Below are 55,840 nucleotides of genomic sequence, written 5' to 3'. Positions count from 1 at the left end.
TTTTCAAAGGAATTAACCGATACTTTGATCAAAAAACGTTAAACGTCTTTTTCAGCAATATTACTCATATCGGTGGCGCGACTTTCTCCATCGCACTCACACTGTTCTTTTTAATTTTCGCAGATGGAACTTTGCACCAAGCTGCAATTGCAACTGCTATTTCGTTAGCAATTAGCCATGTCCCTGTGCAAATATTAAAAAGATGGTATCCACGAAAACGTCCTTATTTAACAATTCAAGATGCAAAATATCCAGTCCATCCATTACAAGACCACTCTTTCCCGTCTGGTCACACAACAGCTGTTTTCTCTGTCTTTATTCCATTTATTTGCTATGATCCAAGCTTACTTATTTTCCTATTACCGTTAGCATTATGCGTTGGTATTTCGCGCATTTATTTAGGGCTTCACTATCCGTCTGATGTATTCGTCGGTATGTGCCTCGGCACTTGCTCTGGCATCATCTCTTTTTATCAATTCATCCCACTTTTCACATAAAGGAGTGATATGATGAGAGTCGCCATTTTTACCGATACTTTTACCCCACAAGTGAACGGGGTTGCGAAAACGTTAGAGCGGTTAACACGATATTTTCAGAAAGAAAAAATCGCCTATTCTGTTTTCGCTCCTCAGCATACAGCTGAAGATAATTTCGTAGCGAATGTGAACAAGATGAGAAGTATCCCGTTAACAATATTATATCCAGAATGTCGCTTTTCTTTTCCTACTCCGCGCATTAAACGAGAACTTCTTTCCTTTAAACCTGACATGATTCACATTGCTACACCTTTCAACATGGGACTTTGTGGATTGTATTATGCAAAAAAGTTAAACATACCAGTTGTCGGTTCTTATCATACTGATTTCGATGCTTATTTACGCTATTACAAAATCGAATTTCTCTCCAATATGCTTTGGAACTATTTAAAATGGTTTCATAGTCATATGCAAAAAAATTTCGTTCCATCCCCTGAAACATTACATCAATTAAAACATAAAGGCTTTCAGGCCCTCTCCATATGGGGACGTGGTGTGGATTGCAATCTTTTTCATCCAGCTTATAATACAGACCTATTCCGAAAAAAATATAATATTACAGCGAAGTACGTCCTTTCCTATATTGGACGGATTGCTCCTGAGAAAGATATTGATACGTTGCAAAATCTTATCGTTAAATCAACGCATACTCGAAACGATATTCATTGGCTCATCGCAGGAGACGGTCCTCTAGCAACAAGTCTTCGTGAAGATGTTTCGAAAACAAATGTCACTTTTACTGGCTATTTACAAGGCGTGGATTTAGCTGAAGCATATGCTTGTTCTAACTTGATGGTATTTCCATCAACTACTGAAACATTTGGAAATGTCGTACTTGAATCGCTTGCATGCGGCACACCTGTCATCGGTGCAAATAGTGGTGGAGTTAAAAATATTATTACAGATGGAAAAACGGGAGTTCTTTGTCCGCCCAAAAATGAGGACGCATTTCTATCATCCATTTATTCTTTATTACAAAGTGAAGAAAAACTGGAGCAGATGGGAATAGCAGCTTCATCTTATGCGAAATCAAAAAGCTGGGATGAGATCTTTCGTGGCTTGCTTAACCAATATGAAGAAGTCCTTCAACATAACGCATCAGAGTTACTTGCTTAAATAGAAAAACTCCCTTCAAAAAACGAAGGGAGTTTATTACACAGTTGTAAACTTTACTTAAATAAAGTGAAACTTTAATCAGTGGGGGTTTTCTTCATCCCCCACTGATTATTAGTTGAACCAATCGGACTTTTATGGGCAGTTGATCCCCCACCTAACTTCTTTGCTTTTCCTGAATTTTGAGGTGGGGGTCTTACTGCCCATTAAAGTCGGATAAATAATACACAAGGTGAAATATCACTTTATTCCTATATTCATTATAACAAAAATAAACATAACTAAATAGACTTGTAATAAAAACCCATAAAAATTAAAATATGGTTATACAGTATTTTAACTGTATAGTGATTTTAAGAAATTCCCCTTAAAATCAACTTACTCACATACCTTTATACAGTAATTGTTCCCCAATTTCTGTATACCAAAAAACCTTTCATTCATTTGAAAGGTCTTTTTGAGCCTGCACATATTCTTCTTTCGTATTCACATTTATAAACCAATCCGCATTTGCTTGTACATCTTCACCAGCAATATATTTCACATTACATTGTGATAAAAGCTGGTCCATACTTCTTTTTTCTTCCTGAAGCAAAGCATAAATCTTTTCTTTCACGCGGTTATGATACGCCGCAAGTAACGGTTGTTTCCTTCCATTAATAATAGGTACAACCGCATCGTATTCCTTGCTCGTTTGCTCGAGCAAAATGGTAAACCATTCTTGCGAAACATTTGGCGCATCGCAAGGCATAATAGCGTACCAATCTGCTTCTATATATTCCATTCCTGATACAATTCCAGCAAGTGGTCCGTCCCCTTTATAATGCGGAATATCTTCGATAACAGGAACTTGTACGAATTCCTCTACTCGCTCTTTTATATGAGAATGACTAATGACTACAACTTCTTGGAGCGCACTTGTCATCACTTTCAAAATATGCTCAATAAACGTACTCCCTTGCCAGCTTGCTAATGCTTTCGGCTCACCGAATCTACTCGACATACCGCCCGCTAATACAATTCCAGCCCACTTACTCATTGGCGATGCAACTCAAATGTAATATGACCTAATTCTGGTAAAATTAATTTATTCATCGCAAGACGAACTGCGCCACTAGATCCTGGCATCGAGAAGACTACTTTGTGCCCAATTGTACCACCAATCGCTCTACTTAACATTGCGCTGCTTCCGATATCTTCTAAATAACTAATCATGCGGAACAACTCACCAAATCCAACAATTTCTTTATGTAATAACGCTGATACTGCTTCAATCGTCACATCGCGTTTCGTAATGCCAGTACCGCCATTTGTTAATACAACATCTACATCTTCTCTATGATAACCATCTAAAACTGCTTGCTGAATACTTTCTTTATCATCTTTTACAATTTCATAAGATGTCACTGTATGGCCTGCTTCTTTTAACAATTCATGTAATAGTTGTCCGCTCTTATCTGTCTCTTCTGTACGTGTATCGGAAATCGTCACGATCTTACAACGCACTTCTTTTGGCGCTTGTTTTTTATGTTCGGTTACGCTCATTTTTTATCTTTCCTTTCATTTCATTGTAAAATTATGTATGAATCAAAGAATTCAACATGATACAATATAAGTATATTTATCCATATAAAGGAACTTTTCATGATTCAAAATATAAAACGATACGTACCCATTATACCATTCTTAACTATATTATCCCTTTTTCAATGCATCGCTTACGGGTTCGATATTAACTTTTTAAAATTGTATGCTATTATGCCTGATGGTGGTATTACTCACTCTACAGGAATAGTTTCCACATATGTATCAGATAGATGACACTATATACTTCTTAAAAAGGAGATTCATTATGGAACTATACAAAAAATTAACAACAACATTCATCCTCTTATTCATCGCTTCCATCACTGTCGGCTTTTCCTTAAAAGGAGCAATCCCATACGCGACATTGGTGAGCATTATATTTGCAACACTATTTTTACTAAGCAGTGCTTTTTGCGCGGGCAAAGCACGTCAAATGAAAGGCTGATTATATATAATCCTTTGTAAATCATGCGGGAAAGAAATACAAACGTATGAAAAAGCGTGGATTCATATGCCATTTCCGCCAAGTGGTATGACTAATATAAGAAAGTATATTGAACTAGAAGGACACATTTATTGTAGCTCGTGTATTGAAATAATGAACAAAAACTAGTAAATACAAAAGGTGGGCTTATATTGTTTGAATCAAACCGTATCCAGTTACGAAAGTTTTCCGAAGATGATATTCTAACGTATTATAAATGGCATAATGATATAGACGTTATGAGTTCAACTACACTTAACCTTGATAAATATTCCTTTCAAGATACAGAAAAACTTTGCCAGCAATTTATTCATTCTCCAAACGCTAAGAGCTATATCATTGAAGAAAAAGCTACGAACCTTCCAATTGGCATTACTTCTTTAATTCATATTGATTCGTATAATCGAAACGCTGAATGCATTATTGATATTGGTAAAAAGGATTACTGGGGACAAGGTTATGGGAAGGAAGCTTTCACCTTATTATTGAATTATGCATTTTTAGAATTAAATTTACATCGCCTTTCTTTACGAGTATTTTCTTTTAACGATAGAGCAATTAAATTATATAAATCACTCGGTTTTCAACATGAAGGAACTTGTAAAGAAGCTATATTCCGCAACGGCACTTGGCATGACATTGAACTCTTCGCTTTATTCCAACGTAATTATAAATAAAAAAAGCTTTGCGCTCACCGCGCAAAGCTTTTTTTCATATATTATAGACCAGCTTGCTCTTTTAAAGCTGCAGCTTTGTCTGTACGTTCCCATGATAGATCTACATCAGTACGTCCGAAGTGGCCGTAAGCTGCTGTTTGTTTGTAAATTGGGCGACGTAAGTCTAGCATTTTAATAATACCAGCTGGGCGAAGATCGAAGTTGTTACGAACTAGTTCTACTAGTACGTCTTCAGATACTTTACCAGTGCCGAATGTATCAACTGAAATTGATACTGGTTGCGCTACACCGATTGCGTATGCAAGTTGTACTTCTGCTTTTTCAGCAAGACCAGCTGCTACGATGTTTTTCGCAACATAACGAGCTGCATATGCTGCAGAACGGTCAACTTTTGTTGCATCTTTACCAGAGAATGCACCGCCACCGTGGCGAGCGTATCCACCGTAAGTATCAACGATGATTTTACGTCCTGTTAAACCAGCATCACCTTGTGGTCCACCAATTACGAAGCGGCCAGTTGGGTTAATGAAGAATTTTGTTTCTCCATCGATTAATTCTGCTGGTACTACAGCTTTAATTACGTGCTCTTTTAAGTCGCGATCGATTTCTTCCCATGTAACATCTGGGTGATGTTGTGTAGAAATTACGATAGTATCAACACGTACTGGTTTACCATTTTCATCATACTCAACTGTAACTTGCGTTTTTCCATCCGGACGTAGGTATGATAATGTATCATCTTTACGTACTTCAGTTAAACGGCGAGCTAATTTGTGAGCAAGCGAGATTGGAAGTGGCATTAACTCTTGTGTTTCATTACATGCGAAACCAAACATTAAACCTTGGTCTCCTGCACCAATTGCCTCAATCTCAGCGTCAGTCATTTGACCTTCGCGTGCTTCTAGCGCTTGGTCAACACCCATAGCGATGTCAGCAGATTGCTCATCGATAGATGTTAAAACTGCACAAGTTTCTGCATCGAATCCGTATTTTGCGCGTGTGTAACCAATGCCTTGAATTGTTTCACGAACGATTTTTGGAATATCTACGTAAGTAGAAGTCGTAATTTCCCCCGCTACCAATACTAAACCAGTTGTTACAGTTGTTTCACAAGCTACACGTGCATTTGCGTCTTTTGATAAGATCGCATCTAAAATTGAATCAGAAATTTGGTCACAAATTTTATCTGGATGTCCTTCAGTTACAGACTCAGATGTGAACAGATGACGTTTTTTTGTCATGTGGTAAACCTCCCTACAGTAATTGTATATATTGTACGGAACTCATCCTTAATTTGCCACAGATTGCGACATACATTTATTCTCCCACACAAGCATACAGAAAAACCTTTCCTACATAATAGAGAGGAAAGGTTTAATTTGCTACTTGCATACTGCTTTTTGCCCTTCGCTCTTATCGTTCGAGACCTGTAGCCTCGCACAGGTTTTAGCACCTATTCACTTGTGTTTACCAATACAAGTGAGGTTGCTGGGCTTCATCGGGCCTGTCCCTCCGCCAGCTCGGGATAAGAGAGTATCCGTCCCAACCTATACTAAAGAAATGATATTCATTTGTCAATTAATATTCACATTTTCCTGAAAGTTTTTCTCAGTGCGCCTGAAATGAAATATTAATAAGGAAATAATGCATTCACACAAACAAAAAGAAATAAATAGTATACATTATTTATATAATTGTGTTATACTCTTGTTGGGGATTACGAGAAATATTTCATTAAATGAAAAGGATGGTATATAAATATGAGTACTGTGAATGTCCAAATTGGTTTACACGAATTATTGAACGGAAGCAATGCACAGATTCAACTAAGTGTTCCGCAATTAGTGGAAAAAGTATTAATGCGAAATGAAGGGAAATTAACTTCGACTGGTGCCGTTTCTGCTTCAACTGGAAAATATACAGGACGTTCTCCTAAAGATAAATTTATTGTGAAAGAAGCATCGGTTGCTGACAAAATTGCTTGGGGAGCAGTGAACCAACCGATTTCTGAAGAACATTTTAATAAATTATATACGAAAGTTTTAGAATACTTAAAAGAGAAAGAAGAGTTATTCGTCTTCAAAGGATTTGCAGGCGCTGACCGTAATTACCGCCTACCAATTCAAGTTATTAATGAATATGCATGGCACAATCTATTTGTACATCAATTATTCATTCGTCCAACTGAAGAAGAATTAACAACTCATGAATCAGAGTTCACAATTGTTTCTGCACCGAATTTCAAGGCTGATCCAGCTGTTGACGGCACAAACTCTGAAGCATTTATTATGGTTTCATTCGAAAAACGTATCGTACTAATTGGTGGTACAGAATACGCTGGAGAAATGAAAAAATCAATCTTCTCTATTATGAACTTCTTATTACCTGAACAAGATATTCTTTCTATGCATTGCTCTGCAAACGTAGGTGAAGAAGGCGATGTAGCACTATTCTTCGGTTTATCTGGAACAGGTAAAACAACATTATCTGCTGATCCAAACCGTAAATTAATCGGTGATGATGAGCACGGTTGGTCTGATAACGGTGTATTCAATATTGAAGGCGGTTGCTACGCGAAATGTGTAAACCTTTCTCACGAGAAAGAACCACAAATTTTCGATGCAATCACATTTGGATCTGTTTTAGAAAACGTTATCATTAATGACCAAACGCGTATCGCAGACTATAACGATACTACTTTAACAGAAAATACTCGTGCTGCATACCCTATGCATGCGATCGACAATATCGTACTGCCAAGTGTTGCAGGACACCCAAATACAATTATCTTCTTAACTGCTGATGCATCTGGCGTATTGCCTCCAATCAGTAAGTTATCAAAAGAACAAGCTATGTACCACTTCTTAAGTGGTTACACTAGTAAACTAGCAGGAACAGAGCGCGGTGTTACATCTCCGCAAGCAACATTCTCAACTTGCTTCGGTTCACCATTCTTACCACTTGATGCATCTCGCTATGCTGAAATGCTTGGTGAAAAAATCGAGAAACACGATGCGAAAGTATTCTTAGTAAACACTGGCTGGACTGGTGGCGAATACGGCGTTGGTAAACGTATGAACTTAGGTTACACTCGTGCAATGATTCAAGCAGCATTAAACGGTGAACTTGCGAAAACTGAAACAGCTAAACATGACATCTTCGGTCTTGAAGTTCCACTTCACGTACCAGGTGTACCTGACGAAGTGTTAATGCCTGAACAAACTTGGGCTGATAAAGCTGCTTACAAAGCAAAAGCAATCGAACTTGCAAATGAATTCAAAGCTAACTTCAAAAAGTTCGACAGCGTATCTGAAGACATTATTAACTTAGGCGGCCCAATCGCTTAAGTGCAAACTTTCTGTTGGAATCACCCTTTACTCATATGAATAAGTGTCGTGTAATCGTAAAGTTTCGCGTACTCACCGACAAAACCCAATGCGGCTTAACGGTTACACACACTTACATAAAAAAGAAGCTTACGTTTTTTACGTAAGCTTCTTTCTATATCTTATATAGTGACTTAGCTCATAAATCACTTACCGTCACCTATAAAATTACAGAAAATTCATTTTATAATCATTCATTTTTAGTTTCCTATGCTATAATTTACATATACAGGAAAGGGTGAAGCTTATGAAAAATTTTTCTCGTACAGGAAAAATTTTATTCAGTTACGGAGCGATTCAAATGTTTTGGGGACTTGTAATGCTTAACGTTAATGTATTTGAGCATACAAGCGAAACAATAAAATATATTATTCTAATTATCGGAATAGTTTTTTGTATTATATCCAACTTTTTTAAAGAACATAAAAGTCATACTATTACGTGATTTTATGTTAACTTATTGGAAGGAGAAACCTGTATTTTATGAAAAGTTTCGCTTCCTATTGTACTATTCATCGCCGGATCCCTTATTCCAGGGTAAATTCATTTTTACACATATAACTTACTGATATATCCCTCGCTAGATCCTCTATTCCATCTAAAAAGAGGCTTTTTATCTTTTGGTTAGTTCCTTTTCATCTTTCATACTATAATAACCTAAGTTAACGACGATTAAAAAATAACCGCCCATAATCCCTACTGCAAATGCCCACATAACCATATGGTGCTCAATTTCGTACATAATAATAGCGCCCAAAATAGCAGCCGCAAAACGATTAAACATACCGAGCGTCGGTGCTTTCGTTTTCTTTACGATACTATCTCCAAGCTTCTCAATTCGTCTCCCTAAAAGCCACACGCAATACATACTTACAATAAGTCCAATTCCTGCACCTAAAAAATGTGCTGAAAACGGTGTTACCATCCAGCCTAGCAAAAGAAAACCTAGTATATAATACGATTGAATTTTAAACGACCTTAACGACATACTAATCATGCTGTTCTCCTCTTCTTCAGTAATTTTTATCTATCCAACAAAAGACTTCTTTCAAGTTCATACTACTTAAACCCATTTCACTCAAATTAAAAAACAACATAAACACAATGTTTATGTTGTTTAAATGTTTTTAGAAAATAATATTATACAAGATTTCCAACATCATATTTTCATAATTTGTGACGTTTTTTCAAACATTTTTCGTCCATTTATGAAAAAATTGATATCAATCTATGAACATACGGATATGATGTAATAAGTACACAAATAAAGGGGGCGTCTAATGATTTATTTTTTAATGGCTCTCATTCACCTCATTATCCCTGCACTTATTGGACTTTCATTGTATTGGTACACGAAAAACCATAGTATTTTCTACGCTGTCCTCGGTGTCCTTCTTCCAGGTATTATTCTTATCACACTCTTCCGTATTCCATTTTTAAACTTAATTCCTCTTGTTACTGCTATCTTATTTCTCATATTCTTACCAAAAATAAAAAAATAGGAAAGCAGATCATAGGTGATCTGTTTTCCTATTTTGATATAGGTTCCCCCGCAGTAGAATGCACTTTTACTTTCTCCGATTTCACAAACCATAAACCGAAGAAAATAATAATTCCACCGATTATTTGTTGAAACGATACATATTCATTTGCCCATACAGCTGCAAATAAAACAGCTACAAGTGGCGTTATATACATATATACCATCGTATGTGACGCTCCAATTTTTTGAACACCAACATACCACATCACTAAACCGAACACTGTTACAAAGAAAATAGAATATAGTAAAGCGAATAGTGTTATTCCATGTGTAATGTGAAATGGCATTATAAATACGTATGGTCCACTTAAAAGCAAGAGTGGAATCGCGCCAACTAGTGCTGACCATGCGGTAACACGTAGCGCTGAATATTTTTTAATTAATGGGCTTGCTAAAACAGGATAAAGCCCCCAGCATATTGATGTAATGAGTCCAATCCCATTTCCATAAAAAGAACTAGCAAGTGAATTCCCAGCTACTAAAACTAAGGCTGCACCACAAAAGGCAATGATTGAACCGATAAGCTTTCGAGAAGAAAACTTTTCTTGTTTTAAGATAATCGCAAATACAGTTGTAAAAATAGGTGAAATAGAAATGAGTAAAGAGGCATTAGTAGCGGATGTATATTTTACAGTTTCCATAAATAACGTTTGATACAGTACAATACCTACAACGCTAACGATAATTAATCTAGGTATATCCTTGCGCTCCATATAAACCGACTTTTCAATAAAAAATGTAAGGAGTAACATAAGCGGTGCCGCTGATATCATCCGAAGTGCAGTAAATTCAATTGCTGTAAATTCTAAAAGTCCATATTTCGCAATCGTAAAATTAATCCCCCAAATAATAACGACTGCTAAAATTAATAATTCAATTCCCCATCTTCTCATGCGTATCCCCTCCGCAAATATGATTATACAGAAAATTCAATCATATGTACATTTCATTATGTGAAAAAACCTTTGTATTGTATGAAACGTTTTGGTACATGAAATTATATCGGCGATTTTCTGAATATATCAGCGTAACTCCGATTATATCGGCGATTTTTCGAATATATCAGCGCAACTCGAATTATATCAGCGATTTTTTAAATATATCGACTTATCAACAAAAAACGACAAAAATAGCAGCTTATTCAATAAAAAAAGTGGTTCCAAAATACATTTTGGAACCACCTTTCCTTTACTACACTCGAACATGTAACTTCATATTTGGATTATAAAATTGGCTCGGGCTCTTCAGTTGAAAAGTCCCTCCACCTTCATGCCAATCAACTGTTAACTTATCATCCATAAATACAAGCTTTGTGCGATCTGCAATAAAGCTAAACTTGCTTGATTCAATATCCACATCGCGCTCATCTTTTTCTGCTACAGCTACTAAATCGATAATTCCGCTCATTACACAACCGCAACCTTCATTATCGTAAAATAACTTTATATATTTCGCTTCATTTGGAATCGTATCCACAATCTTTTTATATGCTGCTTCTGTTACAGTAACGTACATACTCTAATCTTCATCCTCTCTTCTCGTATCCTTCATATATTGTACCATCATTTTTTTCAAAAGATATATACAGAAAATTATGAACAATATACAATGTATGTAGTAAAGGAGGTTGTATCACTCATGCTCAAATTACTACGATACCCCATCTTCCTAGGTCTACTCGGTAGCTTTTTTATTTCTAGCGGTATAGTATTACACCACATATTTCCCTATACTCCTTCTATTGGTTGGATTTTAGGTTTTATTTGTTTTCTATCCGCTTCTTTCTTATTTTGCTATGAAAAACAAAAACATCTAATTAATTCAAGGAGGATAACATGCCAACTTTAAAAGAAATAGAACAATCACTCAATCATTTATTCGAAATAGAAAAATACGGAAAAGACAGTGCCTTTAGTCGATTTATCCCGGCCGTATATGATCCTATCCCATTTCCATGGCAAAATTTTTTTGAAGCCAATTTTATTGAGCTATTTAACGGTCTTATGATACGAGGAGCTGAAACTGTAAATAAAGTATTTTTAGCTGTTTTTCCTACAAATGACGTTCTTGAAACATTCATTTCACAATCCACATCTGGTGATTTACTTTTTATGCACCACCCACTTGTAATGGAATGCGGTGATCCGCTTGGAAAATCAGGTCGTGGTTTTATTCCAATACCTGAAAAATATTTGCAAGCGATAAAAGAAAAACAACTTTCTATATATACATGTCACGGACCAATGGATATTCATCAAACGCATGGAACGAGCATTTCAATTGCAAAAGTCTTACATGCTCACGTAGTTGACGGCTTTGCATATGAAGGCCCAGAACAAGAGCCAGTTGGCCTTATTTGTGAAATAGATGAAACATCCACAGAAGCACTCCAAAAGCGTCTAAAAAATCTCTTCCATATTCCTTATACAGACTTCGAAGGTAAACAACATGATTCTATCAAAAAAGTTGCAATTATTGCGGGATGTGGCGATGTCGTTTCTCTCATGAAACAAGCAGAAGCAAAAGGTGCTGAAGCATATATTACTGGGGAAATCCATTGCCATATCGACAATAATTACGGTAAACAGAAATACTCGCTCATTATGGATTACGTAAAAGAAACGAATATGTCACTCATCGGTGTATCACACTCTGCCTCTGAATATTTAGTGAAAGAAACATTGATGTATGATTGGTTTAAAGAGAATTTTGAAGTAGATGTTACTTTGGTTCCACAGGAAAAATGGTGGTTATAAATTTTTAAAGAGATAGCTAATTTAGCTATCTCTTTTTACTAAACTTAAAATAGAAAAAATTCGATATACAATACACTTTCACCCTACTGTTAAAATCTAAACACACAATACAATCAACCACACAAAAATATAGAATTCCTAATATACATATAGTAGTTCTATTTTAAAAACTAGATTTTCAAAATATAGAAAGGAGAACATACATGTACCCACGTAATTGTTTTAGTTGCGATGGCAGACGCCCCAGTGGTTCTAACGGGAATACTGGACCCACTGGACCCACTGGCATCACCGGATCTACCGGTATCACCGGACCTGCTGGCATCACCGGATCCACTGGAAGCACTGGACCCACTGGAGCTACCGGCATCACTGGACCCACTGGAAGCACTGGACCTGCTGGCATCACCGGATCCACTGGAAGCACTGGACCCACTGGAGCTACCGGCATCACTGGACCCACTGGAAGCACTGGACCTGCTGGCATCACCGGATCCACTGGAAGCACTGGACCTGCTGGTATCACCGGACCCACTGGCATCACCGGACCTACCGGCATCACTGGACCCACTGGAGCTACCGGCGCTACTGGGGGTACAGGAGCTGGCTTACAAAGTACTACCGCCTTTAGTCTTGCAGCCGCTCCCAACTATAAAGCCGGACAAGTTGTTACTTATACGAGCAGCGGCTATGTTGTAAAAAAGGATGCACCTCAAGGATTTCCTAATGTATCTCCAGATTATATCGTATTAGTAGAAAGTGGGCCTACTGGACCCACTGGTATTACTGGATCTACCGGAAGCACCGGACCTTCTGGCATCACTGGGTCCACTGGAAGCACCGGACCCACTGGCATCACCGGATCCACTGGCATCACTGGACCCACCGGCATCACTGGATCCACCGGCATCACTGGACCCACCGGCATCACTGGACCCACTGGCATCACTGGACCTACCGGCATCACTGGACCCACTGGAAGCACCGGATCCACTGGTATCACTGGACCTTCCGGCAGCACCGGACCCACAGGTAACACCGGATCTACCGGAAGCACCGGACCCACTGGAAGCACCGGATCTACTGGCATCACCGGACCTGCTGGTAACACCGGATCTACTGGAAGCACTGGACCCACTGGAAGCACCGGACCCACTGGAAGCACCGGATCCACCGGCATCACTGGACCCACCGGGCATACTGGACCCACTGGCATCACCGGATTCACTGGCATCACTGGACCCACCGGAAGCACCGGACCTTCTGGCATCACTGGGTCCACTGGAAGCACCGGACCCACTGGAAGCACCGGACCCACTGGAAGCACCGGATCTACCGGCATCACTGGACCCACCGGCATCACTGGATCCACCGGCATCACTGGACCCACTGGCATCACTGGACCCACCGGAAGCACCGGACCTTCTGGCATCACTGGACCCACTGGCATCACTGGGCCCACTGGCATCACTGGACCCACTGGCATCACTGGGCCCACTGGCTCCGCTGGTAGTGCTTCAGCAAAAAGTATTGTGTTTCAAGGAACAAATGCTGGTTTTCAACGTATAGCGGGATCTCCTGGAATTGACTCCAATGTTATTCCGTATGTCACTGCTGGATCTGGTAGTATAGTTGGTTTTACGGCGTCTATAAATGTAAATAACTTACCTGCTGCTGTTTATACAATTGATATTTGCAGGAATGTCCCTACAAACCTCACCGCTCCTACTTCCAGTTACATTCTAACTACTATTACTTTAACTACCACAGACAAAATTACCGGAACTATAGTATTTTCCATTAAACCGACGGATACTGGTTCCGGACAAATTCAAGTATTTAATCCTACTCCCGCAGTAGGTCCCGCTACTGTAACTTGGACTAGTATTACAACTGGAAACCTTGTTTCGAGAGGAGATGCTATATCCCTTTATATTAACCCTGGAATTACTGCGAGTGCTGTATATTCTATTTTCCTAATCACTGATCTATAAACTCACACTTAAAACCATTTATTCCACAAAAAAGACCCGAGATTCGGGTTAACAAATAACAGACAAGTTCATTATATACTTTCACTGCAAAATAACCATATTTCGGATTTTATTTTCCATATACTGCACTAATAGTGTGAACAATTTTGAATTTTTATTCAAAAAAAGGGGAGTTCACTCTCAAATAAGTGATCTCCCTTTTTAAAATAACTTTTCATGATATCGGCAATACAACCTTCACCGTCGTTCCAACCCCAACTTCACTTTCAAAACTTATTTTACCGTTGTGATCTTTAATAATTTTTTCTGTAACTACTAAGCCTAAACCTGTTCCCGTTTCTTTTGTTGTGTAAAAGGCTTCATTTAGCTTCGGGATTTTGTCTTTTGGAATGCCGCAACCTTCATCCTTAACTTGAACAATGATTGCATCTTCTACAGTCACTTTAATCGTAATCGTTCCGCCAACTGACATTGCTTCAATCGCATTTTTAATTAGATTAAAAAACACTTGTTTTAATCGTTTTTCATCGCATGTAATCGATGGTATGTCTTTACTATAAATACCTTGTATGTGCACACCTTGATTTAAAGCAGGCTTCCCCATAACTCGAATAACATACGCGATAATTTCTTCTATATTATGAACTTCTGATTCTATTGATTTAGATTTCTCAAATCCACTAAGTTCTGTAGCGATTGTATGAATTCGTTCTACTTCTTGTTTCATAATATCACTATATATTTTATCCTCTGGATATTTAACCGCTTGCTTATTTACAAATTTATCTAAATTAGCTAAAGGTCTTTTAATTTTGGAACCAATAACTGTAGCCATTTTCCCAACAGTTGCTAACTTTTCTGTTTGTTGTATTTCTTTATTCATCATCTCAAGCGTACGAACGTAAGATTGGAACCTTAAAAACATAATCCAACATATGATAGTAAATACGCTATATAATGCCATCGGGATTAAAACGAGTGATGAGTGAATCATGATTCCTATAAGAGCATATTTTCCAACAAGTATGCTCGGAACTAACCAAAAATATCTTTTATTCACAAAAAGTGGGGCAAATAAAATAAAAAATCCTTCTACTATATTCCCACCATCAAACTCAGCATCACTACCGTAGTAAATCATAATATTATGGATAAAATCTAATAGATTATATCCAATTAGAATAATATACTTTACTGCAAATGGATTTTTCCATTTCATAAAGTATATTCCAATGCAAAATAAAACCACCATCAGAAAATAAAGCCATAACCCTAAACCATCTTCAAATTGTCCTACTCCTTCTTGCTCTCCTCCTATTAAAGGTACAATAAATTCGTAGGCAAGATCGTATACAAAAAATATAATGAAAAATAAACTTAAATATATTTTCAGCGCCTTCATTTCTTCATTTTTAAATATACCGTCTTTATTCATATGGTAACTCCTAGCTTTTCTCCCACTTGTATTTCATTATTTCCACACTTTTTTGGAAGAATAATATCTATTCTCGTTCCCTTATCTCTTTCACTTGAAATATGTAACGTACCAAGGTGTTCGTTGACAATTCGATCTGCTACCGTAAGTCCCAAACCAATTTTATCTTGTTTTGTTGTATAAAAAGCTTCTGTAACACGAGCCACATTTTCTTTCTTAATACCGTAACCATTATCGATTACACTTAACATTACATAATCTTGTCCTTTATTTTCTAATCGTAACTCTAATGTGCCACCTTGCTCCATTGCCTCCAGAGCATTTTTTATGACATATAGAAAGACCCCTCTTATTTTTCGCTCATCACATTCAACTTCTATTATCTTTTCTTCGATATTAGACATAAGCTGGACAGTAGATTCATTCATTTTTTCTCGAAGAATTGCTACTGCTTGTAATGCAATTTCACCTATATTATGTTTTTTATAAATAGAGGGTTTACATGTAGCAACTTCCATCAATTCACTTATCATATTATTCATATTTTCTATTTCAAAAATCATCTGTTTATAAATAGGGTCCTCTTCATGCTTCTCTCGTTGTAATTGCGTAAACCCTTTTAATGAAGCAAGTGGATTTTTAATTTCATGTCCCACTGTCGCTGCCATCTTTCCGATTACTGCTAATTTTTGTGATTCACTAGCAATCTTAATACTTTCCTTTACCGCTGAAAGGTATTGTATAAATCGATTTAAAATGATGTATACCGCTATTAATATGAGTGTATACATAATGAGGTACATAAATCCTTTTACTTCCTTTAATACAAATAAGTAAATTACATATTTCCCTACAATAGTTGAAAGTACAAACACAAAATATTTTTTATTTAAAAATATAGGTACAAAGAAGATGAGAATAATTTCTATTATATTTACCCCATCAAATGCCGCCTTATTATAAAGCATATACGAAAGTATGTTAGCAATTTCTATTCCTATGTATGCAAATACACATGCATATTTCACAAAATTCACTTTCTCTTTTTTTATTAAATATACATTTACACCGAGTATTGCAGTTCCGCAAATAACTTGCCATAGTATGCTATGTCCCTTATCCGTTAGTGATTTATTTTCTAATACGATTGCATAGAGAATTTGGTATGAAACAACAATGACGTATAGCACCCACAAAAAGATTTTGGCATTCCTTTCTTCTTCTTTATATGATAGAAAACTTTCTTTCACTTCAACACCCCTTCAACATAATATCTCGAAGAATACCATTTATTATAATAAATGATTTTCTTATACAAACAAAGATAAATCGAACATTTGAGGAAAATCATCCCAACGCTTTAATACTTTCAGACGATATGTAATCATAAAAATTATAAACAATAATACGTATATTATGTGGGAGAGATTTTATATAAATGGTAAAAAATGAAGGAAAGTTTGGTGTCTTAATAGAACGAAAACCTACGCTCCTGGCGTATGAATAGGAGGCTCATTCATGTTTGTTACCGTCGAGAAAGATGTGCATATTTTTGTGCAAGATGTTAATCCCGGTCCCGGTAGTAAAACCGTGTTCTTCGTTCACGGTTGGCCTTTAAATCATCAAATGTACCAATATCAGCTCAACGTATTACCACAGCACGGTTTCCGCTGCATCGCTATGGATATACGCGGAAATGGGCAATCCGATAAACCATGGACTGGTTACACATACGATCGTTTAGCAGACGATATCGCCATTGTCCTAGAAGCACTTCAAGTCGAAAATGCTACATTAGTCGGTTTCTCAGTAGGCGGTGCTCTTTCCATTCGGTACATGTCTCGCTATAATGGTCAACGTATTTCTAAACTTGTATTAATCGATGCCGTTTCCCCCTCTTTCGTTAAAAATCAAGAATCTCCCTATGGTGTCCCAAAAGAACAAGCAGATACTCTCATTAATCAAATGTATGCTAATCTACCTAAATTTTTAAATGATGTGTCTTTATCATTTTTTAATAGAAACTTAGGATTCGCTACGTTAGAATGGTTTTCTTATCTCGGTATGCAGTCTGCTTCCTATGCTCTCATCAAAATATTGCAAGCAGCCGCAAATGAAGATGTAACGAAAGATTTAAGTAAAATTAACGTGCCAACAAAAATATTCCACGGTATTCACGATCAACTTATCCCATACAAAAGCGCTGAACTTACGCAAAAGCGGATTAAAAATTCTCAGTTACATCCTCTCACCAATAGTGGTCACGGCTCCCCAATCGATCAAGCGGATGAATTAAACGAAGAACTTATAAAGTTTTTGCATTCATAAAAACCTATGCCAAATCGTATCGATAGGAACGTAGTTTTCAAAAACGTTAAAATTCACACATTTCTCACAAATCAATTGATAAAACGATTACATTTTCATTTATACTAAATGTACAAGTAATACTCCCTAAACCCAGCTTGTCTGGTTACCCCGTTAAATACTATAAAAAAGAACTTGTATCGTTATACAAGTTCTTTTTGTTTCTTTTATCCCGCTTTAACGGGCACTAAGACCCCCACCTCAAAATTCAGTAAAGCAAAGAAGTTAGGTGGGGGTCGGGCTACCCATAAAAGTCCAATTGGTGAGGGCTGATAATCAGTGGGGGATGAAGACCCCCACCACTGATTAAAGTTTCACTTTATTTAAAGAGGATATCTTTACTATATTGATTTCCGACGAGTAAATCATATTGGAGCATTTTATATTGCTCTAACATTTCTTTTTGTTTCTTTGTTAAATCATTGATTACTTCTCCATTTTTATCAACTTTTAATTCATCTCTAAGCACCGGTATTTCCTTGTAAAATCCCGATAAAAATTGATAGAATAAAGATTTATTTAATCCTGCATAATCAAAAATAAGATTAGAAAAATAAATTGGACTTACTAAACCTAAATTATCATTTGGCATATCAAAGTTTGCGTACATTAATAGCGGCGTTTGGGCCATCGCTAAACGTTCGCTCGGTGTTTTTTCATTCGTTATATACCCATTCTCTTTATAAAAAGATTTATTTTTTCCTAATGATGGAAGATGATCCCCAAAAAACACTAATAATGTAGGTCTATCTAAATTATCTAGTTGCTCTATTAAATATTGAAGAGCCTCATCTGAACGTCTTAACCCTTCTGTATACGTTTCTAATTCTCCCTTTGATTCTTCATTATCTAGACCGCTAATTTCTATTAGGTTTTCACCAAATCGGCCTTCTGTAAATGGAAAATGATTTTGCATCGTAACTGCATGAATAAATGTAGGTTGTTTTTGTTTCTCTAACTCAGCAATTATCTCTTTACTCATCGCTAAATCACTAATATAATCTCCATCAATATCGACATTTTCCATCGTATCAGCTGCATTAAACTTATCAAACCCTAACACCCTGTATACGTCATCGCGTTTGAAAAATGAGCGACCAAATGAATGAATTGCACTTGTGTAATACCCTTCTTTTTTCAACGCCGTAGGGATTGATGGAATTTCTTTCTTATTTGTAATAACCTGCTGATATGGTATAGAACCTGGCTTTAACAAACTCATTGAATAACTCGTTAATGCCTCAAATTCAACGTTCGCCGTATTTCCCCCAAATGTAGGAGAAATAGTTTGTCCACCAGGAAAGTTTTCTATATAATGATGCAAATTTGGTACAGGATCTTCACTAAAAGAAAGGTTAGTTACTTTCGTCGGATCCCAAAACGATTCACTCATTACAAAAATAATATTCGGTTTCTCTTTTTTCTTTTGGCTCTCTATATTTCCACTATATTGTTTTTTTATATCGTTTGCTATTTGAAGCATATTTTCTTTAGAATAATTTTTTGGTTTTTCCATAACTGTTGTATCTAAATTGCTAATAAACCCAAGTACAAAACCATTTGAAGCATAGTTCTCATTTTGATCCCACAAAACAAAATCTACACCTGATTTTTGAAATACTTTATCCATAAATGTGTTCGCAAAATTACCATACGCATATAGAACAAAAATAGATCCTACTACTAATAAAGCTCTTATTCCTAGATGAGTCTTTACATTTTGAATATATCTTCTCATATATATCCCTGCTACAATACAAGCCACGATACTTAAGATAATGACAAAAATATAACTCCAGCTAAAATAGTCCATCACCATCGGTATAACAGATTGCATATGCATAATTTGTGTGAAATCAGAAGGATACAGCGGATCACCTCTAAAAATAAGCTTTAAATAATTCACAATACCTAAAATGACTAACGTACAGCTCGTTAAAATCATACTTAGAAAAACCTTGCCTATTAAATTATAAACAAGAATGTATATTGCATAAATTGCTACAAAACTTAATATAAACTGCATGTTATAAAAGTAAATCCAATTCATTGCCTCTATGAAACTCATATTAACTTGCATGACAATATAAAATAACGCTACTGTATGAGCTAGTAAAAATAATATAAAATGCACTCGTAGGGATGCCCTAAGTATAGACATCTCTTTTTTATTAAAATGTGAAATATAAAATGTTATGCCCCATATGAAAATCATCATAACAATTAAAACAAGATTTTGATTTAAATGAGCTTTCATTATGTCTAAATTAAAAACCTTTAAAATCATAAACAGCATAGTTATTACTAATAAAGTCACCATACTACTTATAATGCTAGAAATTAATATATTTCTTTTTGGAAGATCAAAAAGTGTAGAACCATACTTCAATTCATTCCCTCGTTTCTATGTCTTAATTTCCCCCGCATCGAAAGAACTACTTCTATAAAAATAACATATATGACATATTTCGTCTGCATACTTGCTTCTATCATAAATGTATTGTCTTAATATTACCTTAATCACCAGTTAAATTGTGGTATACAAATTACTCATTCTTGAAAAACTTAATTTCAGCATTCCACTTTATGATATAATAACTATGTTTTGGAAATCCTTAATACTATTAAAGATTTCACATGAAAATACGAAAGAATTAATAAAAAAGGAGTTGCTCATTTTTGCTTACTAAGTTTAAGAGTTTGCCTAAAGCGGTATATGCAATTTTGGCGCTTTCTTTCCTGTTGCACGTTTTTTGTTTAGTAAAACAGCCAGGATTAGATGGAGAGTTAGTCAAAGTAACATATGGTGCAAATGATGCCTTTAACTATTCGTTAACAGCTGAACAACTATTAAAACATGGTGTATTTGGTTATGTGTATTTAGAACCTAGTGAAGTTCCAGGGAAAAATGCATATATTACACCAGGTCAGCCATTACTATTAGCTGGCGCTATGATTATTTCTGATATTACATCAATTCCTTACTATTACGTAGCAACTGTTATTAACATGATTATGAACCTATGCACAGTGCTATTAGTATTCTTAATAGGAAAAGAATTGTTCGAAAAAAACATTTATGGAATTGTTGCAAGTATTTTATATGCTATTTATCCAAGTAACTATACATACTTCCGTACATTGCTAACAGAAGTTCCATCCATATTCTTATTAGCGTTATGTGTATATGTATTTGTTCTCGCATGGAAATACAATAAAGTGAAATTCCATATATGGTTTGGAATTGTCGTTTCAATTTTACTTATGTTCCGTCCAAATCCAGCTCCAATGATGCTCATTCCTGTTCTTGTTGTGTTATTTACATATGGATTTAAAGACTCCATTCGAATCGGATTGTTATGGTTTATCGGACCTTTCTTTATTATTGGTGCATGGGTTGTTCGTAACTATTTAGCACTCAACCAATTTATTTTATTCTCAACCCAAGGTGCTGACCCACTAATTGCGGGTGCTGATCCATTTAATAAAATTGGATATGAAAATATAGTAAATGAAATGAGAGCCAAAGGCTTAGATGACAAAGGGGCATACGCAAAAGAATTAATCAAGAACGGCTTTAAGACGGACTTCACTTATTGGTTCTCTTGGTTCACTGTCGGTAAAACAATTGAATTATTCAAAACAGCTCCTGCTGTAGACCAATACCGTATTCATAACTTTATGCAACTATGCCATAGAGTGTTTATTATCGGCACATTCTTGAGCAGCTTCTGCTTCATGCTAAATTCATTTAAACATAAACGCGTTATGATGCTAGTAGCAAGTTCTATTATTTACATTATCTTCTCAAACTTATTCTTAGCAATTAATCGCTATGGATTTTTCATTAATCCCCTTATGTGCTTAATTCTTGCATACGGATTAATTCACATTGTGCAGAAGCTTCCATTCTTCCGCACTAACCAAGCATAATAAGAAAGAGGTCGTCCAACGGTGGACGACCTCTTTCTTATTACCCCACACTTTGCACACAGCCAATTTGTCCATTCTGTAATCACACTTTAATTCCGTATGTATGTGTTTCTGTATTTGTCAAAATATCTTTCACAACACTACTCACTATTTTACTTATAACTTCAAGTTTTTTACAACTATTACTATAACAAAAGAACCCGCCCCCACCTAACTTCTTTGCTTTCGCTCAATTTTGAGGTGCGGGGCGGGCTGCCCGTTAATGCGGGATAAAGTATTATATAAAAGGAAACAGCCATATTTTCCATACGATACATACGAGTACAATAACTACAAAATCAAAAAAATCTAATCTCGGTCCTTTTTTCATATTCATCTCTAGCCATAAATGAAGCCATTTTATTTTTGTGTATTTTTGGATGTTTTTCTTTGCAAATCGGTAAATGAGCACTTGCATAATAAAAAACCCGACTACAAAAATAAACAAGAAAATAAGAAAATCGACCACAAAATTCCTCCTTATTTTTGCAGCGATTTTTCTACGATATGATTTTTCAAAACCCACTCTTCAAATTGAGCACTTCCAAATTCCCAACTAAGATCACGAGCATGTACAGAAAAAACGTAATAACCAGCATATTCGTCCATAAATTTCCCCGTCTCAATCCCATCTTTCTGAAGACCATATGCTCCAAAATTAAAATATACATCCCACACGTCTTCATTCTTCCGTTTATAAGCAATCGATTCCATATCGCATTCTGTTCCGAAATAATCAAGATGTAAATGTACGCTATCATCATATTCGTACTCCATTTTATCACCCCTTATATTTGTACTTCTTTATCCCCAAAAAAATTCCTGCTATCTACACTCACATATGGGCACTTACCTACATATCATGCTTGTAGAGTGACTTCTAGGAGGTGTTATATAGTGAAAAAATTAATAGCTGTTTTTTGTATCATGTTACTAGCTGTCTTCACATTTGCTGCTTGCAGTAGTAAAAAAGAAGATACGAAAGAACAAACTCAAAATGTTCGCGTCGGCGAAGTTACCCATTCTCTCTTCTATGCCCCGTTATATGTCGGGATTGAAAAAGGATTTTTTAAAGATGAAGGATTGCATGTTGACCTCCAAACAACAGCTGGTGGAGATAAAACGATGACCGCCCTATTATCTGGCGGGATTGATATTGCTCTCGTCGGTTCTGAAACATCTATTTACGTTCATCAACAAGGCGCAAAGGACCCAGTCATTAACTTCGCACAACTTACACAAACAGATGGAACATTTTTAGTTTCGCGTAAAAAATTAGACTCTTTTAATTGGAATGACGTAAAAGGTGTTACGTTTTTAGGACAGCGTAAAGGCGGCATGCCACAAATGGTTGGAGAATACGTTTTAAAGAAAAATGGCATTGATCCTCACAAAGATACAAATTTAATCCAAAACATCGAATTCGCTAACATTGCAAATGCCTTTGCATCTGGTACCGGAGAATTTGTACAGCTCTTTGAACCGACTGCAAGTATATTTGAAAAAGAAGGTAAAGGTTATATCGTCGCTTCGTTCGGAAATGAATCTGGTACTGTTCCGTATACAACGTTCATGGCAAAAGAAAGTTTCTTAAAGAAAGATAAAGCTGCTGCTGAAAAATTCACACGGGCGCTCTATAAAGCACAACAATGGGTTGATACTCATAGCCCAGAAGAAATTGCTGATGCCGTTTCTCCGTTATTTAAAGACACTTCAAAAGACATTACAGTAAAAGTAATTGAACGGTATAAAAAGCAACATTCTTATGCGACAAATCCACTATTAGATGCTGAAGAATGGAAACAGCTCCAAACGATTATGAAAGACGCTGGCGAATTACAAAAAGAAGTTCCACATGAAGCGCTCGTCAATACGAAAATTGCCGAAAGCGTTATTAAGAAATAGAGGCGAAGTGTATGAGTTTTTTACAAATACGTAACGTTTCTCACTGCTTTTTCGCAAAAGAGAATGCCAAATTGATTCTCGAAGATATGAGCTTACAAGTGGAAGAAGGCGAATTCATTTCGATACTCGGCCCAAGTGGTTGTGGCAAAACGACACTCCTCTCCATTATTGCCGGGCTTCTTGATCCAATTGAAGGTATCGTCTTTTTAGATGGTGAGCCCATTACAACGAAAACTTCATCTATGGGATATATGTTACAGCAAGACTACTTGTTTCCTTGGAAGACAATTGAAGAAAACATTATGCTTGGACTTCATATACGAAAAATTTACGATGAACAGACGAAAGAACATACTTTACAGCTTTTAAATCAAGTCGGTCTACATGATGTAGAGCAGCAATATCCTCGTGAACTATCCGGTGGTATGCGTCAACGTGCCGCCCTCGTTCGAACGTTAGCGACCGACCCCAAAATTTTATTGCTAGATGAACCTTTTTCAGCGCTCGATTATCAAACGAAATTGAAACTAGAAGATCTCGTTTTCAGCTTACTACACAAATATAAGAAAACGTCACTACTCGTGACACATGATATTGAAGAAGCCATTGCGATGAGTGATCGTATTTATTTACTGCAAGCGAATCCTGGAAAAATTGCAAAAACATTTATCGTCCCAGAAAGCATCCGTTCCTTATCACCGTTAGAATCACGCCACCACCATGACTTCCCATCCCTCTTCCAAAATATATGGAAGGAGCTGGAGCGTCTTGGATAATATAAAACAACTACATGAACAGTTTCGGAAAAAAGAACGCAGGCGCGCATGGTTAGCACGCTCTTTACAACTTTTACTGCTCATTCTTTTCTTTGCACTATGGGAGATAGCTAGCAAAAAAGAATGGATTGATCCTTTACTCTTTAGCTCTCCTTCAAGCATTTGGGAGCTCTTCCTTAGTAAATGGATGGACGGTTCGCTTTTGGTTCACATATGGACGACATTACTTGAAACGGGATTAGGCTTCATTCTTGGAACAGTGCTCGGCGCTATTATCGCTACTTTCCTTTGGTGGCTACCACTTCTCGCCCGCGTACTCGATCCATATCTCGTCGTCCTAAACGCCATGCCAAAAGTAGCACTTGGTCCGATTATCATTGTAATCTTCGGTCCAAATATTTCTTCGTCAATTGCAATGGGAGTAATCATTTCCATCATCATTACCATTCTCGTTATTTACAGCGCATTTCAAGAAGTCGATTCTAACTATATAAAAGTGATGGACACATTTGGCGCAAATAAATGGCAATGCTATAAACAAGTCGTTCTCCCTGCATCTTTCCCAGCCATTATTTCAACGTTAAAAGTGAACGTTGGATTATCATGGGTCGGTGTTATATTCGGCGAACTTCTCGTCTCTAAACAAGGCCTTGGCTACTTAATTAGCTACGGATTCCAAGTATTTAATTTCACACTTGTTTTACTGAGCGTACTACTCACGTGCGTCCTCGCAACACTTATGTATGTGTTTGTTGAGGCATTTGAAAAACTTCTAATTGGGAAACGAAAAAGAAGCTGACTTAGAGCGATAGACTATAGTCAGCTTCTTTCTTTTACTTTTTATCACACATCTTTGTTTCATTTTTAACATTTCCATCCGCAACCGTAACTGTATGGAAACAATCTTTCACACGTACTGTAACGACATTATCTTTTCGATCTATCACATGATAATCATTAAACTTTTTATCCAATGCACTACGAATTTGCTCCCCTTCAAAAATCGGAAAACCGTGAGACATTACCCAAATGAGACCAGCGACAGCAAGAATCGTTTTCATACGTTTCATTACCTCCTCGAGAGTAAACTTATAGTCCCTATAACACGCGCATTATAATTGTGTCTAAATTGTGACATTTTTATACTAATTCTATTTTATAGTTATAGTTCCTTCTTCTTTTTGATAAAAATACAGAATTTTCAATTTTATCAACATAAAAAACGTAAAGAACTACAATTCTTTACGTTTTCTTAGCTAACATATATAACTCGCATTAGTTACCACTTTGTTGTTCTATCTTTAAACGTTTCCGTTCTATTTTTTCAAAATAAGGATCTACAATTTCATCACCATCAATATAATAAGAAGCTAAAAAGAAGTAATTTTCATTATCATCTTCTTTTTTCCGCTCTGCCTTTTTCATATCTGCACTTTCATGCTCTTCTATTTCATAATCTTCTACTGCTTCAAGCTCAGATAATCCATCTATTTTTTCATATACTTTTTGAAGTTTCTTATCTCCTATTTCCACGCATTCTTTTTCTGTTTTACACACTTCTTTTTCTTTCACACTCTTCATAGAACTCTCGCACCCTGCTAACGATAACCCCTACTAACTTGCATACAGTCTCTTCATGCATTCCTCCATCAATACATTCTACAAAAATATCATAATCATTTTTTAACGAATATGCGATAATAAATCACAAAAATTGTAAGGAGGTTTCCTATGGTTCGGGCAGTCTTCCAGAAAGTTTATCAGCGACTTTTCGAATATATCGACCGTAACTTGAAATATATCGACTTACCGACAAAAATTGACAAACAAAAAAGAAGCCGTTTGTTCAAAAACGCCTCCTCTTCCTTTATGACTCATATACAGTAAACTGCGGTTTACTTGGATGATCTATCACTAGCGCATCGTCTGGAAACTTTGAAACTTTTTGATATAAGGCAATGTCACCCATGCAACCTGCTGTTAGTAGAATTCCTAAAAATGAGAGTGGCTCCAGATTCATAGCTAATCCCAATACAATTGGCAAAATTCCAGTCGGTAAAAACGGTAACATTAACACTTTCTTCATTTGCTTTACTGTAATTTCTTTTTTAGAATGCGCATATGCAACACCTAATTTCCAATTGACGCCCCATTTTAGTTCACTCCACGGCACGCCTCCGATATAACGAAATCCTATTAGATGTATCGCTTCATGAATACAAACGAGAACAATCATTCCAATAATCAAAAGAAACATAGCGGGCAATGTAAAGTCAAATTGAACCTCGCCTGAAAGAAATATATGCAAATAACCAATTCCAAACGCCAACGCAAATATTGTAAGTAATGAATAGATATTTAACTTAACCATCGAAACAGTAACAGTCGTTTCTTTCCTTTTATCCATCTTCTCCCTCCTAAAATGTAAATATATCTTTACAAAAATTGTATAATATATCCAAATAAATATAAAGATATATTTACATTTATTCTTACACACAAAAAAAGAAACCGGCTACTTTACTTCGTAAAACAGCCGATTTCTTCTATATGTTTCATCGTACGCGCCAATACATCGTCGCGCATTATAAAGCTAAATTTTCTATCTGTTTTAATGTTGTCAGGAATGTCTGTTAATAAAACAGATCCTTTCGTTTCTTCGTAATGCGTATGTTGTTCTACCGCACTAATTGTTGCAAAATAAATGTTTTTAATGATTATTTTGTCTTTTCCAGATACTTTATATTGTCCTAAGTAAGTTAAATCAGAAACTATGCCGCCGGTTTCTTCATGAACTTCTCGAACTGCCGCTTCTTCCGGTGTTTCCCCTAGTTCTACTTTTCCACCTGGAAATTCAAGACCGCGACGTAAATGATGCGTTAATAACCATTGATCCCCGTACCGGCATACAACCCAAACATGCTTTGGCTCAGGAGAAAATGGATAACGTTCAAACGATAATTGTACAGTGTTGTGGTAATAATCTTTAAATTTGTACATGCCATTACTCCCCTATTGATGGTTACAAGTTTTTCCTACCACAAATTGTAGCATATTCTCGCTTTTCTGCATAATATTATCCAATTATAATCCATTGATTATTCCCATTTGCGCGACTAATTCTTTCGTCTCATGATTTCCTAAATCGTAAATCATTTTATATGCTTTTTGTAGTTGTTCATCATATCGGTCATTATTTGAATCATGATGATACTCAACAAATGGAACGTGGGAGCGTACAAATGAACCTAAATCCTCTACATACGCTTGATCAAAGTACTCTCTTAACTCCGTAATTTCCTCATCATTTGCGGAAATCTCAAAATTATACGTATCCGCTGTCTTCACTTGTGAAATTTGACCGTTTCCTATTGATATATAATATGTTTTTTTCTGCTCCATGTAACACCCTTCTTTCATCCTTTTTATTTCTATTGTTTTCATCAATTACAAAATTATGTAAAATAAAGAAAAGGAGGGATTCCATGTTTAAAATATTAATTATCGGTATTATCATCGTCCTAGTCATACTAGTACTCTCCATCATGACGATTAATAAAGGCTACGCTTATAAACATTCCGTCGATAAACTAGAAGATAATCCTTATACAAAAAATAATAAGGAGAATTCATAATATGTTTCGTATACTTCGCATTGGAATCGCGCTCACTGTAATTATTATTTCAGCAATCGGACTCTATACGGGGCAAAATACCTTTCTCCCCCTTTCACAATTTCTATTAGGAGCTTTAATGTTTCTCATTGCTATTGAACAAATAAAGAAAAAGGATTCCGGAACAGGATTTATTTGTATTGGTGCTGGAGTTTTCACCTGGATCGTTCTCATCATTAGCCATATAAAATAGTAGGGGGAATATACATGTTAAAAGGATTACGGATTACTTTTGCACTCATTGCATTATGTATAGTAATTTACGGATATTTTACTGGTAATAGAGAAATAATGCCTTACATGTTCATTTTCTTAGGGTTAATGGCTTTCACTATAGGACTAGGGGAAATAAAACAAGAGAGAAAATCTAGTGGTATATTTGCTTTTCTCGCTGGATCTGGTGCTTTATTTCTTAGCTTCTCAGAACTATTTCGGTAAATAATCTATTTAAGGGGACATTACATGCTAATTGGATTACGGATTGCTTTAGGACTTTTCACGCTTCTCATACTCTTTCTTTGCACTTATATCCAGATTACCAATCTGTTTCTCACTTCTCCCATACGTACAATTTATTCTCAGTTGTTTCTTTATTCTTGTTGGAATTAACGAATTTATATCCGGACGAAAATCAATGAGCATTCCGTTTTTTTTCGTTTCTATTCTTACACTCTTCGTTCTCATATCAAACTACCTTCGCTACGTATAGAATGAAATCTTGAGCAATTTCGCATTTACAAGCACGTAATAAAATAGGGATGATTTTTTGTCAACTTTTGTCGGTAAGTCGATATCCAGTGTCGAAACGTCGATATATTAAAAAAATCGTTGATATATTTCAAGTTACGGTCGATATATTCGAAAAATCGTTGATATAATTTCATTTATTATCATGCCACAAAAAAACTGCCCTTTTACAGGCAGTTTTTCTTCTTATCCAAATACTTTCTCAAGTTCATCTTTATCTTGGCTTAACCAGAAGTTCATTAAGCGTTTTGCTCCTTCTAAATCGTGAAGCTTCGCTTGACCACATTGTGTTTCATTTGCAGCTGGAATTTCTGTAATTTGAACCGCATCTTTTAATGTTAATTCTAATAAATCAATGATTTCTCGAACTGTCGGTGTTCCGCTTACTACAAGGTAATACCCTGTTTGGCAGCCCATTGGTGAAATATCGATAATATCAAAATGCGGATAACGATCAATATATTTACGTAAATTAAATGCTAATAAATGTTCTAACGTATGAATAACATCTGGTTTCATTGCTTGTTTATTCGGTTGGCAAAAACGAATATCAAATTTATTTACAATACCGTCACTACCTACATTGTGAACTCCGCAATGTCTTACATAAGGTGCCTTTACAATCGTATGATCTAATTCAAAGCTTTCTACTGATGGCATACAACATCTCTCCCGCTTTTAATTTAATTCCGTTATATCCAATATGATATAACGGAAATGCACATTAGTAAAGTATTATGTACAGTCGTGCTATAATACTTTAAGAATATGCTGAAAAGGAGATCGTTATGAAACAGATTTTTATTGGGATTATACGCTTTTATCAAAAGTTCATTTCTCCGATGACACCACCCACTTGCCGCTTTTATCCAACTTGTTCTCATTACGGATTAGAGGCGTTTCAAAAGCATGGTGCACTCAAAGGCTTTTGGCTTACTTGTAAGCGTATATTAAAATGTCACCCTTTCCACCCAGGAGGATTTGATCCTGTCCCAGATAAAAAGGATGACAAAGTACATTCTTAATTGTCGTAACCATTCACAACTAAATCTAATTTTCCTGTATCAGGATCGATAACAAGACCGTGAACAGGTACTTCTTCCGGAAGTAATGGGTGGTTGCGAAGTACTGATACGCTATGTTCTACACTTTCTTCCACACTAGAGAAGCCGCGCAAGAATTGTTCTAAATCGATTCCAGAATAACGAAGCATATCTAATTTCTCTTCTGTTACACCGCGTTCTTTCATTTTCTCAATCGTACTGCTTGCTTGAATTTTTGCCATACCACAATCGTGGTGACCAACTACACATACTTCATCAGCGCCAAGTTCATATACAGCGACTAAAATACTACGCATAATACTTCCAAATGGATGTGAAATAACAGCGCCTGCTACTTTAATAATTTTCACATCGCCGTTACGCATATTCATCGCTTTCGGTAATAGTTCAACAAGTCTTGTATCCATACAAGAAATAATTACCATCTTTTTGTTTGGAAATTTCCCCGCTACAAACTCTTCATACTTTTTCTCTTCCACAAATTTCTCATTGTATTGCAAAATCTCTTCTAATGACTTCATAGTAAAAGGCCCTCTTTTCTCTCGTTTACACTACATAAATAGTGTACCAAAATATGAAAAACTCAAAAAGGATATCGCTTTATAGTAAAAATAAGATATTTTCAGATAATCGACATAATTCTTTCAAAATATACACACAGCTTTGTAACAAGTCTCACATACTTTAAACGCATTTTCACTATAAACTGATTGTAGATAATGTAAAAAAGGAGTGAATATTTATTATGTCCGACGTTCTGTTACTGAGTCGTTTTCAATTTGCAATTACTGTTTTTTATCATTTTTTATTTGTACCTTTGACAATCGGACTTGTTATTTTAGTAGCGTGTATGGAGACTCAATACGCCCGCACATTGAATCCAACATACCGCAAAATGGCAAATTTCTGGGGTAAATTATTTACAATTAACTTCGTAATGGGGATTATAACCGGGATTACGATGGAATTCCAATTTGGAACAAACTGGTCTGAGTACTCCAAATATATGGGAGATATTTTCGGATCACCTCTCGCAATTGAAGCACTCGTTGCCTTTTTCTTAGAATCTACTTTCATGGGAATATGGTTATTCGGTAAAGACAAAATTTCACCAAAGTTCCGTGCCTTCTGTATGTGGATGGTTGCACTTGGAACAAATATTTCCGCCCTTTGGATTATTACAGCAAATGGCTTTATGCAAAACCCTGTTGGCTACGTCGTACGTAACGGCCGCGCTGAATTAAATGATTTCTGGGCACTCGTTACGAATCCATACGCTTGGAATATGTTCTTCCATACTGTAGTTGGTTGTTATATTGTTGGTGCTTTCTTCGTCATGGCAATTAGTGCCTATCACTTATTACGTAAAAATGAAGTTGAATTCTTCAAAAAATCATTTAAGTTTGGCTTATTGTTAGGCTTATTTGCCGCAACAATTACACCGTTTATGGGACATCAATCTGGTGTATCCGCAGCTAAATATCAACCTGCTAAAGGTGCTGCAATGGAAGCTGTTTGGGAAACTGGAAAAGGACAAGGCTTCTCGATTGTTCAAATTCCTGATGTAAAAAACGAAAAGAACTTTGAATTCCTAACGATTCCAAAGTTAGGAAGCTTCTTCTATACAAATTCATTTGATGGCGAAATTGTTGGTTTAAAAGATATTCCGAAAGAAGATCGTCCAAATGTTAACCTCGTGTACTATAGCTTCCGCTTAATGGTTGCACTTGGTATGTTCTTTATGGCATTAACTTGGTACGGTTTCTACTTAAACCGAAAAGGAAAACTAGAAAACTCAAAACGTTACTTAAAAATTACAATATGGTCTGTTTTACTACCATATATCGCAATTAATGCTGGTTGGATTGTTGCCGAAGTAGGTCGTCAACCATGGACAGTATATAAACTCATGCGTACCGCAGAATCTGTATCACCTATATCTGTCCCACAAATTTGGTTCTCATTAATTAGTTTAATCTTGTTCTACACTTTACTTTTAATCGCAGACGTATACTTAATGCTGAAGTTCGCAAAAAAAGGACCAGCAGCATTAGAGGAACCTGCTACTGAGGGAGGTGCAGCTCATGTCTCATGATATGCTTGCGATTATCTGGTTTGGTTTATGGGGCGTGATTTGGACAGTTTACTTTATTCTTGATGGATATGCACTTGGTAACGGAATGATTTTTCCTTTCGTTACGAAAGACCGACAAGAACGAAATCAATTACAAGAAGCAATTGGCCCGTTCTGGGGCGGTAATGAAGTGTGGTTAATTACAGCTGGTGGCGCAACATTTGCTGCCTTCCCAGTCACATATGCAAATATGTTTAGTTATTTATATACACCGTTATTCTTAGTATTACTTGCACTATTTGCTCGTGCTGCTGGACTGGAATTCATGCATAAAGATGATTCACCAATTTGGCAAAAAACTTGTAAATGGGCATTTGCAATTGGTAGTTTCTTAATTGCTTTCCTATTCGGTGTTACATTTGCTAATCTTTATTACGGGCTACAAATCGGAAAAAATGGCTATGAAGGAAATTTACTTAGCTTACTAAATCATTACGGTATTTTAGGAGGTCTGTTCTTCACTGCTATATTTGTCGTATCCGGTGCCCTTTGGGTCATGATTAAAACGACTGGTGAAGTATCTGATCGTGCTTATAAAATCGCAAGACCGTTTTCAATGGCAGCTGCTATCATTTTAGCTATTTTCTATGTAGCAACTGCTAATCGGACAAACTTATTCCAAAACTTTACGGAATATCCGGTACTATTCATTCTTCCAGTACTTGCAATGCTAATGAGTGTACTCGCACTTATTATGGTGTACAAACATAAAATTGGCCTTGCATTCACATTCGTTTGCTTAACAATCGCAATGTTTATGACAACTGGCTTTGCAGGTATGTTCCCAAGAATGTTACCATCTCGTATTAACGATGCATACAGTACAACGTTATACAACGCAGCTGGTAGTCAATTAAACTTAAAAATTATGTTCTTCGTTGCAATGGTTATGGTACCAATTGTTATTGGCTATCAACTTTGGAGCTACAGTATCTTTAAAAATAAAATTCATAAAGACTCTGCTAAAGGGTATCACTAAAATGAAAAAAGACACTTCGTTTGAAGTGTCTTTTTTATACGTATGATTTTCGATAAGATGTTATATTTCTAATCTAACAACTATAATACAGAAGAATCATTAACAGCTCACAGCTAAAGTGTAACATACAACAAACATGTTACTTTATGCAATTTTGCATATAAAAATTATAACGTAGATTGGATTACTTGATCATATACATCGCTATCCCCTACATCTGATGTACTAATCCCGCTAAATGTTTGTACTTTAATCCCTGTATTCGATGATCCCGATCCATTATAAGCTTTCGTTTTTTCAATCGGCTGCACGTTATATTTATCTCCTAAATTAATCGTTCCATTGCAGTTTTCAATAATAACGCCTTCCACAACTGACGGCATTTTGTCACCTACTTTCATTTCCTTACTTTCATTTTATGAAAAGTGCCTAAAAAAATAGCATGTCTCCATAAGAAAAAGCACTCAAATTGAGTGCTTTTTCTTATTTACCTTTTTTCTTTTTCTCACAAGCAATTCCATCGCCATCACGGTCTAAATGCTTACCGTAATATGGACTATCTCTTGTAATGTCATAATATCCCGCATCGTTTGCCTCTTTACAGTTAGCAAACCGTTTTGGATCTGGCTTTACTTCTGGTTTCGGTTCTGGTTTCGGCTGTGGTTGTTTTGCTCCTGGTCTTTCTTCAAGTGGTAACGTTGCATTATATAAGAACTGAACATATTGCTCACGACTTACATGCATTTTAGGTGCGAATGTACCGTCACCAGTTCCAGCTGTAATATAATTTGATTTAATTGCAGTAATCGCAGGATTCGCCCATCCATTTCTATCTACATCCGGGAAATTATGATCCCCTCTAATTTGCAATTGGAATCCTCTTGTCAAAATTTGTGCCATTTCTTCACGAGTTAACGCATCTTTCGGTCTGAATTTCCCAGTGTTATCTCCAACGAATACGCCCATCTCTGTTAAAGCAAGAATCTCTTTTTTAAACATAGTTGAACGATCCGTAACATCTTTATATGGATTGTTATACTGTTCTTTTACTGTCGGTTTTAAGTGGCGGAACATAAGAGCTGCAACTTGCTCACGCGTTACATCATCACCAAATCCAAAAATCCCATTTCCGTATCCAGCAACAACGTTTTTATTTGCTAAATCCATAATTGCTTTATAAGACCAATGATTGTTTGGAACATCTTTAAAATCTGCGCTTGCCTCCGCTGTTCCAATTGAAGTAAATGCTGTAGTTGCAACAAGTGCACCTGTTAAAATTAATTTTTTAAATCTCATACTTAAGTCTCCTTCTCTTTCCATAATAACCATTTAACAATATAACAAATTATTCAAATGTATTTTGTCATATTCTGTCGAACACAAAAAAGAATCCTGCAGGATTCTTTTTTGCTAAGCATGAATGGCAATTTTGGAGACAGTTGACTTCTTCAAAAATTTATTAGGGGTAATATTTTGAAAAAGAAAGCCTTTCATATGTAGGTTAACACTACTGGAATATATAGTAAATTGATAATATTTATACGGAAGATTGCCAATGTTTAGTATAGATAGTTTCCACTATATCAACAGTGAAAAGTATCTACATGAAACAACAAAAAAGGCGCCTTCAAAGAAGACGCCTTTCATAAACAGACACTATAAAACAGAATTATGTATTGTTATACGATTGTTAGATACAAAAAGTAGAGGGAAATGTTTGTATTAAATTCTGTTTTATAAAGTATGTCTACCACTTATATTTTAATCCTCTTCACTTGAAAATAAATATAATATGCATAATTACATACGAAAAAGAAAAGACACTCCATAGAGTGCCTCTTCAACCATTTTACTTTTAATATATCGCTTTACATACATTGTAACATATGTATCCATATATTTTATTGAGAAAATTCAAAATCCTTTTTCTTTCATTTTCAATTATAAAATCATGTAATATAAAAGGTATGTCAAATTCTTATACAAGTCGAGGTGTACTATATTTATGCTGTATTTCGGAATTATCCCTCTTATACTGTTTATTATTTTTCTTATCTCCTATTTAAAAGATCCACGAAAAATAATAAACGGCTTTTTATTTAATACCTTTATCTGTTTTTTCCTTCTTTTTTGTGTAATTATATCTGTGAATTCAAGTAGTGATATCTTACGCTATATTATCATTTTACCTATTTTAGCACTTCTCATTATGCTACCTTTCGGTATTATTGCCTTAATGTTTGGGCTGTTTCTGAATGCTAGAATTTTAATGAAGCGAGAAGGACGACGTTTCACTAACTGTTTAACACTCCTTGCTGCTTTTGGGATATTATTCTTTATGCTATTGCCTATTATAAGTCCAGCAAGTTTGTTCTCATCACATTTCCAGCCTATTTTCGCTGGTATTTCTCTTATAACAGTATATTTCTTTATACACTTATCTAACTTCTTAAGCGCGTATTTTTTATACCAATTCAACAGACCAAGACGTAATCAAGATTTCATTATCGTTCTTGGTAGCGGCTTAATTAATGATAAAGTACCGCCTTTACTTGCAAGTCGTATTCATAAAGCAATCGACTTTTACTGGAAACAAGCCGCTGTAAATACGCCACCAACAATTATTTTCTCTGGTGGACAAGGTCCAGATGAAGGTCTTCCTGAAGCAGAAGCGATGCAAAAGTACGCTGTTGAAAAAGGAATTCCGCTTGAACATACAGTGCAAGAAAATCGCTCTGTAAACACATATCAAAATATGTTGTTCTCTAAAGAAATTATGGATTCTTTAAAGCCTGAAGGTAAGTATAATAGTATCTTTACAACGAACAACTTCCACCTATTCCGCGCTGGTATATATGCAAGACAAGCAGGTCTTAATAGCCAAGGAATCGGATCAAAAACTGCATTTTATTACTGGCCTAATGCAATGATTCGTGAGTATGTTGCGATTGTCGTGATGGGACGTAAACGCCATATGAAAATATGTGGAACTATTTTAGGCTTCGCTTTATTCCTAACCGTGCTTAGTTTTATCATTTCTTAATAGCATCCCATCCTTTGAAAGGATGGGATTTCTTATACTCATTTCAAAAATATTTTAAAGTTAATATGGTCATAATATTCCCTGCATACATCCATTAAAGGAGAATTTTTTCAAATTAAATGTTAAAATAAAATTTAGGTGTGAATGATGTAACAAACAAGAAACTAGTTTGAAACGAGGAAATTACATGGAGAAAATTATCAAAAACAAGCCCAATAAGCTAAGAATTGCTTCTAAAGCTTTGATGATTATTATTGGGGCATTTATCACAGCGTACGGATTAGAAGCAGTATTAATTCCAAATAACGTATCAGACGGTGGTGTAACTGGTTTAAGTATCGTTAGTTCAACATTATTTGGATTGCCATTAGGAGCTCTAATCGCAATTATTAACATTCCTTTCGTTTGGTTAGGATATAAGCAAATCGGTAAAAGCTTTGCGATTTATTCCATTATCGGGATTGCTTCATTAGCAATAGGTACCGTTGTCATGCACGGAATACCAGCTATTATTGAAGGCGATACATTATTAGTTACAGTTGTTGGTGGTATTATCATCGGTTTCGGTATGGGACTAGCATTGCGTAATGGCGGGGCATTAGATGGAATCGATATGCTAGCTGTATTGCTTTCTCGTAAGTTACCATTTGGAACGAGTGACCTTATTCTATTCTTAAACATGTTCGTATTTATTTTCGTATCAACAGTATTCGGTCTTCAAGGAGCTATCCTTTCAGCAATTGCTTACTTTATTGCTTCGAAAGTGATTCATATCGTTGAAGTTGGTTTAAGTGGTTCGAAAGCATTTAAAATCATTACGAAAGAGCCTGAATTGATGGTAGAAACCATTCGCGATCGCTTAGGCCGAAGTGCAACATATAACGAAGTATACGGTGGTTATTCTAAAGAGAAATTCAAAGAAATCTCTTGTGTAATTAACCGTTTAGAAGAAAGTAAAATGAAAGAACTTATTAATGAAATCGATCCACACGCCTTTATTACAGTTTATGACGTAGCAGAAGTAAAAGGCGGTAACTTTAAGAAACGTGATATTCATTAATCATTATGAAAGAAGAGGGTGTGCCAATATGTTGGCACACCCTCTTCTTTTATTGTTGTCAGTTTTTGTCGATTAGTCGATATATTTCAATAATCGCTGATATATTTGGAGTTGCGGTCGATATATTTCAATAATCGCTGATATATTTGGAGGGGTGGTCGATATATTTCGATAATCGCTGATATATTTTTACTCCCCCCATCTTCCCCCGCTCTTAATCCATGCCACGTATTTTTGAAAGGCTGGCACTTCTTGTTGGAAACGAAGCGGAACATACAGAAAAAGAGTACATGTACATAGTATCCATAGAATACCTACTACAAAGTGAAATTGCATCGTTGTGCTAATGAATAAACTTAAGAATAAGACGAGGAACATAATTACACTAAATCTTTTATACATAGTCATAATAATCTCCTCCTTATAACTTCATTGTACCAGCTACAAGGAATTAATTCCCATAAAAAAAGACCGAAAAGCAAATTCCACTTTCCGGTCTCTACACTATCTTCTCTTCGTAATCTTTCCTGAACCACCGACCCTCGTTTTCGGAGGAGAGGTATTCCTTGGTGGCGTTTTAATAGATGATTTCGGCTTCACATCTGATCCGCTCGAACCACCTGGTGTTTTCGTTATTTTCCCTTTGCTTCCAGTAGAAGGCGGAGGCGTGCTACTTCCTTTTTTCGTAATACTTCCTGTATCTCCTACAGAAGATTTCGAATCTACATTATCGCCACGCTTAATGATAGACCCTTTCCCTTCCTTCGTAATTGGAGGCGGGGTTTTCTTTTCTTCTTTCGTAGGCGGTCTCTCTGGAATAACTGGTTTATGATTTTGTCTGTCATTATATCCGCGATAATCACCGTACGATGATTTTCGTGAACCGAATATATCATTTAATATACTACCCATAATATATCCTTGCAGGAAGGACGGTTGGTAATTTTGACGGACAAACTCTTTATTACTTATTTCAATTAACGTATCAGATGGCTTCTCTTTATCCTTTTGCAGATTATAAATCTTATCAGAATAAACGAGGAACATTTGATTTTCGTCTTCTTTAGATGCTTGCTTCGGTTCTCTTTCATTAATGAGTTCCTTCGCGACTTCAGGAACTGACCGATTGGCGGCCCTATACACGTAAGATTCTTGTTTACCTTCTTTTGCGACAGATTCAAGTGGATAACGGTCTTGAATCGACTTTGTCTGTCCGCCTTGACAACCTGATAAGGCATATCCAGCAACAACAAGTAATGTAACGATAGCAAGTATAGGGATCACGAACGATTTAATCATGGTAAACAATCGGTTTGACATGATTACGCCCCCTTACGTTGCTCTTATAATTTGTACATCAGCAGGAATAATTGCTTCTCCCTCATACATCATTGTGCGACCATTTTGCCATTCAATACGTAATAATTTTCGATTATCCGATTGGAACTCCCATACATACTGTTCTTCTGAAGCTGAGAATGGTGTTTTCCCCATCACAACAACACGTCCGTTATATTGCTCTTCCATATGGTACTCTGTATCATCCATCTCAATTGTCGTCGGAATTTCATCAATCGAATCTAAACGACCATCAATTGGTGTATATAATTTGTAATACGTATTCTCACGGTCTTCAATTTTTAAATAACGAATATCTTTCCCGTCTTGCAGCGTTAAAACAATTTCTTTACGAGAATGCATACTCGTTTTCCCAATTAATTCATACATGACTAATGAAACTTCAACCATATCGCCAGGAGCTAACGTTAACAAACTTTTCTCTGGTTTCGGTGGTTCTGGGCTTTTCATTATATTTTTAATTCGTTTAAATAAACTCATGAGCTACCCCTCCTTCTCTCTTTATAAACAAGCACCTAAAATAAGTGCACCAACAATATGTAATGATCCGGCCAACATCGCGTGCGCAACACTGCCTTCTTTCGTACCTTCTTCTAAATCTAAACCAGCCATTTTCTTTAACACAAATTCGATAAACATTTCTACCACTAATAAAATAACGAAAGAAACTGCTGATGCAAGTAGCGCTTGCCATAAGTCATTTGCTTTCGTTATCGATTGAGATAAAATGTACCCTTGTGCGAATAATTTCATAACGAAACGAGTTGTTACAGCTGTATTCCCATTTTTTATTTCTTTTAAATCATTGTATTTTGTAAAAATTGAATCAACCCACATAATTGCAAATAAAAGTACTGCACTCGCTCCAGTCCATACAAGCATGGCTAATACATTTGTCCATGTCATTGCAAAACCTCCTCAAAAAAATAATAGAAAACCGACATGAATTTATTTAGACATGTCGGTTCATTTGTCTCTATTCTATATTATTTCTCATACTGCTTCATAATACGAGCTAATTCATCGTCAACAGCAGAATTTTTGTTTAAGCTTGCGAATTCATCATCTAATGATTTCTCTTTTTTGTACACTTCACCGCTTGCTTCTGCTTCAGCCTCTAATTGAAGAGCTTTCTCTTCCATACGGCTTAAACCAGCTTTTGCTGAGTTTGAATCAAATCCAGACATCGCCTGATTAATATTCTTTTGTGCTTTCGCCGCATTTACACGTGCTACAAGTGTTTCACGTTTATTTTTCAGCTCTGTTAATTGCTTACGCATTTCTTCTAGCTTCAGGCGAAGATTATCAGCAGCAACTTTATTTTGCTCATAGCTTGCTTTATACTCATTCATCTTTTGCTCTGCATTTTGTTTTTCTTCTAATGCACGGCGCGCAAGATCTAAGTTGTTAGCTTGAACAGCCATATGAGCTTGCTCTTCACGTTTTTTCACAAGTGCTTCTTGCTCTTCAAATAATATTTTGAATTTCTTCTCAAGCGCAATTTGAGCTGCTACACTTTTCTCAGCTTCTTGTACATCCGCTTGCATATCGCGTAAATATTGATCCGTCATCTTAACTGGATCTTCCGCTTTTTCAATTAATGAATATACATTCGACATTGTTAAATCTCTTAATCGTTTAAATACAGACATCTAAATTCCTCCTATGATATACCTCATATTTCAAATTCACTACTTGGAAAACTTAAGAATCTCCCTTTACAGTAAAGAATATTCATTTTTACAGCCTATGTGTTTATTATAACAAAACTAATATGTCCTTACATGTTATTTCCAAAATACAGCCAATATAATATGACATTACCTACAAAACATTGTATTCCTAATATATTCTCATTAATTCTCTTCAAAATTGACTCATTTTTATGTACTTTCACTAAATTACATTATTGTAATGTTACTGTAAGCTAACTCGATAGTTACGTCTCCCTATTTCTTATACACTAATACCAGAAGCGACAAACAAGCTTCTCATCATTTCAAAACGAATACAAAAATTGTATTGACTATAAAACAGATAAAAGGAGAAATCATCATGAAAAAATTAGTAGGAATCGGATTAGCAGCAGCAATTTCACTTGGAGCATTATCAGGTTGTTCTTTATTAGGAGAGAAAGCAAACGGCTTTGTACTATACGGATCAGAAGAACAAGTTCAGCAAATTACGGATAAAAATAAAAAAGAAGTGAAAGAAAAAAACTTCTATAAAATGAAAATGACAACATTAGATGGTAAAAAAGTTCTTGTTATGGATAAGAAAACTGGTGAAGAACTAGTGAAAAAAGAGTTACTTAGCAAAGTTGATGAAAAAGACGACACGAAACCACTTGATAAATTACCGGCTGTAACAGCAGAGCAAGGTGTATTATTTGCTAAAGAAAAAGTAGAAAATGCTACACTTGATGGGGCAAAATTAAAATATGAAGGCAACACAATTATCGGAAGTGGCCGTGCATATACAGATATGTATGCAATTGTTGATGACGCAACTTACAGCAATGTAAAAGGTGATGAAAAATCTGTTGGGGTATTAAAATTCGATAAAGATCCAAGTAAAGAATTTCCTGGTTACAAAGGCGTAGAAGCTTCTCAACTTGTAAAAATTAAAAAGTAAAACAAAAAAGCTTCGCGAAATTGAAATGCACCCCAATTGTTAGACACATAATTAACAATTGGGGTGCATTTTTCCCTAAGGATTGGAATAGAGTCCAGGTAGTTGATTCTATTAAAGAAGCATATACCAATCGTGTTCAAATCGCTCCAAATAAATACGTAGGGCAAACTTCTTCTGGATTTAAAGTTGAGATGATTATTGAAAATGGAGAAATTACCACCGCTTATCCAAAATATACGAGAAGATAGTGAGGTTGTATTAATGAATTATTCACATGAATTTTGGCGTGACCCATTTGGTGGACTAAGAATTCGTTTACCAAAAGAAATTGCTATTGTATCTGACTTTATAGAAAACCTAGATGAAGATGAAGCGGATGAATATATAGAAGTTTTAGACCATGTCGTAGAGGGAAAGTACCCTAGTTATGAACTAGAATACAATGCTGCAGCTGTATTTATTGAACCTAAATATACAAGCGCGATTAATTATTACATTAGCCCACCAAATAATCAATGTAAATTAGAAACTTCAGAATTTAGGAGATTACTTTTGCTTTGGAGAAATAAAGTGATGACAGAAGGCCGAGATATTGAAGTAGATTAAAAAGACTGCCTGTAATGAAGTGCACTCCAATTGTTAGACACATAATTAAATGGCTAAATTTTCTTCAAAGGATAAAATACAAGCAGTAAATGGAACAATTTAAGCAAGAACTAGAAACTTATATTGATTACTACAATCACAAAAGAATTAAAGCAAAACTAAAAGGATTGCCCCCTGTGCAATACAGAGTTCAATCCTTAGTAGCTAGCTGCTTAATATATTTGTCTAACTTTTTGGGTTCAATTCAAATTCGAAAAGCTTTTTTCTATTTATGAGCAATTTGCTCCATATCCGGACTACAAGTTTGCGACTGACATGATTTATTTAAAGAACATGCAGCGCATTTTCCTTTTTTACTTCTTTTTACAAAATGAACTAACGTGTATGCTGCATAACCAAAAATGATAGCTCCAATTATAATATTGACCATCATCACAATACATCTCCTTCTAGAATCCGAGTAAGGATCCAACTTGGTATATAATGAGCGTTAATACATAAGCAACTACGAGCGGATAAACGACTGAGAAAATCGTCCATTTCGTTGATCCTGTTTCACGTTTAATAACAGCTACCGTCGCTAAACACGGAACATATAATAAAATAAAGAACATAAATGCATAAGCTGATAATGCTGTATAATGTGCTCCCATTACATTTCCAAGCACATCTTCTTTCACCGCATAAATAATTGCCATTGTAGAAACGACAACTTCTTTTGCTAAAAATCCTGTTAAAAGGGATGCTGCAGCTTGCCACGTTCCAAAACCGAGCGGTGCAAATAGTGGTGCGATAAATCCACCAATCATCGCTAAGAAACTATCTCCCATATCAACACCAAATCCTGATGGACCTGCATAGTTTAATAACCAAATGACAACCGAGCCACCAAAGATGAATGTACCAGCTTTACGAACAAACCCTTTCCCTTTCTCCCATGTGCTCAGCCATAACGTTTTCGCTTGTGGCACTCGGTAAGGCGGTAGTTCAATTACGAAAATAGATTTTTCCGCTTTTAAAATGGTAAGGGACATAATTTTTGTAACTAATAACGCAAGAACAATACCTGCAACATATAGGGAAAACACAACCGTTGCCTGACTATGAGGGAAGAATACTCCCGCAAATAATGCGTATACAGGTAAACGTGCTGAACAAGACATAAATGGTGTTACAAGAACTGTAAGTAAACGCTCTTTTTCTTGTTCAATCGTTCTCGCTGCCATAATACCTGGAACATTACATCCAAAACCGATAATCATCGGAATAAACGCTTTTCCGTTTAAACCGAAGAACTCCATAATTCTATCCATAACAACTGCAATTCGCGCCATATATCCTGAGTCTTCTAATAATGAAATGAAAAAGAATAGTGCAAAGATTTGTGGAACGAATACTAATACAGCGCCAACACCGGCAATAATACCTTCTGTAACGAGTGCTTGAATAAAATCAGAAGCTCCGACACTTGTAAGTCCAGCTGTCACCCAATCTGTAAGCTGTCCACCAAAAAACTCATCTAACATATCTGACAGCGGTGTCCCAATCCACGTAAACGTAACCTGAAAAATAAAAAACATAACTGCTAAAAAGATTGGAAGTCCTAAAATTTTATGTGTAATTAATCTATCAATTTTTTCTGAAAAAGGAATTTTCCCTTCTTTCTCATGCTTCATAACATTTGTTTTTAACTTTTCAATATACGCTTCACGAGTTTTGTAAATGTGCTCTTCCAACGTACAATCAAGTTTTCCTTCTAAGCGAGATCGAATGGCTACAAGTTCCTTATAAATTGGTAATGCTTCCATTTCTTTTTCTACTACTTCGTTATTACTTAAAAATTGAAGAGCTAACCATCTCGGATGCTCATAATTCGCTTTCTCTAAAAGAGAAATTACCTCTTCGATTCCTTCATCCATTTGTACACCATATGAAATAAGGAATGGCTTTTTCTCTTTTTTGTCATTTTCTTTAAGAGTCGCAAGTAGTTCTTCACAGCCTTTTCCGCTTCTGGCAACGACAGGAACGACTGTTACACCTAATAGTTCTGATAATCGTTTTACATCAATTATAATTCCTCTTTGCTTCGCCACATCAATCATATTTAAACCAATTGAAACTGGCTTACCCAATTCAAGTAATTGCAACGTTAAATGCATATTTCGTTCAAACTGCGAGGAATCCACAATATTTAACATATGCTGAAATTCTTCTGATAGTAGAAAGTTTGTTACAACACCTTCATCACGTGAAACTGGATTCAAGTCATAAACGCCTGGTAAATCAATTAATGTTCCTTGCTTATCTTTTAATTTACCAACCTTCTTTTCTACTGTTACACCACTCCAGTTTCCTACATACTCATAAGAACCAGTAAGTGCATTAAATAACGATGTCTTCCCTGTATTCGGATTCCCTAGCAAAGCTACCTTATTCACGCTAATTCCACCTTTATCATTTTCGCGTCACAATGACGAATACTAATTAACTGTCCACGACACTCCAACGTACAAGGACCTTTAAACATCGCTTTCTGTTTCAAGCGAAGTTCGCTTCCTTCCGCAAGACCGAAAGCAGCTAGTCTTCTCTTTAATAGTTGATCTAAAGAATGAACGCTTTTTACTAACACTTTCTCACCAATTTTAATATCTACTAAACTCATAAACTTCCCCCCCAGAAGAGAATGATAATTATTTTCAAAAAAATTATATCATACTCTATTTCACTTGGACTATATCTTTTTGCTTCATATTTATTAACATTTTGCTACAATTCTATTTCAATTATTGTCATACTGTATTCATTTGCCATTCTCATCCATTTCGCTTACAATAAACAGTAGCAAATAAAGAATCTCGTTATCACAGGGGGAGCCATGCCGCTGAGAGGGAACACTTCGTTCCGACCCTTCGAACCTGTTAGTTAATGCTAACGCAGGGATTGTGCAAACGTCCGAAATACATACCTCATTTTTATTTACGTATTTCGTATCCTCCTATGATATCTATTCTTTTTTGTACAACTTGGATTGAGGGGGAGACAACATGCGTAACACCAATTTACAAGCGATGATCGAATCTGCTATTCTTGCAGCCTTCGCCCTGATCATCGACATTTTACCATTATCAATTAAACTTCCAACAGGCGGTTCCATTTCATTTGCTATGATTCCTATTTTTATTATTGCATACCGCTGGGGCTTTAAATCAGCTTTCTTAGGTGGTTTAGTTTGGGGACTATTACAAATTGTCGTGGGAGATGCTTACATTTTAACACCTATTCAAGCATTCATTGAGTACTTCATCGCCTTTGCTTTTATCGGATTTGCTGGCTTATTCTATCGTCCAATTCAAAAAGCACTTTTAACGTCTAATGAAAATAACTTAGAACAATCAAGTCTAGGTAGCTGTAAAGACAAACCTTCATCAAAACAAAACGAAGGAAAGAAAGTTCTTGGTTATATTATCCTTGCTACATTTATCGGTAGCTTTGCTCGCTATTTCTGCCACTTTATTGCTGGTATTATTTTCTGGGGACAATATGCACCGAAAGGTCAATCAGCTGTGCTATATTCATTAATCGTAAACGGTAGTACAATGATTGGTTCCTATATTCTATGTACCGTTTTACTTATCTTTTTATTCCTTACTTCACCACGCTTATTCAAGAGCATCAATGCTTATCAACTAAATGCAAACAAAAAGGGCGCTTAATAAGCGCTCTTTTTTCATATCGTAATATCAATTAAAAATACAATAAATGCGCAAAGAAAAATAAATACTACCATACCTAGTAAATTGCTATTCACGGCTAATCTACTCCTTACATAACCTCATTTTCTAACCAGATTATATCGTTTAAAAATAAAGATTAAGTAAAGATTATATGAAAATAAATTAAAAAAGCGTAGATTATATTGTCTACGCTTTTTTCTGTAAATAAAAATAAAATAACACACCATCTTCTGTATTCTTTACTCCATATTCAGCATCATGTAGTTCTAAAATATTCTTTGAAATGGCAAGCCCAAGACCTGTTCCACCTTGCGAACGCTGACGAGCTGCATCCACGCGATAAAAACGATCCCAAATTTTATCTAATTGCTCTTCTTCAATGTGAGTACCTTTATTTTCAATACACACTTTTATACGATCCTTCTCATCTATTGTAGAAATAATAATATCTTCTTTATTTGGTGTATAACGTATGGCATTCGTAATGAAATTTACGATGACCTGTTCAATCCGGCCTTGATTTGCGACTACTTCAAATGGACCTATATTTTTATGAACACGAAGTTCTTTTTTCTCTATTTCTACAGAAAGGTGTTCACATATATCTTCCATTACTGTATCAATATAAAATGAATCCTTTTTCATTTTATATGTACCTGACTCAAATTTAGCTAACTCCAGCATATCCAAAATTAACGTATCCATTTTATCTACTTCGCGTTCCATCGCTTGAAAATAATACTCCTTTTTATGCTCAGCTACTCCATCTTTTAAAATAGAAATACAACTTTTCATAATACTCAGCGGTGTTTTTAGTTCATGCGAAACACCAGAAATGAATTCTTTCCGCGTCTTTTCTAATTTTCTTTCCTTTTCAATATCTTGTTCTAGCTGTCCAATATGGGAATGTAGTTTATTTGATAATACATTAATATTTTTCGATAAATCACCAATTTCATCTTTTGAAGTAATTGGTATTTGTTCTGTGAAATCTAAATGCGCTATTTTCTTTGTCGTATCATTTATTTTTAATAAAGGCTTTGCAATTTGTTTTGAATAATAGAATGACGCTAGAAAAATAAGAACAACTACAAATGCAATGATGTAAATGTAGTAATCTTGCACCATTTGTACGGCTTCATCTACAGGCTGTAAAGAAGCCATCGCATATATATAAGTTACTGATCCATCTTTTTCTTTTATTGGCTTGATTAATAATTTATATTTAATATCATTTTTTTCATAGTCCATTGTCTTTGTTGAATATTCGATTTGATTACTCTCTTTTAATACTACATCTGTTTGAAATTCTTTTATACTATCCAAAAATAAAGTGTTTTTATAAATTGGATTTATGGGTCCTTTTACATCAGGGAATTGTACTTTCGTAATACGTCCGCCTATGATAGCATCTAGTTCTTGAGCAGCTGGTTCCTGAACGGCCGGCCTCTTTTCTTTACCAACTTGTTCCCCAACTGCTTTCATCTTCTCCTTAAATGCTTTTTCTAACGGTTTATTCAATCCATTTAAATTCTCCTTAGATAGAGAGAAAGAAAATGGAATAAAACGATCTTCTTTTTTCACTCCAGAAAAATAAATTTCTTGGCCTAAAAACTGATTTGATGGTTTATTATCAATCTCCTCTATATTGACGAGATTGTATAGGGGAATTTTGAATATTTGTTGTCCAAATCTCTTTTGTTGCCAACGATTTATCGTTACCTCAAAATAAAAATCATCTGCATGTTTTAAATTCCCGTTCTGATCTAATGTCGTAATCCACGTATTATTTTCTCTTAAAAAGTCTTGCTCCAGCTTCTGCATTCCTTCTACACTTCCTGCATAGTTCAAATAATTTTTTTCGAAGGAATTTAAATTCAATTTAATATCTTCCACTTTTCTATTCGCATAATATTGTTTAAAAAATATCGTTTGTCCAATAAATATCGTCGCTAAAATTAACATACATAATGCTGTTGTGAGGATAAATAATTTTAGTACAATCCCTTTTCTCATACATTCCCCTCAAATTTATAACCTGTTCGTACTACAGTTGTAATGTACTTTGCTTTCTCTCCTAATTTATTTCTTAAATTACGAATATGGCTATTAACGGTTCGGTCATCACCAGCAAATTCATATCCCCAAATTCTTGAAATGAGTTGCTCTCTTGTTAAAACGATCCCTTGATTTTTCATAAAGTACGCTAATATTTCAAATTCTGTATGTGTTAAATTAATATCTGTTTTATCTACCATAACAGTACGCGACGGAAAATGGACATGGATACCATGAATCGATAATGTATCATCTTCATTCTCTAAAAGTTGCTTTGTCACTTTTCTACTCTCTAACAACCTTTTTGCTCTTGCTAATAAAATTGGTGGGCTATATGGCTTCGTCACATAGTCGTCCGCCCCAAGTTCAAATCCAAGTAACGTATCATCTTCATCTACACGTGCCGTCAACATAATGATAGGAACCTCGGATGTTTTACGGATTCTTCGGCAAACGGACCACCCATCGAGTTCCGGCAACATAATATCTAAAATAACTAAATCAACCTCTTCTTCCTCAAATACAACTAAAGCTTCTTTCCCGTCTCTTGCTTCAAACACTATATACTGCTCACTTAAAAAATAATCTTTTAATATTTCACGTAATATATCTTCATCTTCTACAATTAAAATATTTTTTGACATAACTTATGTATCTCCCTCCCGCTTTCAGAAACTATAATTTCACTTTGAATAACTGCCAGTTAACTTCGCCTCGATAATATATCTATCTGGTGCATTCCCTATATAATTAAATGGGTAACAAGTTGTCAGTGTTAATATCGGTTCTTCTTTTTTTATAATAACAGTGCGATCATCCGCATCGGTAATCCATGTCTTTTGAATTTCATATGTGTAACTTTTATTATCATACTCTACAACAAGAGTGTCTTTTTCTTTCAAATCTCCTAAATCTGTAAATACAGTATCCCTATGCCCACTTAGTACGGTATGTCCCCCTCCAGATGGCGTTGTCGTTACATCACTAACGAACATTCCAACCCCTTTCTTCAATGTTGCATCATCCGCTCCCCAATATACAGAAAACTTCTTCTTTATTTTCGGTATATGTAACATCGCTACCTTTTCTCCTTCTTTATGCTCTGTTTGAGAAGAAGGCACTTGAGAAGTTACCGGTGTTTCATAAGGGAGTTGATTATGTCGTATATTGTTAAGGCTCTTTATTTCTTCTGTCGTTAATTGCCCGGCAGAGCTTTTTCCTTTATACCATTCCACAGCATAGTATGATCCCATAAATAGTCCTATAGCCATCAATATGATACCGATATAATTGAGTAACTTCATGTTTCATCCCTCCATGCCAAAAATGGTAGGAATAACCTACCATTTTTAATATATGAAATTATCCCATTCTTTATAGGGCAATATTTTATTTACGCCTTAACTTTATTACGACGATTCAAACCAAATAATGTACCAATTGCTACAAGACATGCACTTAGGCCCATCATCACTACGTTATTTGATGCAGTGTTTGGTAATTTTTCACCTTGTACAGCTGGCTTTGCTACTTCTTTTTTGGCCATATCATTTTTTAACTGTTCTTGTGCTATTCTCTTTTTCTCTTCTTCACTTTTTTTCTCAGCTTTTATTGCTTCCTCTTTTTTAGCCATATCACTTTTTTCTTGTACTTGCGCCGCTTGCTTTTTCTCTGCATCACTCTTTTGTTGTATCTTAATCGCTTCTTCTTTTTTAGCCTTATCTTGTTGTACCTGCGCTGCATCTTCCTTTGTTACTGTTCCAGTATCGGCACTTGCTACTGAAGAATATCCTACTGCTAAAAGTGCCATTGCACAGATCGGTAATAGTTTCTTTTTCATTTTATTTCTCTCCCTTTATATGTTTTACATCACTTCGCATCGGATGTATCACTAGAATAAACAAGAGATATAAATATAAGATGCAGATAAAATATATTTCATTTAAAGATTTCATTATAAAAAATAAAAAAACACCGCAATATATACGATGTTTTTTCGGGTGTGTGTCTCAATTATTTACATGTTACTTTCGCGTGATTTAGAAGTAGAACGGGCCGGAGCGATAACTAATTGTCTCGGCTCAGTTTTCTTTAAGTGATTTTTGACGTTACACTTACGACGTTGAACAACCCACGCTTTAATAGGGTTTGTCAAAATAATTTTTTGCGCTTCGTTAGGGGCCTCTTCTTCCAACCTACAACTTTCGCTCCATTTATTCCATTTCATTGTAAATTTAGAAGAAGAATGATCGTCTTCTCGATCAAACAAGTGCAAAAAATCCATTTCGCCAGCTAGCATTACGGTGTTGCTAGTTGCTAACAAAGAAAAGGTCGTCCAACGTTTCTCCATGCCCTCCTACTCCTTTTTCACATATAGAGTGCCTAAAACTGAATTTACCTAAAATATGCTTGCCTTTTACCTTACACCCATAGTTTATCCAAAACACTACTATGCAACTATCGATTTCCCTTACAACTACCTTACATTTTTGTAAGAAACAAAAAACCTTCACTATGCATATGTGAAGGTTTCTCATTTCTTATCTATATGATCTTTCATATCATCAAGTCCAGCTTCTTGTAGCTGCGACATCATACCATGAGAAATTGCGCCTAATACTAAAGTCATTCCAATTAGTGAAATCCGAATCGCTGGTACATCAATTATATAAGCCAACAATCCAAGAACAATTGTTAAAAGTAATGCTTTTATAAATGTTACAGTTGTGTACTGTTTCTTCTTCATTATAATCACCCTTTATGGAAGCGTTTTCTTGATATAATTAGTATATCATATCATCAGATGATTTTGTCGGTATTTTGTAAAAAATTACTATCTCCTTTGACTTTTTCCTTTCTATCCTTTACAGTCGAAATGTTCACAAGTTTTACACTGTAGGAGGACTCCAATGAATATTGAAATAAAAAACACTTTAATTTCTGAAGAACAATTACAAGAAAAAGTAAAAGAACTAGCACTTCAAATCGAACGTGATTTTGAGGGAGAAGAAATCGTAGTAATCGCTGTATTAAAAGGATCTTTCGTATTCGCTGCTGATTTAATTCGTCACATTAAAAACGATGTAACAATCGACTTTATTTCTGCATCTAGCTACGGAAATCAAACAGAAACAACTGGAAAAGTAAAACTATTAAAAGATATCGATGTAAACATTACTGGAAAAAACGTAATTGTCGTAGAAGACATTATCGATTCTGGTTTAACACTTCACTTCTTAAAAGATCACTTCTTTATGCATAAACCAAAAGCATTAAAATTCTGTACGCTACTTGATAAACCTGAGCGTCGTAAAGTGGACTTAAAAGCTGAATATGTTGGCTTCCAAATTCCAGACGAATTTATCGTTGGCTACGGCATCGACTGCGCAGAAAAATATCGTAACTTACCATTTATTGCTTCGGTTGTAACGGAATAATCGTATAACTTAAAAAATCGATAGTACATGAAATTTATATCGGCGATTTTCAAAATATATCGACCGTAACTCAAATTATATCGGCGATTTTTTTCAATATATCGACTTACCGACAATAACCGACAATCTTAGCACCCTATTAATAGGAAGAAGCTGTTCTGAAATACATCGGAACAGCTCCTTCTTTCCATTACCAAAAACAGGGAGAGATGAAAAATGACAAAAACAAAATTTGAAAAAGTACTCCTCATCGTAAATCCAAAAGCTGGACAAGGCGACTTACATACAAATTTAACGAAAATCGTACCACCTCTTGCCACAGCTTTTCCTGACTTACATATCCTTCATACGAAAAAGCAAGGTGATGCAACAAAATATTGCCAAGAGTTTGCTAGTAAAGTAGATTTAATTATCGTCTTTGGTGGTGACGGCACTGTATTTGAATGCACAAACGGCTTAGCACCTCTTGAAACGAGACCTACACTTGCAATCATTCCAGGCGGAACTTGCAATGACTTCTCTCGCACACTTGGCGTTCCGCAAAACATTGCAGAAGCAGCAAAGCTTATCACAAAAGAACACGTAAAACCAGTTGACGTTGCAAAAGCAAATGGACAACATTTCTTAAACTTCTGGGGCATTGGACTCGTATCTGAAGTATCAAACAATATCGATGCAGAAGAAAAAGCAAAGCTTGGAAAAATCGGCTACTACTTAAGCACCATTCGAACTGTCAAAAATGCTGAAACATTCCCAGTTAAAATCACTTACGATGGACAAGTATATGAAGACGAAGCTGTCCTAGTTATGGTTGGAAACGGTGAATATCTTGGCGGTATCCCATCCTTTATTCCGAACGTAAAATGTGACGACGGAACACTTGATATTTTCGTAGTCAAATCAACAGGCATTCAAGCGTTTAAAGATTATATCGGAAAGAAACTATTTGAAGACTCAAATGAAAATGACATCTTCCACGTAAAAGCGAAATCCATTCATATTGAAACAGAAGAAGAAAAAGAAGTAGATACAGATGGAGAAAGTTCGCTGCATACACCTTGTCATATTGAATTATTGCAAGGGCACTTTACGATGATTTATAATCCTGCGGTTGTGTAATACTAAAAGACGAGCTAAAGTTTTAACATTTTAGCTCGTCTTTTTTATTAGAAGGAGATTTTAATCTACGCTTTAATTTTTAATATGAGTTTTAATAATCAAACTCCCCCCAATTTGTCCAATGCGTATTACAATCCTTATTCACAATAACGCTTGGATCTTTCTTCTCTATTGCAGCAGCTACTGATTGGAAGAATTCATTTTCACTTACTTTTTCGTCTTCAACATGTTTCCATTCTTCCGTTTCATACGCTACTTCCCAATTTCACTAAAGTATAACATAACCATATTTGCCTGTGACATTCTAATAATACTTCTAAAAAATAGAAGAATAGCTTGTTGCATCCTCTAGTTATTTTTAGATACAATTAAGAAAAGAAGCACCTTCATATAAGGGAGAGGGCATACTTTGTTCAACCAACAATTAGTGAATTTACGCATTGATTTTGCATTTAAACAATTGTTTGGTACGAATGGTAGTGAAGATATTCTCATTGCCTTTTTAAACGCGATGTTACAAGAGTCTTTAGAGTCACCTATTGCTTCTCTACAATTAGAAGATCCACATTTACACCGAGAACACGCAAATGATAAATTATCAATTCTAGATATTTCAGCAACATTAGACACAGGGAAAAAAGTAAATGTAGAAATACAGCTTAATAATAATCACGATATGATGAAACGCAGTTTATATTATTGGGGAAAATTATACACATCTCAGTTACAAAAAGGCATGCCATACAATGTGCTTCGTAAAACCATTACCATTAATTTATTGAACTTTATAATGTTTTTAGATCACAAAGAATTTCATACAACTGGCACGTTATGGAATACACAACAACAGAAACTCTTGAGTGATGACATAGAGATTCACATTATAGAAATTCCAAAGTTAACAAAACAATGGCATGAAGAAAAAGTAAATCCATGGAAAGATCCATTTGTTCGTTGGCTTTTATTGCTTTCAGCAAATGAGGATGAACACTTAACTAAAACATTGGAGGATATTGCTATGAACCGAGATCCTATTTTACAAAAAGCAATAAACAAGTGGGAACGTATGAGTCAAGATTCCTCTTTCCGACAAGCCTATGACGCAAGGGAGAAAGTTTTAATGGATGAGGCCGCAAAATTCGCCCATGCAGAGACAGAAGGTATGAAAAGAGGCATGGAAAAAGGCATGGAAAAAGGCTTAGCAAAGGGCTTAGAACAAGGTATAGAAAAAGGGCGAAAAGAAGGGGTTCAACAAGGAAAAATTCAAATGATTAAAAGTATGTATGATCTTGGTATACCACTTGAAACGATTGCTAAGGCAAGTAAATTAAGTTTGCATGAGATTGAGCATATTTTAGGACATAAATAGTCATAAAAAAAGAGCTTGAATAGTTTCAAGCTCTTTTTTATCAACTCTCCTCAATATCATCCAATTGAGTCTTATAACATTCATCACACTCTGGCCTAGTAGGAAGAATCCCTCTTTCATCAGGTAATAAAACCCTCAAAACTTCTCGATCCATCTCTACGAAAGACTTCATAATAATGGTTTAATTTCCAAGTCACTTCATGCTGACATTTTATACTACATACGTATTTTTTATTTGGACTACTCTTTTTTATATATACGAACTCGTTTCTATAATTCAATTCTAGTATCTTATTCTTTCCTTTTTCTAACTCTTCTATATCTCAATCATATTTCACAGCTAAACGCTTCATTTCAACATGAACGATTTGAAGGGCTAATTATTTTTCTCTCTATCTGATCAAAATAATTCCTATTAATAGGCATCCTACTATGATTAAAATCTCCAAATATAACACTCCATGTATACACCTATATTTATTTTCGTTTTCATACTATTGTTATTCATATTCCATTTTAGCTAATAAACAAACGAAAGAGAACTAGGTGGATTAATGTTTACTTAAAAAGAAAAAGTCCAAAACCACATAAAGTGATTTCAGACTTTTTCTTTTTAAAATATTAAATTACATTTCGAACAAAAAGGAGCAGAATTCCCTTTTCTAATTTTCGCATCACATTTTGGGCAATATACATATCGCTCTTCTATCTTTTGTCGTTCTATCATATGTAAGGATACTATTCTCATACTACACATAATTCCAATTAATATAAGACTAACAATGAGTAGCATAACTCACACTCCCCCCTATATTTTACCATAAAATAACAAACCCGATTCTCTTATCTAGAACCGGGTTTATACTTACAATCCTAACTTTACCTTTGCACTATTAGGAATTTTATCTACTTCTATTTGTACTTTACCGTGCAAAAACTTCCCTCTTATAATTACAAGCCAATACGAACCTTTCGCCTCCTTTATTTACTCATCACTGTATTTCTTTTTTGTCTGTATAAATAAAACACACTCACAATCAATGCGATGCTTCCGCCAAAATACAAACCATACTCTATCGCAACTGCTACAATTCTTTCAATATGTTGTCCGAATAAAGAACCGAGCACAAAATAAATGAGCGTCCAAACAAATCCTGTCGTATAGGAATACAAAACATATATCCGAAATGACATGTTATTCATTCCAACTACATACGGTACAATATGTCTTACAACTGGTATGAAGTAACTTGTGACTAACGCATAGTGACCATACTTCTCTACCATTTGTTGAGATTTCAAAAGATATCTCGCCTTTTTCTTTTTCATTAGCTTATCGAGTACTTTCGTACCAAATATTTTCCCTAATATATAACCTAAAGATAGCCCTGATACAACGCCTAAATATGTTAATAAAAATGCTGGAATGACACTTAATATCCCTAATGAAGAGACAAAACCACCACTCATTACGATCATTTCATCTGGAATTGGCATACCGATAATACCTAACCATAAACAGAAAAATAATGCCCAATAACCGTATTGTTCAATATAAGATAATAATTCATGTAATTCCATTATGCATACGCTCTCCTTAGTTCTTTTTTACAACTAAAGACGTAGGCTGGCGGGAAATTGAGCCACACTTTCTCTAGCGTAATTTCAGGAAAGAAATGCTGTATAAATCCTTTTTTCACAAGTGAATATTGAAATGTAATAAATTCACCATTCTCATGTATCGCTTCCATTACATTGTTTAAAATACGCTTTGAAACTTCTTCTGGTAAAGATGTAAAAGGTAATCCCGATAAAACGTAATCAACGCATTCTATATTGAACTCTTCCATATACTTCTTTATATTTTCAGCTGAACCATGTACAACAATGACGTTCTGTTCATCTTTAAACTTTCTTGTTAACTCTTTGCAAAACACTTCATTAATTTCAATAAGAAGAAATATTGTCTCCTTCTTCTTTCTCTTCATAATCTCTTTCGTAAAAACCCCTGTACCAGGCCCTAACTCTACGATGCACTTCGCCTTATTAAAATCAATTACATCTACCATTTTCTTTGCTAATATTTTTGAACTTGGCGCAATTGCACCAGTATGTTTCGGATGTTTAATAAATTCGTGTAAGAATGTTATGAGTTGCATGTAACCATCTCCCCATTCGTTCAATAGTTTTTAACTTGTTTCTAAGTATAACTATCGTTTCTTAACAAAAATTGAGGAGATTTCTTAAGATTTTATGAAGAATGTATCATTTGTTCTTATATATAAGCATCTC

General features: G+C 35.4%; 69 protein-coding genes, 6 pseudogenes and 2 riboswitches (1 of these 77 running past the window's edge). Of the genes and pseudogenes, 31 read left to right on the top strand and 44 right to left on the bottom strand.

Features of this window, described 5'->3' with window-relative positions; translation table 11 throughout:
• Together PDK19_RS17420 and PDK19_RS17415 are read left to right on the top strand one after the other, a co-directional pair.
• Positions 1-497 carry the 3' portion of a phosphatase PAP2 family protein gene (locus PDK19_RS17420; protein ID WP_000868590.1) on the top strand. 37 nt of this gene lie to the left of the window's left edge, so 497 of the gene's 534 nt are visible here — the last part of the coding sequence; the start codon falls outside the window, past its left edge; it ends in the stop codon at positions 495-497.
• Positions 498-509: 12 nt separating this feature from the next.
• Entirely contained in the window at positions 510-1,652 is a 1,143-nt protein-coding gene (locus tag PDK19_RS17415; RefSeq protein WP_001261614.1) for a glycosyltransferase family 4 protein, read from the top strand.
• Positions 1,653-2,085: 433 nt separating this feature from the next.
• On the opposite strand, the gene PDK19_RS17410 is transcribed toward PDK19_RS17415, so the two are convergent.
• Together PDK19_RS17410 and PDK19_RS17405 are read right to left on the bottom strand one after the other, a co-directional pair.
• Positions 2,086-2,688 carry a molybdenum cofactor guanylyltransferase gene (locus tag PDK19_RS17410; RefSeq protein WP_000049470.1) on the bottom strand — a complete coding sequence of 201 codons (603 nt, stop codon included), beginning with the start codon at positions 2,686-2,688 and terminating at the stop codon, positions 2,086-2,088.
• Positions 2,685-3,194 carry a MogA/MoaB family molybdenum cofactor biosynthesis protein gene (locus tag PDK19_RS17405; protein ID WP_000117137.1) on the bottom strand — a complete coding sequence of 170 codons (510 nt, stop codon included), beginning with the start codon at positions 3,192-3,194 and terminating at the stop codon, positions 2,685-2,687. The genes PDK19_RS17410 and PDK19_RS17405 overlap by 4 nt, the downstream gene beginning before the upstream one ends.
• 307 nt (positions 3,195-3,501) lie before the next feature.
• Here PDK19_RS17405 and PDK19_RS17400 point away from each other — a divergent pair, with 307 nt between their 5' ends.
• Positions 3,502-3,681 (top strand): hypothetical protein, encoded by a 180-nt coding sequence (locus PDK19_RS17400; protein ID WP_000424797.1) that lies wholly within the window; start codon positions 3,502-3,504, stop codon positions 3,679-3,681.
• 191 nt (positions 3,682-3,872) lie between these two features.
• A complete protein-coding gene (locus tag PDK19_RS17395; protein WP_000464115.1) occupies positions 3,873-4,397 on the top strand; it encodes a GNAT family N-acetyltransferase in 525 nt (174 codons plus the stop codon).
• A 41-nt stretch (positions 4,398-4,438) separates the two neighbouring features.
• Here the strand turns inward: PDK19_RS17395 and metK are convergent, their stop codons facing one another.
• Entirely contained in the window at positions 4,439-5,638 is a 1,200-nt protein-coding gene (gene metK, locus PDK19_RS17390; protein ID WP_000163115.1) for a methionine adenosyltransferase, read from the bottom strand.
• A 169-nt stretch (positions 5,639-5,807) separates the two neighbouring features.
• Positions 5,808-5,929, bottom strand: a riboswitch (SAM riboswitch).
• 228 nt (positions 5,930-6,157) lie between these two features.
• On the opposite strand from metK, the gene pckA reads away from it, so the two are divergent.
• Together pckA and PDK19_RS17380 are read left to right on the top strand one after the other, a co-directional pair.
• Complete coding sequence (gene pckA / locus PDK19_RS17385) at positions 6,158-7,744, top strand: phosphoenolpyruvate carboxykinase (ATP) (protein WP_000108802.1); 1,587 nt, start codon at positions 6,158-6,160, stop codon at positions 7,742-7,744.
• 286 nt (positions 7,745-8,030) lie between these two features.
• Entirely contained in the window at positions 8,031-8,228 is a 198-nt protein-coding gene (locus PDK19_RS17380; protein ID WP_014893464.1) for a hypothetical protein, read from the top strand.
• A 168-nt stretch (positions 8,229-8,396) separates the two neighbouring features.
• Here the strand turns inward: PDK19_RS17380 and PDK19_RS17375 are convergent, their stop codons facing one another.
• Entirely contained in the window at positions 8,397-8,780 is a 384-nt protein-coding gene (locus PDK19_RS17375) for an ATP synthase subunit I (RefSeq protein ID WP_000624920.1), read from the bottom strand.
• Between the two features lie 283 nt (positions 8,781-9,063).
• On the opposite strand from PDK19_RS17375, the gene PDK19_RS17370 reads away from it, so the two are divergent.
• Positions 9,064-9,285, top strand: a complete 222-nt coding sequence (locus PDK19_RS17370; RefSeq protein WP_000639044.1) for a hypothetical protein — start codon at positions 9,064-9,066, stop codon at positions 9,283-9,285.
• A 28-nt stretch (positions 9,286-9,313) separates the two neighbouring features.
• On the opposite strand, the gene PDK19_RS17365 is transcribed toward PDK19_RS17370, so the two are convergent.
• Positions 9,314-10,219: a DMT family transporter gene (locus PDK19_RS17365; protein ID WP_001255401.1), complete on the bottom strand. Its 906-nt coding sequence runs from the start codon at positions 10,217-10,219 to the stop codon at positions 9,314-9,316.
• Between the two features lie 298 nt (positions 10,220-10,517).
• A complete protein-coding gene (locus PDK19_RS17360; protein WP_000289576.1) occupies positions 10,518-10,841 on the bottom strand; it encodes an iron-sulfur cluster biosynthesis family protein in 324 nt (107 codons plus the stop codon).
• A 93-nt stretch (positions 10,842-10,934) separates the two neighbouring features.
• Between PDK19_RS17360 and PDK19_RS27480 the strand changes: the two genes are divergently transcribed.
• A complete protein-coding gene (locus PDK19_RS27480; RefSeq protein ID WP_392387985.1) occupies positions 10,935-11,174 on the top strand; it encodes a hypothetical protein in 240 nt (79 codons plus the stop codon).
• Positions 11,162-12,082: a Nif3-like dinuclear metal center hexameric protein gene (locus PDK19_RS17355; protein WP_049112595.1), complete on the top strand. Its 921-nt coding sequence runs from the start codon at positions 11,162-11,164 to the stop codon at positions 12,080-12,082. Before PDK19_RS27480 ends, PDK19_RS17355 begins: the two co-directional genes overlap by 13 nt.
• Before the next feature lie 178 nt (positions 12,083-12,260).
• On the opposite strand, the gene PDK19_RS17350 is transcribed toward PDK19_RS17355, so the two are convergent.
• Positions 12,261-12,641: a histidine kinase gene (locus PDK19_RS17350; protein ID WP_270707701.1), complete on the bottom strand. Its 381-nt coding sequence runs from the start codon at positions 12,639-12,641 to the stop codon at positions 12,261-12,263.
• 180 nt (positions 12,642-12,821) lie between these two features.
• The gene (locus tag PDK19_RS27320; protein WP_218823852.1) at positions 12,822-13,010 is read right to left on the bottom strand and encodes a hypothetical protein; all 189 of its coding nucleotides are present in this window, start codon (positions 13,008-13,010) and stop codon (positions 12,822-12,824) included.
• Between the two features lie 160 nt (positions 13,011-13,170).
• Between PDK19_RS27320 and PDK19_RS17345 the strand changes: the two genes are divergently transcribed.
• A complete protein-coding gene (locus tag PDK19_RS17345) occupies positions 13,171-14,076 on the top strand; it encodes a collagen-like protein (RefSeq protein WP_442868812.1) in 906 nt (301 codons plus the stop codon).
• Positions 14,077-14,290: 214 nt separating this feature from the next.
• On the opposite strand, the gene PDK19_RS17340 is transcribed toward PDK19_RS17345, so the two are convergent.
• Together PDK19_RS17340 and PDK19_RS17335 are read right to left on the bottom strand one after the other, a co-directional pair.
• Positions 14,291-15,511 carry an ATP-binding protein gene (locus tag PDK19_RS17340; RefSeq protein WP_001030617.1) on the bottom strand — a complete coding sequence of 407 codons (1,221 nt, stop codon included), beginning with the start codon at positions 15,509-15,511 and terminating at the stop codon, positions 14,291-14,293.
• On the bottom strand, positions 15,508-16,761 hold the full coding sequence (locus PDK19_RS17335; protein WP_000664877.1) for an ATP-binding protein: 1,254 nt from the start codon (positions 16,759-16,761) through the stop codon (positions 15,508-15,510). The genes PDK19_RS17340 and PDK19_RS17335 overlap by 4 nt, the downstream gene beginning before the upstream one ends.
• 268 nt (positions 16,762-17,029) lie before the next feature.
• Here PDK19_RS17335 and PDK19_RS17330 point away from each other — a divergent pair, with 268 nt between their 5' ends.
• Positions 17,030-17,839 (top strand): alpha/beta fold hydrolase, encoded by an 810-nt coding sequence (locus tag PDK19_RS17330; RefSeq protein ID WP_049113378.1) that lies wholly within the window; start codon positions 17,030-17,032, stop codon positions 17,837-17,839.
• Positions 17,840-18,197: 358 nt separating this feature from the next.
• Here the strand turns inward: PDK19_RS17330 and PDK19_RS17325 are convergent, their stop codons facing one another.
• Positions 18,198-20,267, bottom strand: coding sequence for an LTA synthase family protein (locus PDK19_RS17325; protein WP_049113376.1), 2,070 nt, complete (start codon positions 20,265-20,267; stop codon positions 18,198-18,200).
• Between the two features lie 290 nt (positions 20,268-20,557).
• Between PDK19_RS17325 and PDK19_RS17320 the strand changes: the two genes are divergently transcribed.
• Entirely contained in the window at positions 20,558-21,811 is a 1,254-nt protein-coding gene (locus PDK19_RS17320; protein WP_000956217.1) for a glycosyltransferase family 39 protein, read from the top strand.
• Between the two features lie 82 nt (positions 21,812-21,893).
• Here PDK19_RS17320 and PDK19_RS17315 read toward each other — a convergent pair.
• From PDK19_RS17315 to PDK19_RS17305, 3 genes and pseudogenes are all read right to left on the bottom strand, one after another.
• Positions 21,894-21,968, bottom strand: a pseudogene (locus PDK19_RS17315) (DUF2196 domain-containing protein); the annotation flags it as partial.
• 120 nt (positions 21,969-22,088) lie between these two features.
• Positions 22,089-22,319: a hypothetical protein gene (locus PDK19_RS17310; RefSeq protein ID WP_000227423.1), complete on the bottom strand. Its 231-nt coding sequence runs from the start codon at positions 22,317-22,319 to the stop codon at positions 22,089-22,091.
• Between the two features lie 11 nt (positions 22,320-22,330).
• The gene (locus PDK19_RS17305; RefSeq protein ID WP_000455572.1) at positions 22,331-22,627 is read right to left on the bottom strand and encodes a DUF3986 family protein; all 297 of its coding nucleotides are present in this window, start codon (positions 22,625-22,627) and stop codon (positions 22,331-22,333) included.
• Between the two features lie 120 nt (positions 22,628-22,747).
• Here PDK19_RS17305 and PDK19_RS17300 point away from each other — a divergent pair, with 120 nt between their 5' ends.
• The 3 genes from PDK19_RS17300 to PDK19_RS17290 are packed head-to-tail and all read left to right on the top strand — an operon-like array spanning position 22,748 to position 25,330.
• Complete coding sequence (locus tag PDK19_RS17300; protein ID WP_049113375.1) at positions 22,748-23,755, top strand: ABC transporter substrate-binding protein; 1,008 nt, start codon at positions 22,748-22,750, stop codon at positions 23,753-23,755.
• A gap of 11 nt (positions 23,756-23,766) precedes the next feature.
• On the top strand, positions 23,767-24,531 hold the full coding sequence (locus PDK19_RS17295) for an ABC transporter ATP-binding protein (protein ID WP_000009046.1): 765 nt from the start codon (positions 23,767-23,769) through the stop codon (positions 24,529-24,531).
• Complete coding sequence (locus PDK19_RS17290) at positions 24,524-25,330, top strand: ABC transporter permease (RefSeq protein WP_000368793.1); 807 nt, start codon at positions 24,524-24,526, stop codon at positions 25,328-25,330. Before PDK19_RS17295 ends, PDK19_RS17290 begins: the two co-directional genes overlap by 8 nt.
• A 34-nt stretch (positions 25,331-25,364) precedes the next feature.
• On the opposite strand, the gene PDK19_RS17285 is transcribed toward PDK19_RS17290, so the two are convergent.
• From PDK19_RS17285 to PDK19_RS17265, 5 genes and pseudogenes are all read right to left on the bottom strand, one after another.
• Positions 25,365-25,592, bottom strand: coding sequence for a hypothetical protein (locus PDK19_RS17285; RefSeq protein WP_000849109.1), 228 nt, complete (start codon positions 25,590-25,592; stop codon positions 25,365-25,367).
• Between the two features lie 241 nt (positions 25,593-25,833).
• Positions 25,834-26,181, bottom strand: a pseudogene (locus PDK19_RS17280) (recombinase family protein); the annotation flags it as partial.
• 217 nt (positions 26,182-26,398) lie between these two features.
• A complete protein-coding gene (locus PDK19_RS17275; RefSeq protein WP_000361302.1) occupies positions 26,399-26,938 on the bottom strand; it encodes a DUF3267 domain-containing protein in 540 nt (179 codons plus the stop codon).
• Between the two features lie 113 nt (positions 26,939-27,051).
• A complete protein-coding gene (mutTA, locus tag PDK19_RS17270) occupies positions 27,052-27,531 on the bottom strand; it encodes an antimutator 8-oxo-(dGTP/GTP)ase (RefSeq protein ID WP_000276389.1) in 480 nt (159 codons plus the stop codon).
• Positions 27,532-27,615: 84 nt separating this feature from the next.
• A complete protein-coding gene (locus PDK19_RS17265; RefSeq protein WP_000435820.1) occupies positions 27,616-27,933 on the bottom strand; it encodes a hypothetical protein in 318 nt (105 codons plus the stop codon).
• Between the two features lie 83 nt (positions 27,934-28,016).
• Between PDK19_RS17265 and ytzI the strand changes: the two genes are divergently transcribed.
• Genes ytzI through PDK19_RS17250 form a run of 3 tightly spaced genes read left to right on the top strand, consistent with a single transcriptional unit; the run spans position 28,017 to position 28,643 of the window.
• Positions 28,017-28,166 carry a YtzI protein gene (gene ytzI / locus PDK19_RS17260; protein ID WP_014893459.1) on the top strand — a complete coding sequence of 50 codons (150 nt, stop codon included), beginning with the start codon at positions 28,017-28,019 and terminating at the stop codon, positions 28,164-28,166.
• Position 28,167: 1 nt separating this feature from the next.
• On the top strand, positions 28,168-28,398 hold the full coding sequence (locus PDK19_RS17255) for a DUF3953 domain-containing protein (protein WP_014893458.1): 231 nt from the start codon (positions 28,168-28,170) through the stop codon (positions 28,396-28,398).
• Positions 28,399-28,412: 14 nt separating this feature from the next.
• Positions 28,413-28,643: a YczI family protein gene (locus PDK19_RS17250; RefSeq protein WP_270707693.1), complete on the top strand. Its 231-nt coding sequence runs from the start codon at positions 28,413-28,415 to the stop codon at positions 28,641-28,643.
• Positions 28,644-28,691: 48 nt separating this feature from the next.
• On the opposite strand, the gene PDK19_RS17245 is transcribed toward PDK19_RS17250, so the two are convergent.
• Positions 28,692-28,889, bottom strand: coding sequence for a hypothetical protein (locus tag PDK19_RS17245; protein WP_001259377.1), 198 nt, complete (start codon positions 28,887-28,889; stop codon positions 28,692-28,694).
• A gap of 249 nt (positions 28,890-29,138) precedes the next feature.
• Positions 29,139-29,612: an S-ribosylhomocysteine lyase LuxS gene (luxS, locus tag PDK19_RS17240; protein WP_001141369.1), complete on the bottom strand. Its 474-nt coding sequence runs from the start codon at positions 29,610-29,612 to the stop codon at positions 29,139-29,141.
• Between the two features lie 128 nt (positions 29,613-29,740).
• Here luxS and yidD point away from each other — a divergent pair, with 128 nt between their 5' ends.
• Positions 29,741-29,977: a membrane protein insertion efficiency factor YidD gene (gene yidD, locus PDK19_RS17235; RefSeq protein WP_000809333.1), complete on the top strand. Its 237-nt coding sequence runs from the start codon at positions 29,741-29,743 to the stop codon at positions 29,975-29,977.
• Here the strand turns inward: yidD and PDK19_RS17230 are convergent.
• Positions 29,974-30,537 carry a beta-class carbonic anhydrase gene (locus PDK19_RS17230; protein ID WP_000838163.1) on the bottom strand — a complete coding sequence of 188 codons (564 nt, stop codon included), beginning with the start codon at positions 30,535-30,537 and terminating at the stop codon, positions 29,974-29,976. The genes yidD and PDK19_RS17230 overlap by 4 nt on opposite strands.
• A gap of 224 nt (positions 30,538-30,761) precedes the next feature.
• On the opposite strand from PDK19_RS17230, the gene cydA reads away from it, so the two are divergent.
• Together cydA and cydB are read left to right on the top strand one after the other, a co-directional pair.
• Positions 30,762-32,111 carry a cytochrome ubiquinol oxidase subunit I gene (gene cydA, locus PDK19_RS17225; protein ID WP_074615173.1) on the top strand — a complete coding sequence of 450 codons (1,350 nt, stop codon included), beginning with the start codon at positions 30,762-30,764 and terminating at the stop codon, positions 32,109-32,111.
• The gene (gene cydB / locus PDK19_RS17220; protein WP_000017662.1) at positions 32,101-33,129 is read left to right on the top strand and encodes a cytochrome d ubiquinol oxidase subunit II; all 1,029 of its coding nucleotides are present in this window, start codon (positions 32,101-32,103) and stop codon (positions 33,127-33,129) included. Before cydA ends, cydB begins: the two co-directional genes overlap by 11 nt.
• A gap of 167 nt (positions 33,130-33,296) precedes the next feature.
• Here the strand turns inward: cydB and PDK19_RS17215 are convergent, their stop codons facing one another.
• Positions 33,297-33,530, bottom strand: coding sequence for a spore germination protein (locus tag PDK19_RS17215; RefSeq protein WP_041184487.1), 234 nt, complete (start codon positions 33,528-33,530; stop codon positions 33,297-33,299).
• Between the two features lie 82 nt (positions 33,531-33,612).
• Positions 33,613-34,425: an S-layer homology domain-containing protein gene (locus PDK19_RS17210; protein ID WP_001211240.1), complete on the bottom strand. Its 813-nt coding sequence runs from the start codon at positions 34,423-34,425 to the stop codon at positions 33,613-33,615.
• Positions 34,426-35,134: 709 nt separating this feature from the next.
• Between PDK19_RS17210 and PDK19_RS17205 the strand changes: the two genes are divergently transcribed.
• Both PDK19_RS17205 and PDK19_RS17200 read left to right on the top strand, forming a co-directional pair.
• A complete protein-coding gene (locus PDK19_RS17205) occupies positions 35,135-36,172 on the top strand; it encodes a YdcF family protein (RefSeq protein ID WP_000965220.1) in 1,038 nt (345 codons plus the stop codon).
• A 187-nt stretch (positions 36,173-36,359) separates the two neighbouring features.
• Complete coding sequence (locus PDK19_RS17200; RefSeq protein WP_000411248.1) at positions 36,360-37,232, top strand: YitT family protein; 873 nt, start codon at positions 36,360-36,362, stop codon at positions 37,230-37,232.
• A 189-nt stretch (positions 37,233-37,421) separates the two neighbouring features.
• Here the strand turns inward: PDK19_RS17200 and PDK19_RS17195 are convergent, their stop codons facing one another.
• From PDK19_RS17195 to PDK19_RS17175, 5 genes are all read right to left on the bottom strand, one after another.
• On the bottom strand, positions 37,422-37,640 hold the full coding sequence (locus PDK19_RS17195) for a hypothetical protein (RefSeq protein ID WP_000180105.1): 219 nt from the start codon (positions 37,638-37,640) through the stop codon (positions 37,422-37,424).
• A 96-nt stretch (positions 37,641-37,736) separates the two neighbouring features.
• Positions 37,737-38,552, bottom strand: coding sequence for a DUF4247 domain-containing protein (locus PDK19_RS17190; protein ID WP_000071207.1), 816 nt, complete (start codon positions 38,550-38,552; stop codon positions 37,737-37,739).
• 12 nt (positions 38,553-38,564) lie between these two features.
• Complete coding sequence (locus PDK19_RS17185) at positions 38,565-39,071, bottom strand: DUF4178 domain-containing protein (RefSeq protein ID WP_000051759.1); 507 nt, start codon at positions 39,069-39,071, stop codon at positions 38,565-38,567.
• 21 nt (positions 39,072-39,092) lie between these two features.
• Entirely contained in the window at positions 39,093-39,497 is a 405-nt protein-coding gene (locus PDK19_RS17180) for a DUF350 domain-containing protein (RefSeq protein WP_000220322.1), read from the bottom strand.
• 80 nt (positions 39,498-39,577) lie between these two features.
• Entirely contained in the window at positions 39,578-40,243 is a 666-nt protein-coding gene (locus tag PDK19_RS17175) for a PspA/IM30 family protein (protein ID WP_000110282.1), read from the bottom strand.
• 403 nt (positions 40,244-40,646) lie between these two features.
• Between PDK19_RS17175 and PDK19_RS17170 the strand changes: the two genes are divergently transcribed.
• The 4 genes and pseudogenes from PDK19_RS17170 to PDK19_RS17155 form a co-directional block, all read left to right on the top strand.
• On the top strand, positions 40,647-41,225 hold the full coding sequence (locus tag PDK19_RS17170) for a lipoprotein BA_5634 family protein (protein WP_049113366.1): 579 nt from the start codon (positions 40,647-40,649) through the stop codon (positions 41,223-41,225).
• Positions 41,226-41,245: 20 nt separating this feature from the next.
• On the top strand, positions 41,246-41,473 hold the full coding sequence (locus tag PDK19_RS17165) for an EndoU domain-containing protein (protein WP_014893455.1): 228 nt from the start codon (positions 41,246-41,248) through the stop codon (positions 41,471-41,473).
• Positions 41,430-41,831 carry a hypothetical protein gene (locus tag PDK19_RS17160; protein WP_014893454.1) on the top strand — a complete coding sequence of 134 codons (402 nt, stop codon included), beginning with the start codon at positions 41,430-41,432 and terminating at the stop codon, positions 41,829-41,831. Before PDK19_RS17165 ends, PDK19_RS17160 begins: the two co-directional genes overlap by 44 nt.
• 89 nt (positions 41,832-41,920) lie before the next feature.
• Positions 41,921-42,028: pseudogene (locus tag PDK19_RS17155) on the top strand (IS3 family transposase); the annotation flags it as partial.
• A gap of 68 nt (positions 42,029-42,096) precedes the next feature.
• On the opposite strand, the gene PDK19_RS17150 reads toward PDK19_RS17155, so the two are convergent.
• From PDK19_RS17150 to PDK19_RS17140, 3 genes are read right to left on the bottom strand one after another with little or no spacing between them, the layout of a single operon-like run.
• Positions 42,097-42,264, bottom strand: coding sequence for a FeoB-associated Cys-rich membrane protein (locus PDK19_RS17150; RefSeq protein ID WP_000989585.1), 168 nt, complete (start codon positions 42,262-42,264; stop codon positions 42,097-42,099).
• Between the two features lie 16 nt (positions 42,265-42,280).
• The gene (feoB, locus tag PDK19_RS17145; protein WP_270707681.1) at positions 42,281-44,269 is read right to left on the bottom strand and encodes a ferrous iron transport protein B; all 1,989 of its coding nucleotides are present in this window, start codon (positions 44,267-44,269) and stop codon (positions 42,281-42,283) included.
• Positions 44,266-44,493 (bottom strand): FeoA family protein, encoded by a 228-nt coding sequence (locus tag PDK19_RS17140; protein ID WP_000060517.1) that lies wholly within the window; start codon positions 44,491-44,493, stop codon positions 44,266-44,268. Before PDK19_RS17140 ends, feoB begins: the two co-directional genes overlap by 4 nt.
• Before the next feature lie 194 nt (positions 44,494-44,687).
• Positions 44,688-44,789, top strand: a riboswitch (TPP riboswitch).
• A gap of 86 nt (positions 44,790-44,875) precedes the next feature.
• Here PDK19_RS17140 and thiT point away from each other — a divergent pair.
• Positions 44,876-45,544: an energy-coupled thiamine transporter ThiT gene (gene thiT, locus PDK19_RS17135; protein WP_270707680.1), complete on the top strand. Its 669-nt coding sequence runs from the start codon at positions 44,876-44,878 to the stop codon at positions 45,542-45,544.
• Positions 45,545-45,751: 207 nt separating this feature from the next.
• Here the strand turns inward: thiT and PDK19_RS17130 are convergent, their stop codons facing one another.
• From PDK19_RS17130 to PDK19_RS17105, 6 genes are all read right to left on the bottom strand, one after another.
• Positions 45,752-47,581: a sensor histidine kinase gene (locus tag PDK19_RS17130; protein ID WP_270707677.1), complete on the bottom strand. Its 1,830-nt coding sequence runs from the start codon at positions 47,579-47,581 to the stop codon at positions 45,752-45,754.
• Positions 47,578-48,267 (bottom strand): response regulator transcription factor, encoded by a 690-nt coding sequence (locus tag PDK19_RS17125; protein ID WP_000041839.1) that lies wholly within the window; start codon positions 48,265-48,267, stop codon positions 47,578-47,580. Before PDK19_RS17125 ends, PDK19_RS17130 begins: the two co-directional genes overlap by 4 nt.
• A gap of 39 nt (positions 48,268-48,306) precedes the next feature.
• The gene (locus PDK19_RS17120) at positions 48,307-48,927 is read right to left on the bottom strand and encodes a class D sortase (protein WP_270707675.1); all 621 of its coding nucleotides are present in this window, start codon (positions 48,925-48,927) and stop codon (positions 48,307-48,309) included.
• Positions 48,928-49,016: 89 nt separating this feature from the next.
• A complete protein-coding gene (locus PDK19_RS17115; protein ID WP_000728009.1) occupies positions 49,017-49,463 on the bottom strand; it encodes an LPXTG cell wall anchor domain-containing protein in 447 nt (148 codons plus the stop codon).
• Positions 49,464-49,640: 177 nt separating this feature from the next.
• Complete coding sequence (locus PDK19_RS17110; RefSeq protein WP_000415622.1) at positions 49,641-49,973, bottom strand: hypothetical protein; 333 nt, start codon at positions 49,971-49,973, stop codon at positions 49,641-49,643.
• Between the two features lie 183 nt (positions 49,974-50,156).
• Positions 50,157-50,372 carry a hypothetical protein gene (locus PDK19_RS17105; RefSeq protein WP_002156638.1) on the bottom strand — a complete coding sequence of 72 codons (216 nt, stop codon included), beginning with the start codon at positions 50,370-50,372 and terminating at the stop codon, positions 50,157-50,159.
• Positions 50,373-50,532: 160 nt separating this feature from the next.
• On the opposite strand from PDK19_RS17105, the gene hpt reads away from it, so the two are divergent.
• Together hpt and PDK19_RS17095 are read left to right on the top strand one after the other, a co-directional pair.
• Positions 50,533-51,060 carry a hypoxanthine phosphoribosyltransferase gene (hpt, locus tag PDK19_RS17100; protein ID WP_001019312.1) on the top strand — a complete coding sequence of 176 codons (528 nt, stop codon included), beginning with the start codon at positions 50,533-50,535 and terminating at the stop codon, positions 51,058-51,060.
• 216 nt (positions 51,061-51,276) lie between these two features.
• Entirely contained in the window at positions 51,277-52,179 is a 903-nt protein-coding gene (locus PDK19_RS17095; protein ID WP_270707672.1) for a diacylglycerol/lipid kinase family protein, read from the top strand.
• Positions 52,180-52,270: 91 nt separating this feature from the next.
• Here PDK19_RS17095 and PDK19_RS27475 read toward each other — a convergent pair.
• A pseudogene (locus tag PDK19_RS27475) lies at positions 52,271-52,444 on the bottom strand (DUF7003 family protein); the annotation flags it as partial.
• Between the two features lie 144 nt (positions 52,445-52,588).
• Here PDK19_RS27475 and PDK19_RS17090 point away from each other — a divergent pair.
• Positions 52,589-53,548, top strand: a complete 960-nt coding sequence (locus PDK19_RS17090) for an Rpn family recombination-promoting nuclease/putative transposase (RefSeq protein WP_270707670.1) — start codon at positions 52,589-52,591, stop codon at positions 53,546-53,548.
• A 188-nt stretch (positions 53,549-53,736) separates the two neighbouring features.
• Here PDK19_RS17090 and PDK19_RS17085 read toward each other — a convergent pair.
• The 5 genes and pseudogenes from PDK19_RS17085 to PDK19_RS17070 form a co-directional block, all read right to left on the bottom strand.
• A pseudogene (locus PDK19_RS17085) lies at positions 53,737-53,948 on the bottom strand (hypothetical protein); the annotation flags it as partial.
• Between the two features lie 213 nt (positions 53,949-54,161).
• Positions 54,162-54,341 carry a hypothetical protein gene (locus PDK19_RS17080; protein WP_000924674.1) on the bottom strand — a complete coding sequence of 60 codons (180 nt, stop codon included), beginning with the start codon at positions 54,339-54,341 and terminating at the stop codon, positions 54,162-54,164.
• Positions 54,342-54,413: 72 nt separating this feature from the next.
• Positions 54,414-54,521 (bottom strand): annotated as a pseudogene (locus PDK19_RS27470) (YxeA family protein); the annotation flags it as partial.
• 8 nt (positions 54,522-54,529) lie between these two features.
• Positions 54,530-55,129, bottom strand: coding sequence for a DedA family protein (locus tag PDK19_RS17075; RefSeq protein ID WP_074615327.1), 600 nt, complete (start codon positions 55,127-55,129; stop codon positions 54,530-54,532).
• A complete protein-coding gene (locus PDK19_RS17070; protein WP_074615328.1) occupies positions 55,129-55,707 on the bottom strand; it encodes a class I SAM-dependent methyltransferase in 579 nt (192 codons plus the stop codon). Before PDK19_RS17070 ends, PDK19_RS17075 begins: the two co-directional genes overlap by 1 nt.
• Between the last annotated feature and the right edge of the window lie 133 nt (positions 55,708-55,840).

The organism is Bacillus cereus group sp. BcHK124, from assembly GCF_027712065.1.
Taxonomy (GTDB): domain Bacteria; phylum Bacillota; class Bacilli; order Bacillales; family Bacillaceae_G; genus Bacillus_A; species Bacillus_A pacificus.
Note: the sequence above shows the minus strand (reverse complement) of the source record. Positions and strands in the feature narration are given on the sequence as shown.

Bases quoted from the DNA above. Each gene is read 5' to 3' on its own strand.
- PDK19_RS17415 (WP_001261614.1), top strand. From the start codon at position 510: ATGAGAGTCGCCATTTTTACCGATACTTTTACCCCACAAGTGAACGGG.
- PDK19_RS17410 (WP_000049470.1), bottom strand. From the start codon at position 2,688: ATGAGTAAGTGGGCTGGAATTGTATTAGCGGGCGGTATGTCGAGTAGA.
- PDK19_RS17405 (WP_000117137.1), bottom strand. From the start codon at position 3,194: ATGAGCGTAACCGAACATAAAAAACAAGCGCCAAAAGAAGTGCGTTGT.
- PDK19_RS17400 (WP_000424797.1), top strand. From the start codon at position 3,502: ATGGAACTATACAAAAAATTAACAACAACATTCATCCTCTTATTCATC.
- metK (WP_000163115.1), bottom strand. From the start codon at position 5,638: ATGACAAAAAAACGTCATCTGTTCACATCTGAGTCTGTAACTGAAGGA.
- pckA (WP_000108802.1), top strand. From the start codon at position 6,158: ATGAGTACTGTGAATGTCCAAATTGGTTTACACGAATTATTGAACGGA.
- PDK19_RS17380 (WP_014893464.1), top strand. From the start codon at position 8,031: ATGAAAAATTTTTCTCGTACAGGAAAAATTTTATTCAGTTACGGAGCG.
- PDK19_RS17375 (WP_000624920.1), bottom strand. From the start codon at position 8,780: ATGATTAGTATGTCGTTAAGGTCGTTTAAAATTCAATCGTATTATATA.
- PDK19_RS17370 (WP_000639044.1), top strand. From the start codon at position 9,064: ATGATTTATTTTTTAATGGCTCTCATTCACCTCATTATCCCTGCACTT.
- PDK19_RS17365 (WP_001255401.1), bottom strand. From the start codon at position 10,219: ATGAGAAGATGGGGAATTGAATTATTAATTTTAGCAGTCGTTATTATT.
- PDK19_RS17360 (WP_000289576.1), bottom strand. From the start codon at position 10,841: ATGTACGTTACTGTAACAGAAGCAGCATATAAAAAGATTGTGGATACG.
- PDK19_RS27480 (WP_392387985.1), top strand. From the start codon at position 10,935: ATGTATGTAGTAAAGGAGGTTGTATCACTCATGCTCAAATTACTACGA.
- PDK19_RS17355 (WP_049112595.1), top strand. From the start codon at position 11,162: ATGCCAACTTTAAAAGAAATAGAACAATCACTCAATCATTTATTCGAA.
- PDK19_RS17350 (WP_270707701.1), bottom strand. From the start codon at position 12,641: ATGCCGGTAGGTCCGGTGATGCCAGTGGGTCCGGTGATACCAGCAGGT.
- PDK19_RS27320 (WP_218823852.1), bottom strand. From the start codon at position 13,010: ATGCCGGTGGGTCCAGTGATGCCGGTGGATCCAGTGATGCCGGTGGGT.
- PDK19_RS17340 (WP_001030617.1), bottom strand. From the start codon at position 15,511: ATGAATAAAGACGGTATATTTAAAAATGAAGAAATGAAGGCGCTGAAA.
- PDK19_RS17330 (WP_049113378.1), top strand. From the start codon at position 17,030: ATGTTTGTTACCGTCGAGAAAGATGTGCATATTTTTGTGCAAGATGTT.
- PDK19_RS17305 (WP_000455572.1), bottom strand. From the start codon at position 22,627: ATGGAGTACGAATATGATGATAGCGTACATTTACATCTTGATTATTTC.
- PDK19_RS17295 (WP_000009046.1), top strand. From the start codon at position 23,767: ATGAGTTTTTTACAAATACGTAACGTTTCTCACTGCTTTTTCGCAAAA.
- PDK19_RS17285 (WP_000849109.1), bottom strand. From the start codon at position 25,592: ATGAAAACGATTCTTGCTGTCGCTGGTCTCATTTGGGTAATGTCTCAC.
- PDK19_RS17275 (WP_000361302.1), bottom strand. From the start codon at position 26,938: ATGGATAAAAGGAAAGAAACGACTGTTACTGTTTCGATGGTTAAGTTA.
- mutTA (WP_000276389.1), bottom strand. From the start codon at position 27,531: ATGTACAAATTTAAAGATTATTACCACAACACTGTACAATTATCGTTT.
- PDK19_RS17265 (WP_000435820.1), bottom strand. From the start codon at position 27,933: ATGGAGCAGAAAAAAACATATTATATATCAATAGGAAACGGTCAAATT.
- ytzI (WP_014893459.1), top strand. From the start codon at position 28,017: ATGTTTAAAATATTAATTATCGGTATTATCATCGTCCTAGTCATACTA.
- PDK19_RS17255 (WP_014893458.1), top strand. From the start codon at position 28,168: ATGTTTCGTATACTTCGCATTGGAATCGCGCTCACTGTAATTATTATT.
- PDK19_RS17250 (WP_270707693.1), top strand. From the start codon at position 28,413: ATGTTAAAAGGATTACGGATTACTTTTGCACTCATTGCATTATGTATA.
- PDK19_RS17245 (WP_001259377.1), bottom strand. From the start codon at position 28,889: ATGAGAACGAAGAGTGTAAGAATAGAAACGAAAAAAAACGGAATGCTC.
- luxS (WP_001141369.1), bottom strand. From the start codon at position 29,612: ATGCCATCAGTAGAAAGCTTTGAATTAGATCATACGATTGTAAAGGCA.
- yidD (WP_000809333.1), top strand. From the start codon at position 29,741: ATGAAACAGATTTTTATTGGGATTATACGCTTTTATCAAAAGTTCATT.
- PDK19_RS17230 (WP_000838163.1), bottom strand. From the start codon at position 30,537: ATGAAGTCATTAGAAGAGATTTTGCAATACAATGAGAAATTTGTGGAA.
- cydA (WP_074615173.1), top strand. From the start codon at position 30,762: ATGTCCGACGTTCTGTTACTGAGTCGTTTTCAATTTGCAATTACTGTT.
- cydB (WP_000017662.1), top strand. From the start codon at position 32,101: ATGTCTCATGATATGCTTGCGATTATCTGGTTTGGTTTATGGGGCGTG.
- PDK19_RS17215 (WP_041184487.1), bottom strand. From the start codon at position 33,530: ATGAAAGTAGGTGACAAAATGCCGTCAGTTGTGGAAGGCGTTATTATT.
- PDK19_RS17210 (WP_001211240.1), bottom strand. From the start codon at position 34,425: ATGAGATTTAAAAAATTAATTTTAACAGGTGCACTTGTTGCAACTACA.
- PDK19_RS17205 (WP_000965220.1), top strand. From the start codon at position 35,135: ATGCTGTATTTCGGAATTATCCCTCTTATACTGTTTATTATTTTTCTT.
- PDK19_RS17200 (WP_000411248.1), top strand. From the start codon at position 36,360: ATGGAGAAAATTATCAAAAACAAGCCCAATAAGCTAAGAATTGCTTCT.
- PDK19_RS17195 (WP_000180105.1), bottom strand. From the start codon at position 37,640: ATGACTATGTATAAAAGATTTAGTGTAATTATGTTCCTCGTCTTATTC.
- PDK19_RS17190 (WP_000071207.1), bottom strand. From the start codon at position 38,552: ATGTCAAACCGATTGTTTACCATGATTAAATCGTTCGTGATCCCTATA.
- PDK19_RS17185 (WP_000051759.1), bottom strand. From the start codon at position 39,071: ATGAGTTTATTTAAACGAATTAAAAATATAATGAAAAGCCCAGAACCA.
- PDK19_RS17180 (WP_000220322.1), bottom strand. From the start codon at position 39,497: ATGACATGGACAAATGTATTAGCCATGCTTGTATGGACTGGAGCGAGT.
- PDK19_RS17175 (WP_000110282.1), bottom strand. From the start codon at position 40,243: ATGTCTGTATTTAAACGATTAAGAGATTTAACAATGTCGAATGTATAT.
- PDK19_RS17170 (WP_049113366.1), top strand. From the start codon at position 40,647: ATGAAAAAATTAGTAGGAATCGGATTAGCAGCAGCAATTTCACTTGGA.
- PDK19_RS17160 (WP_014893454.1), top strand. From the start codon at position 41,430: ATGGAGAAATTACCACCGCTTATCCAAAATATACGAGAAGATAGTGAG.
- PDK19_RS17150 (WP_000989585.1), bottom strand. From the start codon at position 42,264: ATGATGGTCAATATTATAATTGGAGCTATCATTTTTGGTTATGCAGCA.
- PDK19_RS17140 (WP_000060517.1), bottom strand. From the start codon at position 44,493: ATGAGTTTAGTAGATATTAAAATTGGTGAGAAAGTGTTAGTAAAAAGC.
- thiT (WP_270707680.1), top strand. From the start codon at position 44,876: ATGCGTAACACCAATTTACAAGCGATGATCGAATCTGCTATTCTTGCA.
- PDK19_RS17130 (WP_270707677.1), bottom strand. From the start codon at position 47,581: ATGAGAAAAGGGATTGTACTAAAATTATTTATCCTCACAACAGCATTA.
- PDK19_RS17125 (WP_000041839.1), bottom strand. From the start codon at position 48,267: ATGTCAAAAAATATTTTAATTGTAGAAGATGAAGATATATTACGTGAA.
- PDK19_RS17120 (WP_270707675.1), bottom strand. From the start codon at position 48,927: ATGAAGTTACTCAATTATATCGGTATCATATTGATGGCTATAGGACTA.
- PDK19_RS17115 (WP_000728009.1), bottom strand. From the start codon at position 49,463: ATGAAAAAGAAACTATTACCGATCTGTGCAATGGCACTTTTAGCAGTA.
- PDK19_RS17110 (WP_000415622.1), bottom strand. From the start codon at position 49,973: ATGGAGAAACGTTGGACGACCTTTTCTTTGTTAGCAACTAGCAACACC.
- hpt (WP_001019312.1), top strand. From the start codon at position 50,533: ATGAATATTGAAATAAAAAACACTTTAATTTCTGAAGAACAATTACAA.
- PDK19_RS17095 (WP_270707672.1), top strand. From the start codon at position 51,277: ATGACAAAAACAAAATTTGAAAAAGTACTCCTCATCGTAAATCCAAAA.
- PDK19_RS17080 (WP_000924674.1), bottom strand. From the start codon at position 54,341: ATGCTACTCATTGTTAGTCTTATATTAATTGGAATTATGTGTAGTATG.
- PDK19_RS17075 (WP_074615327.1), bottom strand. From the start codon at position 55,129: ATGGAATTACATGAATTATTATCTTATATTGAACAATACGGTTATTGG.
- PDK19_RS17070 (WP_074615328.1), bottom strand. From the start codon at position 55,707: ATGCAACTCATAACATTCTTACACGAATTTATTAAACATCCGAAACAT.